Consider the following 50,849-nt stretch of genomic DNA (forward strand, 5'->3'; position numbering starts at 1 on the left):
ACGTCCAATCCCACAAAATATGTCATCGGAGCTCTCCTGTGTGGCAACGACTGCCTAAGTCGTTGCACCGGGCTCCGGATTCGGCCACCAGGCGGCTATCCCCGTGCACCGCTTTCTCGGAGCCCGATAAGAAGAGCCGTCGCTTCCCCGTTGCCGTAACCGTCTCTACCGCTATGAAGGATCTCCGGTGGCACGTTCCGTCGCTCCAGGTAACTCGTTCTGGTCGCACCATGTTGCGGCCTGGTGTCGAGGCGCACTGGAACGGAGCACTGCTGCCGCACACGCGATTTTTCGACGACAAGGCTGATACGGTGGCGCTCCATCTGCTGAGCAAGGAAGCGTGCAGAACATCTGCGAAATTGGCCCCGAAAACGCGGAAGGAACTGGTCAAGAAAGCGCAATCGAAGCCGCCTACGAGACCTCCACGCTATCGTTACGGTGCGCGCACGGACAGTAAGCTGATCGCTTTCGGGCGTTTTGGGGCATGCATGTCGAAGCGATGAACTAGAGCGGGATGGGGCATGCCGAGTACCGTGCAGCGCCCGGTCTGTTGCCGCATGCCTTGCGCATCGGGCGCGGGCCAATTCAGGAATCCGGCAACGAAATGGACTGGCGGAGCCGCTTCATCCGAGTGCCTGGGCCCAACTAAGCAGCGCTGCTGCTTGCGCGCCGCGCAGATGCCGCTTGAGACCGCAAACTGTGGACGGCTCTTCGAACCGGCGGCGCTTCAGCGACGGGCAAGAGCGCGCGACGGTGCAGGAGACGAGAAGGCAGGCGTTGCCGCGGCGGAGGTTTGCCGCCGCCATGGCTTCGCCATCAGATTGCTGTTCCGCTGCGGCTGCAGTTCGGTCTGACCGCCCCAAAGGCACCGCAGCTGGCGGCGATTGCTGCGGGCTGACGGTACGGCAAATGAGGTGCCGGCGCTCGCGACCTTTGCCGGTCTCGTGCTGTCGCCGGATGGGATGACGCCGGATGAACGGCGCGTGTTTGCACCGGCGCTCAAAAGTCCGGCCGCGATGAAATGGCAGCTCGCGGGAAAGCATCCTGATCGCGGTTACTCTTTGTCGGGATGCTGTGCCTCTTCACCAAGAGCATCGATTACGTAGGAGCCCCCTCAAGATCGACCACTGCGTTGCGCTCAAAGCGTGGCTGCCGAGTCGCTTGCGCAGGGCTTTCGGTCACCTCCACTTGACAGCACCTAGCGTCGCGAATAAACAAACTATACGGTTTGGTGTAGCCACTCGATCTCGATCGAGCGGCCCGAGCCGGAACCGGCCACAGGACTTCAGGCTCGGAGACCAGGTAGTGACAAGGATTGCAGGTTGGTCGCGGCGCTCAGCTGGGCAGATCGATTCCGAAATGCCGCTGAAGCGCTATTTCGCAGTCGCCGGCGGCGCGTTGCTTACGCTGCTGTTCGCCGCCGACGCGGTGCTGCCAAAGTCGGCAAGTGAGAACTTTCATTCGGAATCTACCCATCCGACGATCCGAATCCATTCCCAAATCAAGGGAGCTGAGTTGGTCGTGATCGATACCAGTCAGCCCGCCGCGATCGCGCCTGCACCAAGTGAGTCGGCGACGACCGAGGCCGATACGGCACCAGAGAGCCCAGCCCCGCCGGATCCATCAATTCGGGATAGTTTCGCTCAGCTTGTTCCGCCCTCGCCGGATCAGGTCGGCGCAATCGAATCGAGCAGGGCTCAGCGGAAGCCGCAGTTGAAAAGAAAGCCCACAAGAGTTCGCGCTGCGCCCCGGACTATTCGGCTCGCCAAACCGCCTCAACCCGGGCTCTTCGATTTCAATTGGTGACGAGTCGGATCGCGCACCCAGCTAGAAGTTGCCGATGTGAGTTGGTCAGAGGCGCTTGCGTTTCGTGCCCCTTGCAAGCGCCGCCTGACCGGAGAGCTGCCAGTCGCCCCGGCTGGCGGCTCTCCCATTCGACAACTTTGATTGTGCAACGTTCTTGCGCCTAGCGGCCTTCGGCCAACTGCAATTCACGCCGGCACGCTTCGCTGAAATCCCGCAGCGGGTCGACTTCGTCTATCAGACCAGGCAGATCGCCAAATGTCCTGTTCGGCGAAAGATAGGTCTCAATGATCAGGCGGCCCGCCTTTTCAGCTGCTTCGATCACAGCGTCACTTGAGAGTATCTTCATCCGACCGATGAGCGCGTACAGGCCGACTAATTTCGAGATGTCGGACTTGTCGTTGACCAGCGCCTCGGCGTACAGCCTTGACCCTTCCTCGATGAAACTCTTGTAGAGCTTTTCGCGCTGGGAACTGACCCGCGCAGCACGGTGCCTTCGATCCTCGCGACGCTGAGTGGTCCAACTCATCAGGACCGTCGCGAGTCCTCCTGAGGCAGATCCGAAGAAGGCAGCGAAGGCGGGAATATAGTGCATATCCATCTTGTTGTCTCACTTGCGGTTAGCTGAAGAATCGGCAGCTTGCTCGAAGACCGATCGGCACGGCTCGCTAAGGTCGAACTTCCTATGCCTGAGGCAGTTTTCAACCTTGGCCGGGTCTGGAATGTAGCTGCCACACAGGCGAAAGGCGTCCGGTGCGCATGCCGCCCTCTGCTCGGGGCTGCCGCGACCGTCCTGCGCCAACGCCGTGCTTGCGCAAAGAAGAGCTGCTGCCATGACGCAAAGACGGTAGCTCGATTTGGATGCGATATTCATGGGCCTGTACTTTCTCGAAGCTTGCTATCGAGATAAACTATACGGTTTAGTATATTTGTCAACTCTGCTCAGCCCTCTCGGCGGTTTTCCGAACGCACCCGGTTCTTGCAAATCGGAAATCACCGCAGACGACGAACTGGCCGCCAGCTGCGTTCACGTCCTGCGGCTTTTTTGCCGGCCTAGCGCCCCGATTGGCGGGTGCCTCCACGCCACTTTCCGGTCCCCCTCCCGTCCTGGGCGAGCTTCGCCGAGGGACTGTGCACAGATTGGAGCATGCTGCTTCGTCGCGCGTGCAGGCGGCGGCGCAAACGCCGTATCCGCAAATTTGAACGCATTCCCGCCGAGTGGCGTTGCGATCGAAGGAATGACGACCGAGCCTGAACAAAAACCTCCGGCAGGGGCATTGCCGGAGGCCTTGGAGGTCTAACATCAAGGCAGAGCAATCTGCATTGATCGGTGGGGGATGAAGGCTCCGGTAATCCGCGCCGGAGTCTTCACCCAATCATCAGCTTACCAGTTGCGCTGAGCGCGGAAGCCAGCGGTCCAGGTGCCCTGGTCCTTGAACTCGTACGTGGAAGCCGGCTTCGTGCCGATGGCCGGCAGAGCGATGGCACCCGTGTTCTTCTGGTCGAGCTTGGTGTACATGACTTCGCCCGACAGCGTCAGGTTCCTGACCGGCGTCCATGACGTCTTGGTGCCAATCTGCCAGATTTCGAAGTCCGGGTCGCAGGTCGAAGCCGCCTGCAATGCATTGACGTAGGTGGCACAGACCAGAGCCTTGCCGTTGTTGCTGTATTCCAGCTTGGCCCAGGCGCCGAAGATCGACGAGTTCCACTTGGCATCCCAGTTGTGGGTGAAGCCACCGCGAACACCATAGGACTTGGTCAGTTCGAGACCAGTACCGTTAGCCGTGCTGGTGCCGGCGAAGACGGCGTCAGACACGCCAGCGAATGCGATGGTCTGGTAAGCACCCGGGACGCTTGGGCTCATCCCGTACATCGCAAACGCGGTCGGAAGCAGGCTCTGGAAGACGTAGCGGCTCGCACCGTCCGCGTACGTAGCCGAGAAGTTGAACGTATCACCCGGACCAGACGGGATGTTCTTGATCGACACGCCCAACTGAGCAGCCCAGCCCCACTTGTCCTCGGGATGTCCGAGAGTCTCGTTGGACACCGTGTAGTAGCTGGTGTGGTTGTCGTGGCCCGCGAACGATGCCTGGAACAGGCCCCAAGCCTGATCGATGCGGATCTGGCCGATGACGTCGGGAGCAGCCGTACCGCCCATGCCGTTCGATCCGTAAACGCCGGTGCCGGCGCCCGCAAGCGTGGCCCCAGAGGTGTTCCAGATGTTGGTCGTATAGTAGAGGGTCGGATCCTGCAGCGAAATGGTACCGCTAATGCCCTGACCGAAGTCCGCAGTGTAGGTCAGCTGGTTGACACCCGTGACGTCGCCGGAGCCGCCCACCAGGCCGTCACCGAAGTTCGCCGGATAGTTGGTCCACGGCACGTCGAACTGGGAGACCGCCTTACCGAGCGTGAACCCGGCGAACTGGATGAAGGCATAGTACACGCCGAGCTTGCCGCTCGCGATGTCAGTGCCGGAGTCCCAGGTGAAGGTCGCATCGAAGAAGGTGCGGACCACGCCGAGTTCGGTCGCGGTGCGCGTGTCGATGTTCAGTTCCTCACGGGAGCGGCCCATGAAGTAATTGCGCTTGCGGTTGATCTGGCCGCCATCGCCGTTCCAGGCCGGAACGTTGAAGAAGCCGTTGGAGTTGACGACGGCGTCTACGCGCAGATAGCCACCGAGCTTGATGCAGGTGTCGGTGCCCGGGATGTAGTAGAAGCCGGCACCATACAGCGAGCAGATCTTTACGTATTCGACGGCCTTGGCCTTCACGGGAAGATCGGCAGCCTGAGCTGCGCTCATGACGATCAGTCCCCCCGCTGATGCCAGCAGAGCGCTCTTAAGTACATTCATTTGTAGCCTCCAAAGTTGAAGTCCCGGCGAAGTTTTCCCCATGCCGTGGCCAGCTCGAAAACCGACCGCTGTCGCCGAGACGTGCTGATAGTCTCACTTGTGACGGATGCGGCCCTTCGCGTACGCGTAAGAGCCTGTTGCTTCGCTCGCCGGGTTGCGTGCGCATTCACCACCACGCCCGGCAGCCGTTGCACGGCACTGCTGGAGGGTGTCGAAGGAGCAATCCCGCACTCCTGCGGAAAAAGCATCCTGGCGGCAATATTGGTAATCCTTGGCTACGGCCGGCTGCGCGACTCCAAGGAACGTCGCGCTGGCCACCACCGCGGCTAAACTTAAAATCTTTCTCATCTGTTTTGCTCTCCGGAATGGGTCGACGACCCGCGGTCAGCTGATTGAGAGTCGAGACTGACGCGACCGAAGAGCTATCGCTGCGGTCGGTGCTGAAAAAGCACACGAGCTTCAAATGACTTGCTACGAAAATGCACAAATTCGGAAGCAGCCGGCGCTTGTGCGTGGCAGTACGGCCACACTTGCTTGATGAGTGGAGCGGCGGACATGGTTCTGACGTCCGCCGCGACTGCCTCTCAGATAACCAGGGCAGTGGACAGTCGCGAAGACTCGGTTGCCAGATCAGATGGCGTGCGCCTCATTCGAGTCCACAGCCAGCTCCTCGCGAACTTGTCTTATCTCACCCAGCAAGAAATCCAGGACCACACGGGTGCGGGGCGGCAGGTGCCGGCGCGACGGGTAGACCATGCTGAACGGAACACCAGGAGCCGGAAAGTCGCTCAAAACGCGGACCAGATCGCCACTCCGGACGTCGTCCAACACATGGACTAAGGGCATAAATGCAATTCCGTAGCCGGCACGCACAGCCAGGTGCACAGCACCGGCGTCATTGGCAAGAAAGCCGCCCGATACCCTAACGTCCTCAGAGCCGTCCGGGCCGACGAACGTCCACACGTCTGAATCGGGACCAATGTCGTGCACGATGCAGTTGAATTTCGTGAGCTCGGCGGGCGTGAAAGGTTTACCGTACTTTTTAAGATAACCCGGGGCAGCCACCGCCACGCGGGCGGCAGTCCCGGTTCGCCGTACCACCAACGACGAGTCGGTGATCTCGCCCACACGCATCGCGAGATCGAGCCGATCCTCGACCATATCGATTTGCCGATCACTCACGACCAGTTCGACCCTCAGCCCGGGGTGACTGTCAATCAGGGCGGGTAGACGCTGCGCGAAAAAGCGACTGGCTGCCACAGGGACGCCGACACGCACCAACCCAACCGGGGAAACACTCTGACGACCGAGGGCGGCCTCCAATTCCGCGACGCCATCCAGCACCGGCCGAGACATACCCAGCAGCATCTGCCCATCGTCGGTCAGGCTCAGTCTTCGGGTCGTGCGGTGAAACAGGCGCACGCCGAAATGCCCTTCGAGTTGCGAGATCTGGCGCGCCACCGCAGCTTGACTGACCTCGCGCTCACGAGCGACGGCCGAGAAGGAGCCGGTCTCCACTACCCTTACCAGAACACCTAGAGCTCCCAGAAGATCCATCGATTTCCTCGGATTTCGCAAAGATCATTCAAAGCGATGCGGGATTATTCCGCTGAGGCAAGAGGTGTATCTCAAACGCATCGCAAACGCGTTGATCCAGATCCAGCCGGGTCACGCCCTTGCGATAAACCTCCGCGCTCCGCGAGCCGTCCGATGCCAAAGCATCTTGAAATCACCGACTCTCTAAAGATGCTGATAGCTGCGGTCATCGGCGGCTTCGCGCGAGGAGAAGGACTCCCGATCATCCTGATCTCCGTGTTTTGCGAGCTGGTCATGCTGGCAAGGCGCCGACACACGCTGCCGAGGACGCAATAATGTCCCAACCGCGCACAAAAGCCGCTCTGAAATTGCTCTGCCGCGCGACGTTCGCCGGTGCGTTGGGGTTGGCCGCCGTATGGACCGGATACACCTTGTCAGACAACTACACGGACGAGCCGCCGACCGGCATCGGTCACGTTCGGGCCGACGCTGTACCGGTTGCTCCCTGCGTGTCGGGCTTCGTCACCGAGGTGCTGGTGAGCGACAATCAGTTCGTCAAGCGTGGAGAGGTCCTGTTCTGGATCGATCGCGCGGCCTACGTGATTGCCTTGCAGCAGGCCGATGCAGTGTTGGAAGAAAGGGGCGCGCTGCTCGAACAGGCCGATGCCGAGTTCAGGGGCTATGGCGCGTTGACACCCGAGTCCGGCGCTTCAAAGCCGATGATCGATCAGGTGACCGCCAGGCAGAACATGGCAAAGACGGCATATGAGCAGGCACTGGTCGAGCGCAACCTCGCGCAGCTCAATCTTGAGTGCAGCGGGGTGCGCGCCTCCATCGACGGCATCGTGACCAAGGCGGACCTGCGCCCCGGCACCTACGTCGCGCATGGTAAAGCCGCGATGGCCCTGCTCGATCGTGAGGCGCTACATGTCGAGGCATACTTCGACAAGGACGAGCTGTCCCGCATCCATCCCGGCGATACTGTCAACGTGCTTCTGATAGGCAGCAACCACATCCTGCGCGGACACGTGGAAAGCAGCGCCACAGGCGTCGAGGAAGGTGACCGCAGCGGCGTCGCGACCCTGCTCGCTGAGATCAAGCTCACTTTCAACTGGGTTCGCGTCACCCAACCGGTACCGGTGCGGATTGCATTGGACGATACCGAGGACAGATCGCATTTGGTTGCCGGTCGCGCTGCGATTGTTGAAGTTCTCGGGCCGACATTGAAGCAAGGCTCGGCTTCAGGCGCGAACTGTAAACCGAGGTCCGTCAATAACCTTCCGCGAGCGTAATGAAAGGCGAACAACGGACTACCGAGCTGTGGGTCCTGCTCCGCAGCAGTCGTTTTAGCCGCAACACGGCGTCTTACGCGTACCACTGTTGTGGACGTTGAGCCGACTGGAGCGGCTTCTCAAAGAGAACCGACGTACTCATGGATGCATCACGTCAACACCTGAGCGCGTATGGAAAGTGCTCGAAACAATCGGAAATTGTCGTTACCTTCGTTTTTGTTGCATGACTGGGTTGGTCGAGCCGTTATGCAGCTACCTGGCGCCGAGCGTTGATGATTGGCTTTCCGGGATTGCCATTATTTTGAGCATTTCCGCCAACCGGCTCGGCGCAGTCCTCGCCGTCTGCTCAACGGTGCACCCAAAGAAGTAATTTGGCCCAGCAAGAGGGCGGCTCGTCTGTTCCTGCCTGATCACCGAATCCGACCACCGGCAGTTCAGCGGTGAACCACCCGGATCGGCAGCAGGGACATAAATCGGGACGGCCGTCTTCCTTCATTCCGATCAGGGCCGATCCACCAGTTCCTCTTGACAGGTCGTCGCGCTGGGGATTATATAAACTATACGGTTTGGTATATATATGTAAGGCAGGTCTACTGGCAATCCCACGATTGCCTGGCGGTGACAGCGGTCTTCCATTCACGAGGTAAACACCTATGCAACGTTCCCCCACAGTCTCTGCTGCCATGCTGAGAACACCAGCGGCTCCCTACTCCAGGCTGATCGCTCCACTGCTCCTCGCCGGACTGGTCGCCGGCTGCGACTCCGGCAAGAAGGAAGCGGCACCGGCGCCGGAACGACCGGTTCTGACCACCACCGTTCACTACAAGAGCGTCAACCAGGCGCGAAGTCTCGCTGCAATCATCAAGCCGCGCATTGAAAGCGACCTCGGCTTCCGGGTGAGCGGGAAGGTTGCGAAGCGAATTGTGCAGAATGGCGATCGCGTCCGCCAGGGTCAGGAGCTCCTCCTCCTCGACACCAACGATCTCGAGCTGCAGCTTGAGCAGGCTGAGGCCGAGGTGCGGGCGGCCACGAGCAGCCTGGCACAGGCCGACGCCGATGAGAAACGCGCAGTGACGCTGCAAAAGGACGGATGGACCCCGACGGCGACTCTCGACAAAGCGCGCGCGGCTGCAGCGGAAGCGCGCGGAAGGCTGACCCGCGCACAGCGCTCGGTCGAGCTGGCTCGCAACGCGCTCAATTACGCCAGGCTCGAAGCCGACGCCGATGGCGTGATCACGGCAACCCCCGTCGAGCCTGGCCAGGTCATTGCAGCCGGCCAGCCGGCGGTGAGGCTGGCACGTCTTGGCGAACTCGAGGCGCAAGTCGCGATCCCTGAGACATTCGTCGAGCGCGCCAAAGGCGCCAAGGGAAGTCTGACATTGTGGTCGCTGCCCGAACACCACTACCAGGTCAAGCTGCGCGAACTGTCCCCCACCGCCGACGCCGCGACGCGGACCTATGCCGCCCGATATTCAATTCTCGATCCTGACGAGGCCGTACGCCTCGGCATGAGCGCGACGTTGACTTTGTCGGAAGCCGACACCCAGGGCGCTGCCCGCCTGCCCGTCACCGCGCTGTTCAATCACGGGCGCGGCCCAAGTGTCTGGGTGGCGAATGAAGCAGGCAAGCTCACGGCGCGCAATGTTTCCATCGCGCGCTACGAGGGCAAGACCGTGCTGATCTCAAGTGGCGTGAACGAGGGTGACAAGGTCGTCACGCTTGGAGTCGAGAAGATCGACGAGGGTCTGGCGGTGCGCCCGACCGAATCGCTTTCGTTCTAACAAGGGAGAGCTATCGTGAAGAGTTTCAATCTCTCCGCCTGGGCCGTCGCCCACCCCGCCCTGATCCTGTTCCTGATCCTGATGCTGGGTGGCGCCGGCGCCATGTCCTACGTCAACCTCGGACGCGACGAGGATCCCTCCTTCACCGTCAAGACGGCGATCGTCTCCGCCGCGTGGCCGGGAGCGACCGCAAAGGAGATGCAGCTCCAGGTCGCCGACCGGATTGAGAAAAAGCTGCAGGAGCTGCCCTGGTTCGACACGGTAAAGACTTTCTCCAAGCCTGGCATCGTCCTGGTCCAGATGGAATTCCGCGACAGCACGCCGCCCGGCCAAGTGCCCTGGCTCTTCTACCTCGTGCGCCGGAAGATGGCCGACGTGAAAGCGGACCTGCCTGACGGCGTTATCGGCCCGAATGTCAACGACGAGTACGGAGACGTGGATTCGGTCCTGTACACGTTGCGATCCGAGGACGCCGACTACGCGCAGATGAAAGCGGTAGCCGAATCGGTGCGTCAGCGCCTGTTGAGAGTGCCTGATGTCACCAAGGTGACGATCTACGGCACCCAGGAGGAGCGGATCTTTGTCGACTTCGACCACGTCAAGCTGGCGAATCTCGGGGTCGGTCCGCAAGCCATCATAGAGAGTCTTGCGAAGCAGAACGCCGTGGTACCGGCCGGTATCGTCCAGACGGACGGGCCGCGCATCCCGTTGCGGGTCACGGGCGCTTTCAATGGAGTGGAAACAGTCAAGAACACGCCGGTAGCCTCGTCTAACGGAACGATCCTGCGGCTCGGCGACATCGCGACCGTCACCCGGGGATTTGTGGACCCGCCCGATTTCCTGCTCAGGCAGCGCGGAATACCCGCTCTCGCACTCGGGGTCGTAATGCAGAAGGGCGCGAACATCATTGATCTTGGCAAGAACGTCGATGCGGCGATGGAGGAAGTTCAGCGCAACACGCAAGCCGGGTTCACCTACGAACGCATCGCCGACCAGCCCAAGATCGTCGAGGAAGCGGTGGGCGAGTTCATGCGGTCGTTCGCCGAAGCACTTGCCATCGTGCTCGCGGTGAGCTTCCTGTCCCTGGGATGGCGGACCGGCATTGTCGTTGCGCTCTCCGTGCCGCTGGTCCTCGGCATCGTGTTCATCATCATGCAGATGACCGGCCTCAATCTGCACCGCATCACGTTAGGCGCGCTCATCATTGCGCTCGGCCTGATGGTCGACGATGCCATCATCGCGGTCGAGATGATGCTGGTGAAGATGGAGCAGGGAGTACCACGCGCAGAGGCGGCCGGTTTCGCCTGGACCTCCACAGCGTTTCCCCGCTTGACCGGCGCTCTGGTGACGGCGGCCGGATTCCTGCCGGTCGGATTGGCGGCCTCCAGCACCGGAGAGTACGCGGGAGCCATCTTCTCGGTGGTTGCCATCGCGCTGCTGGCGTCGTGGCTCGTGGCCGGGATGTTCACGCCATACCTCGGCATGAAGCTCCTGCCCAGCTTCGAGGGCCATCACCACGAGGATCCCGATGCGATCTACAACACGCCCATGTACCGACGGCTGCGTGCGGCAGTCAAATGGTGCGTGGACCACCGCGTCTGGGTCGTAAGCGGGACCGTCGCGGCGTTCGTCCTGGCGCTTGCCGGTTTTACCAAAGTGCCGCAGCAGTTCTTCCCGACCTCCGAACGTACGGAAGTGTTCGTCCAGTTCCGGATGCCGGAAGGAAGCGCGATCGCCGCGACCGCGGCGGCGGCGAAAAAGGTCGAGAATCTCCTCGAAGGAGACGACGACGCGGCGACATGGACGACGTACATCGGGGCTGGCCCGCCGCGGTTCTGGCTGGGGCTCAATCCGGCCCTGCCGAATGAGGCCTATGCCGAGATCGTCATCGTCACCAAGGATATAAAGGCGCGAGAACGGCTGAAGTCAAAGATCGACACGGCGATTGCCAAAGGTACGGTCCCCGAGGCCCGCGTCCGAACCGATCGCTTCAATTTCGGTCCTCCCGTCGGCTTCCCGGTTCAGTTCCGCGTCATCGGCACCGATCCGCTGCAAGTCCGGTCGATTGCCTATCAGGTTCGCGACCTCATGCGTGCCGATCACGACGCGATCGAGCCGCAGCTCGATTGGGACGGCCAGATGCCGTCCGTCAAGCTCGTGCTCGACCAGGACCGCACGCGCGCGCTGGGCCTCGACCCGCAGACCGTGTCGCAGAGCCTGCAGGCGCTGGTGACGGGCTACCCGATCACGACCGTGCGCGACGGCACCGAGAAGGTGTCGGTGGTGGCCCGCGCCATCGAACGCCAACGCAGCGATATCGGCTCGATCGGAGACCTCACCATTCTCGCGCGGAACGGCGTTCCTGTTCCCGTGTCGCAGGTCGCCCACATCGAACAGGGTCACGAGGACGCCATCTTTTGGCGGCGCAACCGCGACCTCACCATTGCCGTGCGTGCCGATGTTCGTGACGGCGTTCAGGCCCCCGACGTGTCGCGCCGGATCTGGACCAACCTCGAGCACCTGCGCAGCACGCTGCCGGCCGGCTACCGCATCGAGATGGGCGGTGCGATCGAGGAATCTGCAAAGGCCAACAAGGCACTGCTCGCGATCTTCCCGGCGATGATCGTGGCGATGCTGGTCATCCTTATGTTCCAGTTGCAGAGCTTCTCACGCCTTGCACTCACGTTGCTGACGGCGCCGCTTGGCCTTATCGGAGCCACCATCGGCCTGCTGGCTTCCGGCATGCCGTTCGGCTTCGTGACGCTGCTCGGGTTGATCGCGCTAGCCGGCATGATCATCCGCAACACCGTCATCCTGGTCGATCAGATCGAGCATGACGTTGCCGCGGGCAGCACGCGCTACGAAGCGATCATCGACTCTACCGTACGCCGAACCCGGCCGGTCGTGCTGACGGCGCTGGCTGCGGTGCTCGCCATGATCCCGCTGTCGCGTTCGGGGTTCTGGGGTTCGATGGCCGTCACCATTATGGGCGGCCTGCTCGTGGCGACTGCGCTGACGATTCTGTTCCTGCCCTCGCTCTATGCGCTCTGGTTCCGCAAATCGCTTGATGAGCGCGGTGCCGGAGCGCTGGAGAAGGACGCTCACTCCGCCAGCACGCCTCAAGAGGCCGTGAAGGAAAAGGCTCCCGAACCCGCGCTCACCTGAGTGCCGCAACCTGCCACCGCTGCAGCCGAAGACGCGGCTGCAGCGGCAGCCTGAAGCAGAACAGGCGCAACGTGAGCGCCTATCTTCTACTATGCGGGGGCCAGCGATGCATGTCGGCTCCCGAGCGCCCGGCCACGCCAAAATTGATGCAAATCAAATGTGGTCGTGACAGTGGTGGAATCATGCCGCGCCCCGGCGCAAATGAGGCTCGCGTGTCCCGAGATGTCGTTTCCGTCGAGATAGAGCGTCACACCGGCTCCGTACCCGAATGGGCCGCTGTGCTGAGCAGGCATGTCGCCCAGGTTCCGGAGGCGCTCCGCGGTGACGAGGTGACGACGTGCATCCCCGCCACCAGGGCAGGCTTCCGCGGCAGACTCGAATACGGAACATTCGGAGATGCCGTCCTGTTCAAAGCCTGCGCTACTCCCAACCAGTTCAGCCGCTGGGTGCGAAAAGCGGACTCGTCGGTTCCCTCGCCCGTACTCCTGTTCATTCAGCTGAGCGGCAGCCATCGCTTTCGGCAATCAGACAGACTTCTCGTACTCCGTCCAGGAGACTGGTGCCTGCTCGATACTTTCCATCGCATCGACTGCTGGACGATAAACGAGAGTGCAGAGCTCTTGGGTATGACCCTGCGACGACCCTCGGATCCGGAGCAGATCGACCTCCTGCTGCGAGGAGGCGCCAATCGGTTCGACGGCAACATCGGTACTTCCCGAGTCTTGCAGAAGACCCTGATCGAGCTTTTCGCCCAGATGGACAATGTCGCGCCCTCGAGCGGAAGTGGGCTGCGCGATTCGGTGACCATCATGGTTTGGGACGCAGTGCGCGAGCAGTTGGCGAACCCTTCGCCCCTGCTGTACAGGGATATCCAGGCTTCCCGCCTGAAGGCCTATGTCGAGTCGCAGCTTTCAAACCCGGCGCTTTCGGTCGAAGCCATCGCGCAAGCCTGCGGCCTCTCCGTTCGAAGCGTGCACCGGATATTTGTTCTCGATCGGGCCGGATCCGTCTCGGCATACATATGGAGGCGGCGCCTGGAGCGATGCGCGGAGGCTCTGCGCGACCGCAAGGAGGCGCGGCGATCTATTGCGGAGATCTGCCTGCACTGGGGATTTCACAGCACCTCCCACTTCAGCCGGGTCTTTCGCAAGCATTTTGGAGTGCCGCCCCGAACCTACCGCACCGGTTGATGGATGAGGCAGCCCGCGGCGAGAGAACGGTTGCGCCGCGCCGTCAAGGCACCCCGCGTCGAGGCGCATCGCACGGCTGTTTCTGTTGTCGGCTGTGCTCGTGTAGTCGGCGCACGCCCGTGGAGTGCAGAGCGCGGACTGGTTGCGCGGCTTCGGGGTGCGTTTTCGTCGCACCCCGACCTTTACCCGCAGCCCGGCTCCTCAGGCTGCAAGTGCATCCCTGGTGAGGCTCCACGCTTCCTTCAACAGCTCGCGACGGCGGTCGAAATCGGCCTTCATGGCGGTCAGCCGCTTCTCGATCCTGGCCTTCGTTTCAGCGTTGGCCTGATCGATCTGACGCTTCAATTCCGCAAGCTTAGCATCAGCCTCCTGCTCAAACTGGCGCTGCTTGGCTTCGGCGCGATTGAAGGTCGCCTCGACCTTCGCCCGCGTCTCATCGAGCCGCTTGCTCAGATTCTCTTTCGCATCGCCGCTGGCGCGACCGAATTCCATCTTCAGTTCAGCGAGTTCCGCTTTGCGCTCCTTCGCGAGCGCATCCAGCTGCTCAGCCTCGAAATCCGAGCGCCATTGCCGGATCACCTCGCCGCCCAGAGCGGCCATCCGGTTGTCAAGCGGCGTGATCCAGTCCTCCTCGATCTCGGCGGCGACCGCGGCCTTTCCAGGCAACAGCTTGGTCGACACAGCCTCAATGAAATCCGATCTTATCCCCAGGTCGACAATGTCGCCGAGTCCACCCGATATCGCGCCGGCGCCCATTCCGATCGCGCCGCCAACCGGGCCGCCAATAAGCCCGATCAGGCCGCCCATAAGCGTCCCGACCGCAAACCCCAGCGGTCCTTGATCGACGGCCTGCCGAGTAGCCAGATTCCCGTTCGCGTCCCTGACCAGGACTGTCGTCCCGTAAAGGGTCACTGTTCCTTCCGCATGCAGCTGATTCAGGGCCCGCGTCCCTTCGTACGCAGCGGTTTCCGAGGGGAATATGATGACGACGAATTTGCTCATGGCGATCTCCTGTTCTCGCGTTCCTGCAACGTGCGCCGCGCCGGCGTCGTCCTGTTGACGAGAATCAAGCGATAGAGTGGCCGTGTTGCCTGTGAGTGCCACTATTGATCTGGTGGGCCACTTTTTCGGAGATCAGCGACTTCGCTCCAAATATGGCAAGGCGCGCGTGGCGCGGACAGCCTAAGATATTGACTCAGGTCAACCTGACGAAGCCCCATTCGGAAAACAATATTGAGACAAGCCAATCAACGGAGATGGTCATGTCAGAGCAGAGCAGCGTGCATTATTATCTCAATTGGGCCAAGGAGCGGATCGACGAGATGGATGCCGCCTTGGCATCGCTCGAGGTGAAGGCCGGTCAGGCGAAAGCCGAGTCCCAGGTCAAGGTTGATGAAATCGTCGCAGACCTGAAAAAGCGCCGCGACGAATTTCAGACGGTGGCCAAGACGCAAGCGGAAGCAGGCGAGGCCGCCTGGGCGCGCGCCAAGACGGAGATGGAAAATCAGTGGGAGGGGTTCGAAGCCCAGGTAAAGACCTACTTCGACAGCGCCGGCAAGCAGATCGAACAGCAGCAGGTCACGTTCAAGGATATCGCGGCCGCGCAGGCAAAGGCGTGGCAGGAAGCGGCGGGCAAGTTCCGCGAGGCGGCGGGTAAAGTCGCCACGGCGCGGAGCGCCGACCTCGAGGCTGCCCTCAAGCAGATGAAATCCGACGCATCCGAAGCCGAAGCACGCCTGCAGAAGCTGAAGCAGGCCGGAAGCGAGTCCTGGTCGGTGTTGAGCGCGGCGCTCGCCGAATCCCGCAAGGCTTTCGACCAGGCCAATCAGGCCGCCTGGAACGCACTCAGGGGTCCCGGCCCGAAAGGCTGACGCCGGCATTGTGTTGGAATGATGCGGTTCAGGAGAGGCGCATGGCAACGGATGTGCTGGTTTCGCGCGAATTGAAATCGCTGCAGGACGAACTTGCGACCTCCCGAACGGAGCGCGCTGCAAAGAATGAAGCCTCGGCGTCGCCGGCCCCCGAGCCGGCGGCGGCTGTGGAGCCGTCGCAAGAACCGCCCGAGGAGCAACCGGAGCTGCAGGGCTACCTGCGCCAGCTCGCCGACGAGGTCACCGAGTTGTTCGGCGAGGCCGAGAAGAGCATCTCGACTCACCCTGCCCAGAGCGTAGCCGGCGCACTGCTCGTCGGCATCTTGATCGGCCGGCTGCTCGGCAGACGATGAGGAGGTGGGGAACATGTTCGATCATCTTCTGCGCGACCTTCAGGTGCTGCGCAAGGCGGACATGCTGATCGGAAAGATCTGGCTGAATGTGCTGGCGCGCCGGCTTGGGCTGTTTGTCTTCGCAGCCCTGGTTGCCGTGTTCGGGCTCGGCATGGCGAATGTCGCGGGCTACAACGCGCTGCTAGGCCCGATCGGAGGAGTCTGGGCCGCCACTGCGGTGGCTGTGGCGGATTTTGCGATCGCCGCAGTCGTGCTCCTTCTGGCCATGACAGCCCGTCCGGGGCCCGAAATCGAGGTGGCGCTCGAAGTGCGCAAGACCGCTCTCGAGTCAATTCAGGAGGATGCGCGAGATCTCAAGTTGGCGGTCGACGCCATCGGCCACGAGATCAGGAATGTAAAGCAGAGTGTTACCGCGCTCGTCCACAATCCGCTCGACGTCGCGGCCGAGAAGCTGCTCGTGCCGGCCGTCCTTTCCGTACTGAGAGGCATTCGCTCGAAGAAGGAGCATTCGCAGTAACGCTGGGGGCTTTGTGTCCTTGCGAGAACCACCACGCAGGAGGCCCGTGCGCGATGGCGTCCGCACATCTCCCAGGAACGCACGGATCGAGCTGATACGCGACGGTCAGAGTCCGGGATCAACGACGAGCGATGCGTTCGGCGATTGCAAGATCGGCGGCATCCAGCCGGGCACCCGCTTCGTTGCGGATCGCCGCCGAGCATCAATTTCCGCCCGAGCTCATTGTGTAGACCTTCCGTGTAACTCAGTTATCGGCAGAGTTTGCGTGCGTGCGCTGAAGATTTACGCGAGTTCAGCGAGGCTTGCAGGCGCGAATTGCAGCTGACTCGTCCGGCGGTCAGCCAATAAATATACTACACCGTACATTCTGTTTTTGTTGCATTTTGGTGACAACCGTGTCAAGAGTGATTTCGGCGCACACCAACTCGTGATGGTAAATGACGATGGCGAAGAACAAAGGTCCGAAACGCGGCAGGCCCCCGAAGGACCTGGCTGGTGACGTTCAGGCACGGATCCTCGATGCGGCTCAGCAGCTCTTTCTTGAGAAAGGATACCGCAGCACGAGCATAGACGAGATCGCGGAGACGGCTCCTGCGAGCAAGCCGACGATCTATGCCCATTTTCCGGGTAAGGAGGCCCTCTTCACGGCGGTCGTAGCCCGCACGATCAACGAATTGACCGATTTCGAAGGCTTCTCAGCCCAGGGCCGTACGCTCCAGGACAAACTAACCAACGTCGCCAAGGAGATCGTTGAGCGGTTTATCGCGGATACGCTCGACCTGACGCGAGCGACCATTGCGGAGGCGCGGCTTTTCCCGCAATTAAGCCGGAATGTTCACGACGCTGCGCGCGACCGTGCGGCTGGCGCCGTTTCACAGATCCTGGATGACGCAACCCAGAGACTTGCACGTTCGCCAAAGGGGCCATTCAGCAACAAGCGACGGACCGCCACCGCACAGATGTTCATGGATCTCATTTTGCTTCCGATGCTTATGCGGTCCTTAATGGGTGAGGACCTGAAGGACCTCAGGAAAGAGCTGCCGTCATTCCTGGAGGAGCGGGTCAACTTCTTTCTCGCGGCTTGCGAAGCAGATTGGGCCTCATAACGGGGTCATCGAATCAGTGGACAGGCGGGCGTAGACGGCCCACAGCCTATAGCTGCTGGGGAAGGCACAGAGCATTGACGCAAAAGTCCATCATCTCGTCGAACGTCGACCGAGCCCGGACCCCGCTGACTTGGCGCGTCCTCAAATGGGCGTCCATCGCTGTAAACAGGCAGCAGGCCAGCGTCGCTGCGCTTCCCCCTCGAATCTCGCCGCGGGCCTGTCCAGCCGCGATCATCGGCGTCAACAATCCGGCCATGCGATCAACGTAACTCAGCATGATCGGCCAGTTTTCATTGGTGGCCGTTGCAATGAGCTCGTTGAGCCTCTTGTCGTCCGCCACCCGGCGCTCATGCAGCTGGTATATCGTGCGGAGGACAGCCTCCAGTCGGTAACGAGCCGATCCGCTGCCATGAGCGGCATTCGCGGCAGCGTGAAACACCTCCGCAAGCAGCTCTCCTACGACGACCTCCTCGATTTCTTGCTTCGAACGAAAGAAGCGATAGATGTTGGCCGGAGACATCGCGGCCCGGCGGGCGATGTCAGCGACAGTCGTCTTGCGGTAGCCGATCTCGCGATACAGTTCGACCGTGGTCTGCAGGATGAGGCGACGGGTTGGTGACCATCTGACCTGATTGGCGCGTTGTTCTTGCATCATTGTGACCGCGGATCAAAACGGGCTGCGATTTGGATCATGCTGTCTCGAGTCACGACCGGCCAGCCCAACCGACTCCCCCGTTTTCGTATGCAGCGCGCGCAAGGCACATCTGCCGTAGAGCGAGCGGACAGTGACCACGGCCTAAGCGCCGGCTCTGTTCGAGAATTGAACACTTCAATTTTCCCGGCGCGACCGCCTTCTGGCCATCGCGTTCAGAGCATGCGTGTGGCTGACTTCAGCCATTGACAACACTGTTGTCGTCCCGTATTAAAATATACGGTTTAGTTTATATGTCCGAGGAGATAGAGATGTCAACTATTGTGTCATTCCTTCCGGAAGGACCGGTCGCAGGGCTTGCAGCAGCGGGTCTTAACCTGCTCGTGGCGCTTGGACTCATCGCGGTAAGCCTCGCGTTGGGCGTTGCGATTTCCTTGCTCATCGGCTTGCCCGCCGTCGTTACCGAGCCGCGGCGCGCGATCCGCGCGCGAATTAACGCGAGGATGCCTGAATGACGGCGGCTCTCCTTCTGGCACGACATTTCATCATCTATTCGGTCAACCTCTCGCTCACTCCGGTTGAATTTGCGTACGACATGATCGAGGCAGAGCTCCAGCGTAGAGGGGTCAATCCATGAATTAGCGAAGCGTGATGATGCGGTCCGTCCAACGCCGGCCAATCCTTTTAAGCTTTCGCAGATCGTCAGCCACGAACTCGCTCGCGGAAAGAAGCGCAATGTACAAGAAACAATTGCTTGCAATCTTACTGACCTTGTCAGCCCCGTTTTCATCTGCAAGCGCCCGGGCCGACCTGACAGGCACCACGACCGCTGCCCAGGAGCAACGCGGATCGCCACAGGACGACGAGGATTTGAATCGGAGCCTGCTGACACGATTCCGGGCTGCAAAGCTGTCGCTTTCTGCGGCAATCGAAATTGCCGAGCATTTGCACCCGGGTTCGAGAACCGCATCCATCAGCTTCGAGCCGGCCGCTTCACCCGGCTATCGGGTACTGACGGTGAAGCACGCTGAGACCTGGGAGAACATCATTGATGCCAACACCGGAAGCATCGTCCGCCCGGAGACGACCTTATCCCTGAGTGAGCTTGACGACGAGGATCGGAGCAAGATCGTAGCCTTTAGATCGGTCAGGCAGGAGCTGTCGGACGCTGTGCGCGTTGCGGAAAAGGCCGCATCGGGGAAAGCTTTAGGCGGGGGCCTGGTGCGGGAGGACGGCAAGTTGAATTTTGTGGTCGTCGTCGCGAGCGGCGACAGCTTGAAGGAGGTCATGCTCGAGCCCCCCAAAGCGGGTCGCCGGGGATCAGATAACTACCGGCTGAGCCAGCCCCAATTCACGCATTGAGCATGTACTGCTCCAATCAGCCAACTATCTTTTGGACTCGCAAGAGAAATGCGCGGCGCCTCCGCCGCGGCGCGCCGCATCTTTGGCTGCCGTGGCAACTTCATCAAGCAGCATCGCTACGACAGCCTCTTCGATCGTCTGCCTCGAAGGAAAGAAGCGATCGTTTGCAGGGGACATCGAGGCGCCGCGAGCTATGTCAGCGACAGTGGTCTTCTCGTAACCGGTTTCGCGGTACAGCCGAATCGCCGTGTCCAAGAGGCGGTCGCGGTGCCCCGACGTTCTTGCCTGCTGTCTGACTCGTTTCGCCACCGGTCTCGACCTCTTGCTGCGGAGCCGCTCGTCGATCGATCGAACGATTCGGTAAACGGCGCGCATGAATGCTTCATTCGCTGCTTCGGGCGCAGGAGCGGCGCGATTTGTTGTCAAGAACTCCCCGCTGTTCTGTGATAATCTCCGGAATGGCCACAACACCAACTTCTGGCCGCATCAGGAGGAGATTATTGTGGAGCTCGATCGTGTTGACCACGACGGAGAGCTATGCCCGTCGATCGCTCGATTCGGCGGCCTGCTAACGCCGTCGCGGCCCTCGCCGGCTCCAATCCAGCGCTCCGGTGTGGCGAGCAGCGCCAGCGTGTGGCGGGCGATCATCAGTTCCTCGTCGGTCGGGATGACGTACAACTCGACGCGGCTGCCGGGACTGGAGATCGCGGGCCCGTGCGCATTGGCCTGCGGATCGAGCTCGGCGCCGAGCCAGGCCAGATGTCTGACGATGCGCGCACGCATCGCCGGCGAGTTCTCGCCGATTCCGGCCGTGAACACGAAGCCCTCGATGCCGCCGAGAGCCGCTGCGAGCCGGCCGGCCTCGAGTCCGACGCGATAGGCAAAATAATCGAGCGCGAAACCGGCGCGTGGATCAGCGCTGTTCTCGAGCACTCGCACGTCGTTGGAGATGCCCGACAGCGCCTTGAGTCCGCTTTCGTAATAAAGAAGCTTTTCTATTTCTGCGCCGCTCATGCCCTTCTGGCCGAGGAGATAGAGGACGACGCCCGCATCGATCTGGCCGGGGCGGGTGCCCATCGGCAGGCCGTCGAGCGCCGTGAAGCCCATGCTACTTTCCACGCTGCGTCCGGCCGCAAGCGCGCACATGGAGGCGCCGCTGCCGAGGTGGGCGACGACGACGCGTCCACCAGCTATCCGCGGCGCGACCTCCGGCAACCGGCTCGCGACGAATTCGTACGACAGCCCGTGAAAGCCGTAACGCTGCACCCCTTCCGCGTGGTAGCGCTCGGGGATCGCGTAGCGATCCACGATTGCCGAGTGGCCACGGTGAAAGGCCGTATCGAAGCAGGCGACCTGCGGAGTGTCCGGAAAAAGGGAACGGATGACCCGGATCGGTGCGAGATTATTCGGTTGGTGCAGTGGTGCGAGCGGCGTGTACTGCTCAAGCTGCGTTAGCACCGAATCATCGACCAGAATGGGACGATCGAACGCCGGGCCCCCGTGCACGACACGGTGCCCGACCGCCGCCGGCCGGACGTTGTGCGCCTCGCGCAGCCACGCGCCCGCGCGCTGCATGGCGGCCGGAAGGTCCGCTACTTCGTCCGCCGCGAAGGTGCGATCGATCGCGCTTTTCTGGTCGGAGCCTTGGGCGCGCAGCTGCGGCCGCGTGCCGATACCGTCCATCTGGCCCTTGACCAGCCGGTTGAGTGCGCCGCCCGCGACGCCATAGACCTGAAACTTCAGGCTCGACGAGCCGGCATTGACGATGAGGATCGTGTCCATGGCGGATTACGCGGCCGGTAGTGTCGCCGTGCGTCGGCGCGCGTCGGCATAAAGCACCGCAACGGCGCACGATGCCATGCGGGTGCGCACCGAATCGGCGCGCGAGGTAAGAACGATCGGCACGCGGGCGCCGAGCACGATGCCGGCAGCGCCCGCTTTGGCCAGAAAAGTGAGGTTCTTCGCCAGCATATTGCCCGCCTCGAGATCAGGGACGACCAGGATCTGCGCGCGGCCTGCGACCTCGGATTTGATTCCCTTGATCATCGCCGCTTCCGGATCGATCGCATTGTCGAAGGCTAGCGGCCCGTCGAGCACGCCGCCGGTGATCTGGCCGCGGTCTGCCATCTTGCACAGCGCGGCGGCCTCGATGGTCGACGGGATCTTCGAGGTCACGGTCTCGACCGCCGAGAGAATCGCAACCCGCGGCGTGCCGAGTCCGATCTGCGTCCACAGGTCGATCGCGTTCTGGATGATGTCGCGCTTGGCGTCGAGGTCGGGGAAGATGTTGATCGCCGCATCGGTGATGAACAGGGTTTCCGGATAGGTCGGCACATCCATGATGAACACATGGCTGATGCGCCGCGCTGTGCGCAGGCCTGTCGTCGACGAGGCGACCGCGTGCATCAGTTCGTCGGTGTGCAGGCTGCCCTTCATCAACAGTTCGCCTCGGCCCTGGCGGATGAGCTCGACGCCTTTGGCGGCAGCGACGGCGCTGTCCGGCACGTCGACGATCTCGTACCGCCGAATGTCGAGCTTGTGCCGCGCCGCGACCGTCGCGATGCTCGCGGCGGGCCCGACCAGGACCGGATTAATGATGCCGAGCTCCGCCGCCTCGGTCGCGCCGCGCAGCGAACTCTCGTCGCATGGGTGGACGACGACCGTCTTTGCCGCCGGCACGTTCCGGGCTAGAGCGATCAGCTGGTCGTATTTGGTCTGAAGCGGAACGGACGAGGCCTCGCGCAGAGCAATCGTCATGGAAAACTCCTGTTGATCCTGAGGGGGCTGGGTCTACGATGCCGTCGAGAGCTCGGCATTCGCGACCATCGGCAATGCTCGGACGTTCTCGTCGAGCGCGCGCTCAGGGTCGACGCCGAACCAGGGGGCCGCGTTGCGCAGCCGGCCCGCGGCTTCGCCGACGACCCCGCCGTTCGCGCCCAGCACCTTGCACAGCAGCGCGAACGCCGTGCGGCGCGTTCCCGCGCTCTTCGGCAGCAGCGCCGGAATGGCGGCGAGCGCCGCCGCCCGGTCGATCAGCAGCATGAAAAACTGCTCGCGCACCAATGCCTTGAATTCAGCGAGGCTCATGGTCGCCAGTTCCGGCGGGAGCGTATCCCCATCGAGGCCGGCAGTTCGGATGCGGCGAATGGCCTCGAATCCACGCTCGTCGATGCCGTCGGCCCCGCCGCGCGGCATGCCGACATAGATCAGGGCGCGCACCAACCCTTCGCGCAGGCCTCCTTGGGGAATCTTCGCCTTGAGCTCGGCCATGCGGGCGTTGACCACCTGCTGGTGCAGCGGGCTCGTTCCGGCCTGACGCGGGCGGTGGGAGTCCGCAGGATCGATGCCGACTGAGGCCTGCAGCAGCGGCGAGCCGTACACCATCATGAAGGCCGATTCGGCAATCGCATCACGCACGTCGCGCCAGGCATCAAGGCCGGCGATGATCTGGCGGGAGGCGAGCTCCTGCATCGCGACGAAAGGGTTGTCGGGGCCCGCCGGCGCGCGGTTCTCGCGCACCTGCTCCGCCAACGTGCTGACCGGCTCGATCAGCGGATTGGCGTTGGAAAACAGCTCGTAAGGAATCCGCAGCGGGTGCAACTCGCGCGCCGCCTCCCCCACACCCGGCAGAAGCGTGGCCCGCACGACCGGCTGCAGGAACGTGCGATAGAGCGCGAGGTTGATCTCCGAAACTCGCGCCGCCGTGGCGAACCGGCGCTCGTCGGCCGCGTCGTTCGCGCCGAGCGCGCGGATATCGTCGAGCGTGCGCTCGTAGCAGCGCATGACCCACTGGCCGCTGACGAGATCGGAGTCCGCTGTCGCAGCGGTCTTCGGTTCGAACACGGCCTCGTACAGGCCGGGGGGCAGACAGTCGATCAGGTCGATGTTGCTGGCGAACTCCTCGTACTGCTTACGGGCGACGCCTCCGGAAACGAAGATGCCGAGATGCCCGATGTCGTCGTGCAGCGTATAGACGATCGTCTGGCCGTAGCTGCGGATTTCGTCGACGTTCCTGTAGAGGTCGAGGATCCAGCCGAGCGCCTGCTGGGGCGGCGTGATGTTGTCGCCCTTGGAGCAGAACACGACGATCGGCCGATCGATGTTGCGCAGGTCGATCGCTGTGCCGTCGGAGAGCTTGATCTCGCCCGCGGCCAGGTGATTGCCGACGAACAGCTCGTCGACGATGAACTGGATCTCCTCGGCATTGAGGTTGACGTGTCCGCCCCAATAGCGCTCGAACCCGAGATAGCGCTGCGCCTCCGTGTCGATCTTGGAGTAGAGGTTATACTGCTTGGTCCACAGGGTGTTGGCCGGATTGAGGTTTTCGAAGTTCTGTACTAGCCAGGCCCCGTCGAACTTGCCGTGGCCGAGATCGGAGGTGAGCGCGGCGAGCCAGGTGCCGCCGAGCAGGCCGCCGGAGTAGCGCATCGGATTCTTTCCGTGCACGCCGGCCCAGTACGACATCGGCGACCCGGCGATGATGATCGGGCCGAACAGATCGGGGCGCATGGCGGCAAGAATCATGACGGCCCAGCCAGCTTGGCAGTTGCCGATGACGCACGGCTTGCCGTCGGCCTGCGGGTGCAGCGCGATGACATGCTCGAGAAAGACCGCCTCGGCCCGCGCGATGTCCTCGATCGTCTGGCCGGGCACCGGTTCGGGCAGAAAGCCGATAAAGTAGCAGGGATGGCCTGCCTTGAGCGCGACGCCGATCTCGCTGTCCGCCTTGAAGCCGCCGATGCCGGGCCCGTGCCCGGCACGCGGATCGATGACGACGAACGGGCGGCGGGTCGGATCGACCGTTACGCCCTTCGGCGGGATGATGCGTACGAGCCCGTAGTTGACCGGCCGCTCAAGCCCGGAGCCATCCAGCACCGGCTCGAAGGCGAAGTCGAGCACGTGCGGAACGGTCTCGGTCAGATGCGCGCGGTATTGATTGCCGCGCTGGCGCATCACGTCCCAATACAGGATGCTGCGCTGCGCCGCGTCCACCATATATTCGGTGGCGAGCGCAAGCGGGCCGAGGCTCGCTGCATTCGGAGAAGAGGTGATCGTGTTCGAGGGCATGAGAGTTGCTCTTTCTGCATTGCCGCGCGTCAGGCGCGTAGGATGGTCGTCAGGCCCAGCACAGTGTGACGCCGATGTCTCCCGGCATTCCGTCCGGGAATTCGATGATCTGCACCTTCAGCCGGTATCCGCGTGGACGCAGATATTTTTCCCAGAACGCGTAGAGCTCCCGAGCCTGCCCGGTCAGCGTTTTCTCCCAACCGGGCTCAGATTGATTGATGGCCCGGCCACGGTCGGTGCAAAGCTCATTGGGAAAACGGAAGACGACGGCTTCGGTCTGGCCGTTGCGCACGCCGCGATTGATGATCGCGACGGCGCGCCTGAGATGCTCCTCGTCGGAAACGCCCATTGGTTTCGATAGTCCTTCGAGCAGCACCCTCTTCTTCGCCTCTTCGGCCGCAGCCCGCCGCGTCGCCTCGGCCGCCTTGTCGGCCTCAGCCAATGCCAGCTTTTTCTGCAGATCCTTGGTGGTGGGCAGCACGTCATCGATGATGGTCATTATTCGCTCCATTCGGCAGCGATTGAACGCCCAGCCGGAATCCTGTCATTCTGGTCGACATGTGATCTCCTGTTTTGCCATCACAGTCGGAATTCGCCGCGCTTCCCGTGCTCAACGCCGAGATCGAACAGCGCCTTCATGTACTCGGGATCGAACAGGCCACGCTCCTGTCGGTCGAACGCCTGATCGACCATCGCGACCTTCATCGCAATGCCGTCCCGCCGCGCCGCCTGCGCGACCAGGAAGAGCTCGGCACGTGCGCCGAGCTTCAAGGCCAGAGAGAACGAACGGCCTAGGATGTGGGTGAGGCGCTGTTCGGTCCGCGCGAATTCGCTCGTGAGCTTGCCGTTGACGATCACGTAGAGTTCGGACGCCGGCAGCCGGCGGCCATTTGTCGAGAGAAGGATGGACTCGGGCGCGATATACATCGGCCCGTTCACGCCGCCGTCGACGTGCATCTCCTGAAATCGGCGACCGTTCGATTCCGCCTCGATGAGGACCGGCGGGAGGGCGCCCGGGACGCTGGACGAGGCCAGCACGATCTTGCGAAACAATGCGAGGGCGGCATCGCCGCCGGTCGCCGCGATCGCGCCCATATCCCAGGCCACGGCGCGGCCGGCGTCGAGATTGGTCGTGAGTACGAAGAGCCGGCGGCCGCGCCGGTGCTCGGCAGCGATATCGCTGATGAGCTCTCCCGTGACGTGGCGCTCGATCATCTGTGCGAGCGGCCAGCTGTCGGCGAAACTTTCCGGCATGACGCGAAGCTCGAAAATGTCCACAGCGCTGACGGTGGTGTAGGCCTGCCGCAGCAGCGCGTCGTACTTCGGCCCGGCAAACGCGTAGACCGCAATGATTGCGCCACTGCTCACGCCGGTTACGACCGAGAAATCCGGACGCTCGCCCGATGCACTCCAGCCGTTGAGAAACCCCGCGCCGTAGGCGCCGTCTTCGGCCCCGGTGGACAGCACGAGCCAGGGCCCCGGCTGCGGGGGCACCGCGCGCGCGTAATCCTCCTCAGAACTCGCCCAGAACCGGACGCCCGGAAAGCCGGGAATCTGCGCGCTCTGCTGCTCCTCGCTTGAAAAATCCGGCCGCGGCGGCAGCTCCGGGCCGGCGGCTTTCGCGGATGCAGCCGGCGTGCTGTTGCGCGACGATGCCGTCTCGATCGCGCGTGGGCGCTTTGCGGCAATCGCAGGCGAGCTTGCCAACAATCCCGCCAGAACGGCGACGAACTTTCGCCTTGAGGTCCCGCGTCTGCGAGCGGATCGCGCTTGCGGATCGTTTGTCGTATCGCCCATCACCCATCATCTCTATTCGTTGCATGCCAATATTCGGCCGGCGCAGGTCCGGGAGTGTCACGCAGACCCGCGAGGCAGAAGTCCGTTAGTTCGTTCGGTGTCACTTCGACGGCGGCTGAACTGCCGTTTCCTGGGGGGTGCCTTACCCGCGGCGCTCGGCCGTCCAATGGCCCGAGCAGGGCCCGAGCTTGCCGGAAGCCCGCCACACGCCCTGTCCCGACGCGCGCAACAGGCGCCCGGTGCCCTCGGCTTTCTGATCTCCCATCGACCCGCCGACCCGGACGGCCCCGTTCGCGCTCACGCGTCCGTAGGCGGTTCCGTCGTAGGTCACGGCACTGTTCACGACATCGACCCCGACCCGATAGGAATCGCAGGCGCCGCGTTCGGTCTGGGTCACGATGCTCCACGGGCCGTCGAACGCCGGTCGGCGCGTCGATGTCGTCTGCTGGCGCGTGCCGGCATCCGCGACGGAAGTCGCTGCTAACACACCGACGAGGACGCCGACCGCGGTCAGCGGCCTGATGGCGGAGTGCTCGAGCAGCAACCGGACACCGCGCAGCGGTGCTGATGGCGCTCGCCGAGTCGATGCGGAAGTGGTGCGTGCCTTCATCTGTCTCTCCATTGGGTGGCGCCGCAGCGGCGGCTTTACGGCTCACGACGATCATTAGAAAACGGTACGTAACCGTTTACATATCATGCGAGGCAGGTGATTGCAACAGGTTCGTGCGCGTTCTGCCGGGCAGGTCCGTGCTGCGGCCTAGGTGGTTGCAATCTGATGGGTATTTCGCACTTGCTGGGCCCAGATCTCACGATCAATCACAATGCGCAGGCATGCCCATTACGCGTCCCCGGCATGCGCCGGGTCAGCGGTCTCTTGCACCAACGTCAACTCGCGCGAAGGCCACATGGCCCCTTTCCAGCAAGTGCGGCCACGGCCCCGGCCGGCGCATCATCGCTTGCCGCGGCGGCTCTGCACATCGGGGGCGGCGCGGCGGGCGCCGTTGAGAAACAGGTCGACCGCGGCCTTGAGCCGCTCGTCAATCTCCTTAGCGGTCATCTTGAGCCCGAACGCGCCATAGCGGAGGCCGACGTCGACCGTCAGGCTCATGAACTGCTCCGCCGCCTGTCCGAGGTCGTCGACGCGAAGTTCGTCGCGGTGGTTATGCAGCACACTGGCGATGGTCTGCAGGGCAGGCCGCCGGCGCGTTTCGTTGATCCAGCGTCCGAATTCGGGTCGGCGCCGGGCCTCAAACGTCACGACGCGGTAGACCGCCTGGAATTCCGGCCGCACGACGCCGGACATCATGTCGCGCCCGATCGCCATCAGGGTGAAGGCGAGGTCGCCCGGCTCATACTGGATCCGCTCAACCGGTACCAGGAGCTTGTCGAGCAGATCGTACAGCACGGTGTTGAACAGCGCCGACTTGTCGGCATGGCGAGCATAGAGTGTGCGTTTGGATATTCTGGCCTTTTCGGCGATGGCGTCCATCGAAGTGCCGTCGAACCCTTGCTCCAGGAACAGCTGGGCCGCGGCGGCGAGGATGTTCTCGTTGAGCTTCTCGAGATCTTGCGTCCTCGGACGTCCGCCCCGTCCCGCCTTGGCGGTCCGGCGATGGCTGCTCGTCTTGGCTTCCGGCATCCCTTGTCTCCAGCATCTGAACGTCGTACTTAATACGATACAGTACCGTTTATGCAAGAGAATAGGTCATGTATCTTATGAGGACGGGCCGAGGTGCGATTGTCCAGCATTTTCGCAACCTGCTTACCGGCCTACGCGTTTGTTCGAGGCGACGCGAGCGGGCCGGCAAGCGCGCGGCCGCGAGCGGCGCCGCCGCGGGCCGGAGGGATTCAACGGGCTATGCATGTCGGAAGCACAGGCCAAGATGAGCAGGATCAAGCCGATCAATCGGCGTCGGAACGGCAATGGACACGGCGGCCGGCCGCGAGCCGACGATGTCAGGAAGTTGAACGGAAACATCCTTGCGGCAGCAGGGGAGCTTTTCCTGGAGCATGGGTTCGACGCGGCATCGATGGATGCCATAGCGGCGCGCGCCAGGATCTCGAAGCGCACGCTCTATTCACGCTTCGCGGACAAGTCGAGCCTGTTCAACACGGTCATCTACGACCTGCTCGGCCGTATTCTCGTCCCGATCGAGACTATCCACGACAGCGACGGCGAGCTCGAGGCGGTCCTGCTCACCCTTGCGCGAGACCTGGTCGTCAATGCGCTCAAGCCGGAACTTCTGGCCGTGCACCGGGTGATCACCTTCGAGACACAGCGCCGCCCTGAGTTCGGGCAGTGGATCAATGACACGCGCAGAAAGCCGGCGATCCACCTCATCGCCGGCATCCTCGAACGCCACCGCGACAAGCTTCGCGTCGCTGATTTCGACGAGGCGGCCGAGCAGTTCGCGAACCTTACGTTCGACAGCTGCTTGCGGCTGGGGAGCGTCGGCTCGACGTTCACCCCGCGCGAGATCACCGATCGCGCTCGCGCCGCAGCGGACCTGTTTCTGGCAGGCGTCCGCCGGTCCGCGACGGGAGGGCGCAGCGCCCTGCAAGCCCTCCCCTGCAATTCCGCTGCTGAGGAATGATGTCGATCCGATCCGCGCGTTGCCATCGACAACGCGCAAACGAATAGCCGGGGAATTCGCAGGGCACGCGCCAGTCGCTGCCGTCAGCGCGGGCGGGTGTCGGCAACGAGATCTGCAAAGTTGCCGGAGGAGCAGAATTGGTCGCTGTTGAGTCTCGTCCTGACCACGTTTATTCGCGGGAGTTCCAGACGCGTGTCCACCGATCGGCGCTAGCCCAACGCGTTGCCGACCTACGGTCGAGAGACTCGATTTCAGGCTCGCTGTGCTCAACGTCGACGGACGCGAAGCGCTGCATGCGCGGGCACTGCTGCCGACGAAGTGAATTGAGTTGCCTGAAGGCTTGCTGAAATTCGTTCGTAGTGGATGCGGGAGTATTCACAAGGCGTGTTGGTTGAGCCGTATGTCGCCGGACCCGTTCTATCGCCACACCCAGCGTTTCCCAAAAACAAAAATCCGTCCCGGTCGTTAGACCGGGACGGTGAGCGAGTTATAATGAAAGTGGTTGCGGGGATAGGATTTGAACCTATGACCTTCAGGTTATGAGCCTGACGAGCTACCGGGCTGCTCCACCCCGCGTTAAGTCGTTGCACGCCTTACAGAAAACCGGTGGCAGCAGATCCGACCAGCGCATGCTGCGCGGCGGTCGAACCGTCCCGAAGGCTTCCTTGGAAGGCAACCCGGGGCAGCGCCCGTCGGGTGCGAGGGCTATGTATCAACCGCAGGCGGCTTTGGAAAGAGCTCGCGGACCTTTTTTCCGACTTTATGACAGCCATATCCGGGAGAAAGCCGGCCCCATTGCCCCCTTGCCTTAAGTTCCGGCCAGGGCCAGCCTTGCGCCCAACAGACCAGAGAGGAATTGCCATGGACCAGCCCTTGAAGAGCGCGCCGCTGCGCGCGCTGGAAGATGCCTTCCACGCCATGGTCGAGAAATCGCGCACCTCACCGCCGCCCGACCTTGCCGAACGGCAGGACCGCCTGCGGCGGCTTAGGGCCGTCGTGGCCGAGAACGAGGAGCGCTTCAGGCAGGCGATCTCGGCCGATTTCGGCCACCGCTGCGCGATCGAGACCACCGTGGCCGAGATCCTGATGGTGTTCACCGAGATCCGGCACGCGACAAAACACCTGAAGAAATGGATGGCCCCGCAGCGGGTCGCGACCGGGCTGCAATTCCTGCCCGCCAGAAACCGGCTGATCCCGCAGCCGCTCGGGGTAGTCGGCATCATCTCGCCCTGGAATTATCCGCTGCAGCTGACGCTGGCGCCCGCTGTCGGCGCAATAGCTGCCGGCAACCGCGTCATGATCAAACCGAGCGAACTGGTGCCGCGCTTCTCCGCGCTGTTGCAGGAGCTGATCGCGCAGCGGTTCGACGCCACCGAAATCCTGGTCACCGGGATCGAGGAGGAGATCGCCAGGGCCTTTGCCGCCCTGCCCTTCGACCACCTCGTGTTCACCGGCTCGACCCGCGTCGGCCGGATGGTGGCCGAGGCTGCCGGCCGCAACCTCACCCCCGTCACGCTCGAGCTCGGCGGCAAGTCGCCCTGCATCATCGATCGCTCCGCCGATCTCGACCAGGCGGCCGAACGGATCGCCTACGGCAAGTTGCTCAATGCGGGCCAGACCTGCATCGCGCCGGACTACGTGCTGGTGCCGGAAAGCTCCGTGCAGGCGTTTGCCGAAAAACTGCGGGCGTGTCTGCGGCGCATGGTCGGCACCGATCCCAACAACAAGGACTACACCTCGATCATCTCCGGCCGTCACTATGCCCGCCTCGAGGAGCTTGCAGCCGATGCGGCCGCCAAGGGCGCGCGCATCCTGCAGCCGGCCGTCCCTGACGATCCGAACTGGAAAGCCAGGCGCAAATTCCCGCCCACCGTGGTGATCGGCGCCACAGCCGAGATGAAGATCATGCAGGAGGAAATCTTCGGCCCTCTCCTGCCGGTCATCGGCTACAAGGACCCCAGCGAAACGATCGACTACATCAACCGGCACGACCGCCCGCTGGCGCTCTACTGGTTCGGCAGGGACAAGGCCGCGCGCGACGAGGTGCTGGCGCGCACCGTGTCGGGCGGCGTCACCGTGAACGACTGCCTGTTCCACTTTGCGCAGATCAACCAGCCGATGGGCGGGGTCGGCGCGAGCGGAAGCGGCGCCTATCACGGCGAATGGGGCTTCAATACGTTCAGCAAGCTCAAGCCGGTATTCTATCGATCGCCGCTCAACATGCTCGCCGATCTCTATCCGCCCTATGGCAGCAAGATCGCGCGGCTGGAGAAGCTCATGCGATTTATGTCGTAGGATTTCAAGGCGTCATTGCGAGCGAAGCGAAGCAATCCAGAAATTCATCCATAGAAAAAGTCTGGATTGCTTCGTCGCTTGCGCTCCTCGCAATGACAAGTAATCAAAAGCAGGGGGGAAACACAGGTGACCGATACGTTCGACTTCGTTGTGGTGGGCGCGGGCTCTGGCGGCTGCGCGCTGGCGGGACGGCTGTCCGAGGATGCGGCGACATCGGTGGCGCTGCTCGACGCCGGCGGCAACTGCGACAACTGGGTGGTGACCACGCCCGGCGCGCTGGTCTTGATGGTCGCCGGCGGCGCCAACAACTGGCGCTTCAACACCGTGCCGCAGAAGGGCTTGGGCGGCCGCATCGGCTATCAGCCGCGCGGCAAGGGTTTAGGCGGCTCCTCCGCCATCAATGCCATGGTCTATATCCGCGGCCACCGCGCCGACTACGACCATTGGGCCTCGCTCGGCAATACCGGCTGGGCCTATGCGGACGTGTTGCCCTATTTCAAGCGCTCCGAGGACAATGCCGATTTCGACGGCGCCTATCACGGCAAGGGCGGGCCGCTGCGCGTCAACCGCCTGCGCACCGACAACCCGGTGCAGGAGATCTTCCTCGACGCGGCGCGCGAGGCGCAATTTCGAATTCGCGAGGACTTCAATGCCGAGGAGCAGGAAGGCCTCGGCATCTACCAGGTGACGCAGCACAATGGCGAGCGCTGGAGCGCGGCGCGCGCCTACGTGCATCCGTATATCGGAAATCGAAGCAATCTGCGGGTCGAGACGGGCGCACATGCCACGCGCATCCTGTTCGAGGGCAAGCGCGCGGTCGGCGTCGAGTACCGGCAGGGCGACGCGTTGAAGCAGATCCGCGCCCGGCGTGAAGTGATCCTTGCGGCCGGCGCATTCCAGTCACCGCATCTGCTCATGCTGTCGGGCGTCGGCGACGGCGCCACGCTCACCAAGCACGGCATCGCGACCACCCATCACTTGCCGGGCGTGGGCCAGAATTTGCAGGATCACCCCGATTTCATCTTCACCTACCTGTCGGATGCGCCCTATTTCACCGGCATCTCCTTCAGCGGCATCGCGCACCAGATCCGCGCGATTGGCCAGTACCGGCGCGAGCGGCGCGGCCCGATGACCACCAACTTCGCCGAATGCGGCGGCTTCCTGAAGACGCGGCCCGACCTCGACCTGCCCGACATCCAGCTGCATTTCGGCATGGCCATGGTCAACGATCACGGCCGCAAGCGCGGCTGGGGCAGAGGCTTCTCCTGCCATGTCTGCCTGCTCCGTCCGGAGAGCCGGGGCAGCGTCTACCTGCAAAACGTCGATCCCATGCAGGCCCCGCTGATCGATCCGAATTTCCTCGGCGAGACGGCCGACATGGAGGCCATGGTCGCGGGCTTCAAGACGACCCGACGGCTGATGGAGGCCCCCGCTTTGCGCGCGCTGCAGCGGAAGGACGTGGTGACGTCAGAGGTGAAGACCGATGACGACATTCGCGCCATCCTGCGGGCGCGGGTCGATACCGTCTATCACCCGGTCGGCACCTGCAAGATGGGCGTCGACGACCCGCTGGCCGTGGTCGATCCGAAGCTGAAGGTTCACGGCTTAGAGGCCCTGCGCGTTGTCGACGCCTCGATCATGCCGACCCTGATCGGCGGCAACACCAACGCGCCGACCATCATGATCGGGGAGAAAGCCGCGGACATGATCAAGGCGGAGGTAACGGCATAGTCGGCCCGCCAGTCATCATCAGGGCTTCGGATCGGATCCGGAACAAGGTTCCGCCGCCCTGATAGGGCTGCAAAAACCTCATCCCAATAGGCCCGCCTGCAGCAATCCGGGCAGCCAGCGTTCGCGCTCGTTGATGCTAGTCAAAGCCACCGCACGCGTTGCCGGTATCTTGCGCGCACTATGCTGCAATACGTGGACCGCTCATCGAAGCCAACGCAAGCTCGCTCGTGGCGGCGCGCTGCGGGAATGCTGACGCGCCCAAAGACCGTATTCGCGGTGCTCGCGATCATGCTTGGCGCGATGGCAGCGGGCTATGTGGCGTGGACGCGGCAGAGCGCGAATGCGGTGCCGCAGGGCTTCGTTGTGGCAAACGGACGGATCGAGGCGCAGGAGATCGACGTCGCCGCGAAATATGGCGGGCGTATCGTCGAGGTCACGATCCAGGAAGGCGACGATGTCGCCGCGGGTGCGGTGATCGCCCGCCTCGACTCCGACGAGCTCAATGCCGCCATCGCGCGCGCCGAAGCCCAGCTGGACGCGGCACGCCAGGAGCAACAGGCCGCCGCCCACAGCGTGACCGAGCGGGAGAGCCAGCTCACCTTCACCGGTCAGGAACTCGAGCGCACGAAGTTCCTGTCAGAGCGCGGCTACGCAAGCGGCGAGCTCCTGGACAAGCGGCGCTCGGACCGGCAGGCGGCCGAGGCCGCTCACAATCTCGCGATGTCGCAGCTCCGCCGGAGCGAACACGCCGCCAGGGCGGCCGATGCCGAGATTCAGCGCCTCCGGGCCCAGCTCGATCAAACCGTGCTCAAGGCGCCGCGTCAGGCCCGCGTTCTCTACCGGCTCGCCCTTCCCGGCGAGGTGGTCGCTGCCGGCGGAAAAGTAGCCACCCTCGTCGATCTCGCCGACATGCGCATGACCGTGTTTCTGGCCGGCCCGGATGCCGGCGCCGTCGCAATCGGCTCCGAGGCGCGGATCGTTCTCGATTCGATGCCGACCCGGCCGATCCCTGCTCGGGCAAGCTTTGTATCGCCCACCGCGCAATTCACGCCCAAGACGGTCGAGACGCAGGACGAGCGGACAAAGCTCGTCTTCCGCGTCAAGGCGATTGTCACCGATGCGCGCGGCGCGCCGCTCAAGTCGGGAATGCCGGGAGTAGCCTATTTTCGGCTCGATGAGCACAAGGAATGGCCGGCATGGCTGAAATAGCGGACTATTCCGCCGCAGCCCTGTCGGATGTCTCGCATTGCTATAAACGAACCGAGGCGCTGAAAAGCGTAAGCCTGGCGATGGATCCCGGCAGCATCACGGGGCTGATCGGGCCCGACGGGGTCGGCAAGTCCACCCTGCTGGCGCTGCTGGCCGGCGCCAAACGTATCCAGGCGGGGAAGATCATCGTCCTCGGAGGCGACATGGCCGACCGCCATCACCGCCGTGCGGTGTGCTCCCGAATAGCCTACATGCCGCAAGGCCTCGGCAAGAATCTCTATTCCGATCTCACGGTCGCCGAAAACATCGACTTCTTCGGCCGCCTCTTCGGCCTGCGTGCGAACGAGCGCATGGCGAGGATGCTCGAGCTGCTCAATGGCACCGGCCTCGGGCCGTTCCGCGATAGGCGTGCCGGCAAGCTCTCCGGCGGCATGAAGCAAAAGCTGGGGCTGTGCTGCGCGCTGATCCACGATCCCGACCTGTTGATCCTCGATGAGCCGACGACCGGTATAGATCCGCTGTCGCGCAGGCAGTTCTGGCAGCTGGTCGCGCGATTTCGCGCGCAGCGCCCCGGGATGACCGTGGTGGTCGCCACCGCCTACATGGAGGAGGCGGAAGCATTCGACCGCATCGTCATGATGGACGAGGGACGCATTCTCGCGACCGGCACGCCCTCGGAGCTTAAGGAACGAACCGGCGCCCCGGCGCTCGAGGGTGTCTATGTCGCGCTGCTGCCCGAAGTGAAGCGGCGCGCCCACCGCGCCTTCACCATCGCGCCGTTGGAAGGGCGCGACGAGGTCGCCGCCATTGAGGCCGAGGGGCTCACGCGGCGCTTCGGCGACTTCTCCGCCGTCGACAACGTGAGCTTTCGCATCGGGCGCGGCGAGATCTTCGGTTTCCTCGGGCCCAATGGATGCGGCAAGACCACGACGATGCGCATGCTCACCGGGCTGGTCGCTCCGAGCGAGGGCGCCGCTCGCCTGTTCGGCCATGAGCTCGATCCCGGCGATCGCGACACGCGCAAACGTATCGGCTACATGAGCCAGGGCTTCTCGCTCTACAGCGAGCTGACCGTGCGCCAGAACCTCGTCCTGCACGGGCAGATCTACGGCCTTTCGGCCGATCTGATCGCGCGACGCATCGCGCAGCTCGTCGAGCGGCTCGGCCTTGCCGACATGCTCGACGAACGCGCCGAAAAGCTGCCGCTTGGGCTGCGCCAGCGCCTGTCACTCGCGGTTGCCGTCATCCACGAGCCCCAGATCCTGATCCTGGACGAGCCCACGTCCGGGGTAGACCCGATCGCGCGGGACCAGTTCTGGGAGTTCCTCGCCGAGCTCTCACGCGAGCATGGCGTCACCATCTTCGTCTCGACCCACTACCTGAACGAGGCGGAACGCTGCGACCGCATCTCCTTCATGAATGCCGGGCGCGTACTGGCGTGCGACCGGCCTGCCGCCCTGATCGCATCGAGTGGCGCGCGCAACCTCGAAGAGGCCTTCATCACCTTTCTGGAAAAGGAATATGCGACGGCAACGGCGAGTTCCGGCGCGGCCGTCCCGGCGGCAACCCGACCAGCCAGCCTGCGCCACGAAGGTGGCGCCGATGGCTGGGGCACGGCCCTTCAGCGAATGTGGGCATACGCACGCCGCGAGATGCTCGAGCTGTCGCGCGACCCGATCCGGCTCGCCTTCGCGACACTCGCGCCGATTTTGCTCCTGCTCATTCTCGGCTACGGCATCTCCTTCGACGTCAACCACTTAACCTTCGCGGCGCTCGATCGGGACCAGACTCCGGAGTCGCGCGCCTATCTCGAGGAATTCCGCGGTTCTCCCTACTTCGTCGAGCAGGGCCCGCTTGTGTCCTATGCGGACATGGATGCACGCCTGCAGGGCGGCACCCTGAAGCTCGCCATAGAGATCCGGGACGGATTCGGCCGGGACTTGCGTGCGGGCCGGTCGCCCGCGGTCGGCTTCTGGGTCGACGGCGGAATGCCGTTCCGCGGCGAAACGATCCGCGGCTACGTGCAGGCCCTGCACCTGCAATGGGAAGAACGCTTCGTTCGCGAGCACGGGTTACCTGCGCCGGTGATGCCGGCCGGACTCGAGGTTCGTTATCGATACAATCAATCGGTCACGAGCGTGTTCTCCATGCTGCCGGGAAACATCGCGATCCTGCTGGCGCTTATCCCGACGATGCTGACTGCGGTTGCGGTGGTACGGGAAAAGGAATTGGGCTCCATCACCAACGTTTTTGTCACGCCGGTGCGCCGCGCCGAGTTTCTCCTCGGCAAGCAGCTCATCTACGTCACGGTGAGCTTTGCGATCTTCGTGGCGCTGGTCGCGGTCACCATCGGCCATTTCGACGTGCGGCTCAAAGGCAGCGCTGCGGCACTTGCCCTGGGCGCCGTCTTCTATCTCTTTGCCACCACCGGCATCGGACTATTGATCTCGACGCTCACGCGCAGCCAGATCGGCGCGCTGCTTGGCGGGGTGGTGGTGACGATCATCCCGGCGGTCCAGTTCTCGGGCCAGATCCGCCCGGTGTCGTCCATGACCGGCGGCGCCGCCGTCATGGGGAGCGGCTTCCCGGCGACCTATTTCAGGCAGATCAGCGTCGGCACCTTCACCAAGGCGCTCGACCTCACGGATTTGTGGCTCAATCACCTGGTGCTCGCCCTCTTTGCGGCCGGCATCTTCGCAGCGGCTCTGCTCCTGACCGGCAAGCAGGAGACGTGACGATGAGTGCGCTGAACAACGTGCTCCGGCTGACCATCAAGGAACTCTGGAGCCTGCGCTATGATCCGGCGCTGGCCTTCTTCGTCATCTATTCCTTCACCATCGCGATCATCGTGCCGGCCCGCGACCCCGGCGCCGAGGTCAACAACGCTTCCATCGCGTTCGTTGACGAGGATCGATCGCAGCTCTCGCTGCGGTTGCGTGACAGCCTGCGTCAGCCCTATTTCCGCGCTCCCGACGAAATCCCGATCGAGCGGGTCGATCAGGCCATGGACCGGGGCGAATATACCTTCGTGGTCGATATTCCACCGGACTTTCAGGCGAAACTGCTCGCCGGCCGCAATCCGGTCGTCCAGGTCAACGTCGATGCCACGGCGATGAGCCAGGCTTTCATCGGCTCGACTTACCTGACCCAGATCTTCACCGAAGAGATCGTGCGTTTCGTTGCGGGTCGCAGCTCGCAACGTCACGGGCTCGCCGACGCCGAGATCCGGGTTCGCTTCAACCCCAACCTTCGCGGCTTCTGGTTTGTCGGCGTCACCCAGATCTTCCAGAGCATCACCATGCTGGCGCTGGGATTGAGCGGCGCGGCCGCGATCCGCGAGCGCGAACACGGCACGCTGGATCATCTTCTGGTGATGCCGGTCGGCCCTGCCGAGATCATGCTGGCGAAGATCTTCGCGAGCGGCATCGTGATTCTGGTCGGGAGCTACATCGCCCTGCGCGGAATCATCGGCTGGATGCTCTCGGTTCCGCTCGCCGGCTCCGTCGGCTTGTTCATGGCGGGAACCGTGCTCTACGTGTTCGCCGTCAGCTCGATCAGCATCTTTCTTGCCACGATCGCGCGCTCGATGCCGCAGATGGGGCTTCTCGTGACCTTGATCGTCATTCCGATGCTGGTGCTGTCAGGAGCGATCACGCCGCTCGACAGCACTCCGCTTGCCGTTCAATGGATCATGAAGCTCACGCCGTCGCCGCATTTCGTCGAGCTGACCACGGCGATCGTGTTCCGGGGAGCCGGACTGGACGTGGTATGGCCGTTCTTCGCGGCCATTGCCGTTATCGGAGCCGCCTTCTTCGGCGCCTCACTGGCATTTTTCCGCCGCAGCCTGGCGGCGGCGGCGCAGGCGTAGTTGTGTCGCCCAATCCTGCAGACCGTCATTGCGAGTTGGACCGGCGTTGACGACTGTCGTCGCGGAGATAGTACTGGATTGCGTCGCTTCGCTCGCCATGACGGCTCAATTCAACAAGAACCCGCCGTCTACGGTGACCACGCTCCCGGTCATGTAGCGCGAGGTTTTGGAAGCGAGCAGCAGCATCGCGCCGTCGAGATCGGACTCCGCGCCGACGCGGCGCTGCGGGATCCCCTTGATCAGCCGTTCGCCGCCGGGCGTCGACCAGAACGCGTGATTCATGTCGGTATCGATATAGCCGGGCGCCAGCGCGTTGACACGGATGTTGTTGGGGGCGAGCTCCAGCGCCATGACCTTGGTGGCCTGGATGATGCCGGCCTTGGATATGGCATAGGGCGAGATGAATTTCATCACGCCGAAGCCGACCACGGAGGCGATGTTGACGATGTTGCCCCCCTGCCCGCGCGCGATCATCCGCCGCGCCACCTCGGTCGCGAGGAAGTAGGCCCCCTTCAGATTGGCGCCGATCACGGCGTCCCAGTCGGCCTCGGTCTGATCTACCGCGAGCTTTTCGATGGCGATGCCGGCGTTGTTAATCAGCACGGTGACGGGCCCGAGCGCAGTCTCCGCCGCGTCGACCGCCTTGGGAATCGATGCGGTATCCGTCACGTCGAGCGCTACCGCCGCGGCGCGGCCGCCACGGCCGCGGATTTCCTCCTCCAGGGCCTTCAGCTTGCCGGTCTGGCGCGCGGCGAGCACGACCGCCGCGCCGCGCGCGGACAGAAGGCGCGCGAACTGCCGCCCCAGGCCCTGGCTCGCGCCGGTGATCAGGATGGTTTCCTGGCTTACATCGAACAGATCAGACATGACGAATTCCTCAGGCGACAGCACTTCCCGGCCTTGATACAGACCATTTTGGTGCTCGGAAAGCTCCGAGGGGATGTCTTATCAGGGCCGTCGTCCTTGGCTAGACTGCTCTGAGGCGAATTGAAGAAACGTTTCTCGACAACGGGAGTGAGACAGTGGATCTTGGGATCAGAGGCCGCCGCGCCATCGTCTGTGCATCGAGCAAGGGACTGGGACGCGCCTGCGCCATGGCGCTTGCCCATGAGGGCGTTCACGTGACGATCACGGCGCGTGGCGCCGAGGCGCTGGCGAAGACCGCCGCCGAAATCAGGAAGGCCAGCCCGTCCGTCACCGTTACCGAGGTGGTCGGCGACATCACGACGCCTGCGGGCCGCGAAGCCGTGCTCAAGGCCTGCCCCGAGCCCGACATCCTCGTCAACAATGCCGGCGGGCCGCCGCCCGGCGATTTCCGGAACTGGACGCGCGACGACTGGATCAAGGCGCTGGACGCCAACATGCTCACCCCGATCGAACTGATCAAGGCGACCGTCGACGGCATGATGGCGCGCAAATTCGGCCGCATCGTCAACATCACCTCCGCGGCCGTGAAGGCGCCAATCGACATTTTGGGCCTGTCCAACGGCGCGCGCGCCGGCCTCACCGGATTCATCGCCGGCCTTTCCCGCAAGACTGTGATCAACAACGTCACCATCAATGCGCTGTTGCCGGGGCCGTTTGAGACCGACCGCCTGCGCGGCACGGCCAAGGCAGAAGCGGACAGGCGCGGCATTACGCCGGAGCAGCTCTTGGCCGAGCGCGCCAAGCTCAATCCGGCCGGGCGTTTCGGGGATCCCGAGGAGTTCGGCCATGCCTGCGCCTTCCTGTGCAGCGCCAAGGCGGGCTTCATCACCGGCCAGAACATCCTGCTCGACGGCGGCGCCTTCCCAGGCACCCTTTAGGCTTGCCGGCAATCAGCGGCGCCGGGTGGGCTCGTCCTCGTCCCGCTCGCTCATGCTCGAGGAATCGGGCGTGGTGCGTTCTCCGGTCCAGTCGACCCCGAACGCGTCCAGCCCCTCGGCCAGGAGATCACCGAGCATGGGTTCGCCCAGCAGGTAGCGCGCAGTGCTGCGACCGGCGCGCTGCTCGGTAGCCTCCTTACGCAGATCATCCCATTCGTCGATCGCACCATCACCGCGACCCAGTCGCATCAATGCGACAAGATCCACCTGCTCGTCCTCGGTGAGCGCAGCGATGAAGCCCGTGATCTCACGCACCACCGAATCGTCGCCGCTATCCTCGAGCACGTCGATCATATCGTCGTCGGCGGCATTGGAGCCGGAGTCCGGGTCGGAAGCCCCCTCCTTGACGTCGAACTCCCGTGCCTTCTCGATCAGGAAAGCGACTTTTTCGGGTGAAATCATCAGTTCAGGCATTCGATCCTCCTCAGGCTGACCCGATAACGCAGCATAGCATGAGATGATCCCGTTGCACCTCAGGGCAGAAAACCTCATTCTGCGGCACCAGAACCAGAGCAAGGAGAAAAGCGCCAGATGCAATGGAATGTGGGCAAGGTCAGGATTACCAAGGTCGTGGAGCTTGAGACGGTCGGCTCGACCCGATTCATCCTGCCGCTCGCCACCAACGAAGAGATCCAGAAGCTGCCCTGGCTCATTCCGCATTTCGCCAACGACGAGGGCCGGCTGAAGATGTCGATCCACTCGCTGGTGCTGGAGACGCCCTCGCGCCGCATCGTGGTCGATACCGGGCTCGGCAACGACAAGGAAGGCCGCGACGTGCCGACCTGGAACAACCGCAACTCGCCATATCTCGAGACCATGACGGCGGCGGGATTTCCGGCGGAGAGCATCGATACCGTGCTCTGCACCCACTTGCATGTCGACCATGTCGGCTGGAATACGAGGCCCGTCAACGGAAAATGGGTGCCGACCTTCGCCAACGCGCGCTACCTGTTCGGCCATACCGAATATGAGCATTGGCGCGACCACAGCATCGAGCCCGACAAGGCGGCCGTGTTCAACGACTCCGTGAAACCGATCGTCGACGCCGGCAAGGCCGATCTGATCGCGAGCGACCACAGGTTGTGCGAGGAGATCAGCATGATCCCGGCACCCGGCCATAGCCCGGGCCAGGTCAGCGTTCTCATCCGCTCGGAGGGCGAAGAGGCATTGCTGATCGGCGATACCGCCCACCACCCTTGCCAAATGGCACACCTGGACTGGTCGTCGACGGCCGATTCCGACCCCGTTCAATCGGCGGTCACGCGGCGCGAGCTGTTCTCGCGCTTTGCCGACAGACCGACCATGGTGATCGGCGGACACTTCAACGCCGGCCATATCCGGCGCGAGGGTGGTGCCTTCAAGTTCATTGCCCTCGCATGACTGCCATCGGCGGGCGTGGAACCACCTGCTCCCGCCGCACAAGTCCGTGATCAGAAGAGCTGCGCTGCAGCAGCCAATCGGCGGTTGAAATTCCACCCGCCCTGTTCCATGAAGCTGGACAACCAACCGGTTCATCCCAGGGAGCGAGAAGAATGAAGCTTGTTCGTTACGGCGAAAAAGGCGCGGAAAAGCCCGGTCTCATCGACAGAAGCGGCCAATTGCGCGACCTCTCGGCGCAGGTGAAGGACATCACCGGCGAGGTGCTGTCGCCGGCCTCGCTCGCCAAACTCGCCGCTATCGACCCCGCCTCGCTTCCTGCCGTCAGCGGCAAGCCGCGCCTCGGGCCACCGGTCACCGGCATCTCCAAGTTCGTCGCCATCGGGCTGAACTACACCGACCATGCCAAGGAGACCGGCAACCCGATCCCGTCCGAGCCGATCTTCTTCCTGAAAGCCAACACGGCGCTGTCCGGCCCGAACGATGCCGTCGAGAAGCCGCGCGGCTCGACCAAGCTCGACTGGGAGGTGGAGATCGCGGCGGTCATCGGCACCCGCGCCAAATACGTCTCCGAGGCCGACGCGCTCAACCACATCGCCGGATATTGCGTCTGCAACGACGTCTCCGAACGCAACTTCCAGATCGAGCGTCTCGGCCAGTGGACCAAGGGCAAGTCGCACGACACGTTCGGCCCGCTCGGCCCCTGGCTTGTCACCAGGGACGAGATCCCGGATGTGCAGAAACTGTCGATGTGGCTCGACGTCAACGGCACGCGGCGCCAGACCGGCTCGACCGCGACCATGATCTTCTCGATGGCCAAGTGCATTTCCTACGTCTCGCAATTCATGACGCTGCTGCCCGGCGACATCGTCACGACCGGCACCCCGCCCGGCGTCGGCACCGGCATGAAGCCGCCGCAATTTCTCAATGTCGGCGACGTGGTGACGCTCGGCATCGAAGGCCTCGGCGAACAGCGCCAGCAGATCATCGCGGCGTGAACGTAACCCGGCCGCTTGGATCCGCGTTATAGCGAGGAGCGTTAACAACGAAGCGATTCAGTCTGCCGGGCCCCTTCTGGATTGCTTCGCTTCGCTCGCAATGACGGCACCACAATTGTCGCTTCTGCCTGAGGAATACTTCAATGAAACTCACTTTCTCTCCCGCCTCGCCCTTCGCCCGCAAGGTGCGCATTGCCGCGATCGAGCTCGGCCTGATCGATCAAATCGAGCTGACGACGATCACGGTGGCCCCGGGCCAGGCCAACGCCGAATATGAGAAGATTAACCCGCTCAAGAAGCTGCCGGTGCTGATCCTCGACAGCGGCGATGTCATCCTCGACTCGTATGTCATCGCCGAATATCTCGACGAGCTTGCCGGCGGCGGCCGGCTGATCCCGGCCTCGGGTCCCTTGAAATGGAAGGTCAAGACCGAGCACTCGCTGCTCCAGGGCATGCTCGATTCCATGCTGCTGTGCCGCTATGAGAACGCCATGCGGCCGGAAAGCTTGCGCTGGAAGGTGTGGAGCGACGATCACTGGAACAGGGTCTGGTCCGGCATGGCGCGGTTCGATAGCGATGCGGCAATGCTGTCGCGGCCTCTGGATATCGCACAGATCGCGCTCACCTGCGTGCTGGGCTACGCCGATTTCCGCTTCGCCGACCGGCCCTGGCGCAAGGCATTCCCGAATCTCGATGCGTTTCACCAGAAGATGCTGGAGCGGTCTTCGGTCAAGATCTCCCTGCCACCGCCGGCTTAAGGTCAAGAAACATAGCCATGACTCTGAAGTTCAGCGCCGGCGATCTCACCATTCATCGCATCATTGAGCAGGAGATGTCTTTCCTGCCCGCTAGCGACATGCTGCCGGGCTTGACGCCGGAGTTGCTCGCGGAAAGCCGCGCATGGTTGCGACAGGCAAAGGCGCTGGACGACAACGACGTGCTGATCCTGTGCTTCCAGTCCTACGTCATCAAGACGTCCCATCACACCATTCTGGTCGATAGCTGCATCGGCAACGACAAGCCACGGCCGCAGCGGCCGAAATGGCACATGAAGACCGACGACACCTATATGAAGGCGCTGAACGCGGCGGGCTTTGCGACCGGCGACATCGACTTCGTCATGTGCACGCATTTGCATGTCGATCACGTCGGCTGGAATACGCGCCTTGACAACGGCCGCTGGGTGCCGACCTTCCCGAAGGCGCGCTATGTCTTCGCCAGGACCGAGTTCGACTACTGGAACGAGCAGAACCGCAAGACGGAGGTGGCGACTTTCACCGACAGCGTGCTGCCCGTCGTCGAGGCCGGCCGTGCCGAGATCGTCGGCAACGAGCACCAGATCGGCGACCATGTCCGCATCGTGCCGACGCCCGGCCACACGCCTGGACACGCAGCCTTCGCTTTCGGCCGCAACAGGGATGACGTCGTGTGCAGCGGCGACTTGATGCACTCACCGCTGCAGGCGCTTCATCCCGAATTGTCGCCGAAATTCGACGTCGACCCGGCGCTGGCCGCCGTGACCCGGCGCAACTTCCTGGAGCGCTACTGCGACACCGACACGCTGTGCTGCACCGCGCATTTCCCCTCGCCTTCCGCCGGCAGGATCCGCCGCAAGGGCAGCGGGTTCACGTGCGAGGCAGCGGCCTAAGGCCACGCCTCCGCTGACGCTCTGCCACCTCCCCCGGAGGGGCAAGGCAAGCAACGAAACCGCTCAATCGAACAGGCTTGGGGTGTGATTGACGATCGCGCCTTCGATAGCGAGCATCTTCAATTTCGTCACCACCCCGCCATTGGCGGAAAAGCCGCCCGGCTTGTTGCCGGCCGCGAGCACGCGATGGCAGGGCACCACAATCGGACACGGATTGCGTCCGAGCGCCTGGCCGACGTCACGCGACAGTTCGACACCGCCGAGCTGCTTTGCGATGTCGCCATAGGTCATGGTCCGGCCGGGCGGGATGGTGCGGGCGATGTCATAGACGCCGCGATTGAATGCGGGCACGCCCTCGAGATCGAGCACGATGTCTTTGAGGTCATCCGGCTCGCCCGCAAGCAGTCTCACGATGCGCTCGATCGCACCGCGCACCTGCGGCGTTGGCTCACCTTCGCTGATCTCGCGATAGCGCTGGCGGATGCGACCGCGGGTCTTGTCTTCGCTGCCCATCGGCAATTGCACACCGGTGATGCCGCGCCCGCTCCAGGCGACAGCGCAAGCACCGATCGCGGTGTCGAACAGGGCAAAATGCTGGTCTGTCTGTATCATGGCAGGCTCCATGGAGACTCCAAGGAAACTCCAAGTCATGCGTCCACGTCTGAGATCGATACGAAATCTAGGCTTGGAAATTGTTGCGATCCACCCGAATCCAGATGAATCTCTCGCTGTTCCACTTTGATCGGGACGAGGTCCTCATGCACACCAAGCACGTCAACGGCTACGACATGGCCTATCTCGACATTGGCCCGCAGGTCGCCGGAAAACCGCCACTGGTGTGCGTGCATGGTTCGCTGTGCGATTTCCGGATCTGGTCGGCGGTGCTCGGTCCCCTGACGACGCAGCATCGCGTCATCGCTGTCAGCCTTCGGCATTTCTTTCCCGACCATTGGGACGGAATCGGCCACACCTATTCGATCGCCCAGCATGTCGAGGACATGATCGCCTTCATCGAGCAGATCGGGCCGAAGCCGGTCGATCTGATGGGCCATTCCCGCGGCGGACACATCGCGTTCCGGGTGGCGCAGCAGCGGCCGGACCTGTTGCGCAAGTTGATCCTGGCCGAACCGGGCGGCGAATTGGATGACTCGCTCGATCCGGACTTCGCGCCCGGCCCCTCGCCGCTTGCGGCCAGGATCGCCGCCTCCGCCGAGGTGATCGCCAAGGGCGACATCGACGGCGGGCTGATGATCTTTATCGAGGCGCTTGAGGGACGCGGCGCGTGGACGCGCCTGCCCGCGACATCGAAGCAATTGCTGAGGGACAACGCCACCACGCTGATCGGCCAGACCCGCGATCAGCGTCCGCCCTTCTCCAGGGCAGACGCGCAATCGATCAGGACGCCGACCCTGTTCATCGGCGGCGCCAAAACCAGAGGTACGCTGGCAAAGGTGCTGCACGCGCTGGCAGGCCATGTTCCGAATTCCAGGACGGCCCTCATTCCAGGCGCAACGCATCCCATGTTCGAACAGGCGCCGCAGCGCTTCTGCGAGATCGTGCTGGCGTTTCTGGCCGACTAAGCTGTGAGCAGGTGCAACATCGGCTGGGTTGAACCGGCGTTATCCGATGACGCGGCTGACGTGACTCGGGAAAGGCGGTAAGATCGACCAAGAAGAAGACGGTCAAGACGGCAAAGGAGGAAGCGCGATGAACCTCACCCCGGAACAATTGGCGTTTTTCCAGCGCGAGGGCTGGCTGTTCCTGCCCGAGCTGTTCAGCCAGGAGGAAGTGGATTTCCTCGCGCGCGAGGCCGAACGCATCTACAGCGCCGACCGTCCTGAGGTGTGGCGCGAGAAGAGCGGCGCGCCGCGCACGGCCTTTGCGGCCCACCTCTACAACGAGGCGTTCGGCGTTCTCGGCGCGCATCCGCGGATGATCGAGCCGGTGGAGCAGATCTTCGGCGAGAAGGTCTACATGCACCAATTCAAGATCAACGCCAAGTCGGCCTTCACCGGCGACGTCTGGCAATGGCACCAGGACTACGGCACCTGGAAGCGCGACGACGGCATGCCGGAGCCACGCGCGATGAACATCGCAATCTTCCTCGACGAAGTGATGCCGATCAACGGTCCGCTGATGCTGGTGCCAAGGAGCCAGCACGCCGGCGATCTCGAAGCCTCGCACGATCTCAAGACCACCTCCTATCCGCTGTGGACGCTGAATGAGGACACCGTGACGAGCCTGGTGAAGCAGGGCGGCATCGTCGCGCCGACCGGCAAGCCCGGCGGCATGCTGATGTTCCACGGCAATCTCGTGCACGGCTCGGCCGGCAACATCACGCCCTACCCGCGCAAGATCGTGTACCTGACGCTGAATGCGGTTTCCAACTACATCCGCAAACCCACACGGCCGGACTATATCGCCCATCGCGACTTCACGCCGATTCAGACGGTGGAGGATGACGCGCTGCTGCGATTGGCGCGTGCGCACCGCCAGGCGGCGGAGTAGTTTTGCTCTGTCATTCCTGGGCGCGCGTTGGCGCGAGCCCGGAATCCATAACCACGATCGGGAGCATGGATTCTCTGATGTGCAATTGCACATCACAGCTCGCGACTTTGTCGCGCCCCGGAATGACAGACATCGATAGTCCATGCCGCCTCCCACACCATAGCAGTAGCGGAATTGTTCCATGAATCTCTTCCATCTTCTCAAGGCCCGGCACGCCGCGGGAAAGCCGGTGCGGGTTGCCCTGATCGGCGCCGGCAAGTTCGGGTCGATGTTCCTGTCCCAGGTGCCGCATGTGCCGGGGCTTGAGGTGCCGGTCATCGTTGACCTCGACCGCGAGCGGGCGCGCGAGGCCTGCCGCACCGTCGGCTGGGATGCGGCACGGATCGAGGCCACCACCTTCACCCAGGACGGCAGCAAGGCGGCGTCAGGCAATGTCGACGTGATCGTGGAGGCGACCGGCAACCCGGCCGTCGGCATCAGGCACGCGCGCGCGGCGATTGCGGCCGGCAAGCACATCGTCATGGTCAACGTCGAAGCCGACGTACTGGCAGGCCCGCTGCTCGCGCAGGAGGCCCGCAAGGCCGGCGTCGTCTATTCGCTCGCCTATGGCGACCAGCCCGCCCTGACGGCGGAGATGGTCGACTGGGCGCGCGCCACCGGCTTTCGCGTCGTCGCCGCCGGCAAAGGCACGAAATATCTGCCCTCCTATCACGACGTGACGCCGGATGGCGTGTGGCAGCATTACGGATTGACGGCCGCCGAAGCGCAGTCGGCCGGCATGAACCCTCAGATGTTCAACTCCTTCCTCGACGGCACCAAGTCGGCGATCGAGATGGCGGCCATCGCCAATGCGACCGGGCTCGACGTTCCGGCGGACGGCCTGTTGTTTCCGGCCTGCGGCGTCGACGACCTGCCGCACGTGATGCGGCCGCGCGAGATGGGCGGCGTCCTGGAAAAATCCGGCGTCGTCGAAGTGGTGTCCTCGATCGAGCGCGATGGCCGTCCCGTGTTCCGCGATCTGCGCTGGGGCGTATATGTCGTTCTCGAAGCACCGAACGATTATGCCGCCGACTGCTTCAGGCAATACGGCCTCAGGACCGATGCCACCGGCCGCTATGCCGCTATGTACAAGCCGTATCATCTCATCGGGTTAGAACTGAACATTTCGGTGCTGTCGGCCGCGCTACGCAACGAGCCCACCGGGCAGGCGTTTGGCTTCCGTGGCGACGTCGTTGCGGTTGCCAAGCGCGATTTGCGCGCGAGCGAGATGCTGGACGGCGAAGGCGGCTACACGGTGTGGGGCAAGCTGATGCCGGCACAAGCCAGCGTGACGGCGGGCGCGCTGCCGATCGGGCTCGCGCATCGCGTCAAGCTGACGAGCGATGTCGCGCGTGGCGCTGTGGTTCGCTGGAACGACGTCGCAATCGACGCGAATGACGAAACCGTGAAAGTGCGGCGTGCAATGGAAGCTGCGTTCGCAATGCAGCAATAGGGGACCCGCGCCTTCGCATCTGCGATCAAGCGCATGATTCGGCCCGAAGGGCCGCGTCAGCGCGAGGTGCGGGCGGTCTTCCGAAAGATCGTCCTCGTAAGAGAGCTGAAAGCGATTGCGCGCTTGATTCGCGCGGTTCCTTTCGCCATCCTGAGCCAGTCCGGAAAAATTCGTCTCGGACAGCAAGCAACGTCGGCCGCCGGCGAAGCAAAACGACAGCAAGATCGTGTCCCTCGTCGAGCTATCGACAAACAAAAATAGAGGGGAAGTGCATGAAACGTCGTGAATTCCTGACCGCAGGAGGGTTAGGCCTTGCCGCAAGTGCCGTCGCGGCACCAGCTATCGCGCAATCGATGCCGGAGGTGAAATGGCGCCTGGCAGCGAGCTGGCCGAAGTCGCTCGATACGCTCTATGGCGGCTGCGAATATTTCTGCAAGCGTGTGGCCGAAGTGACCGACAACCGCTTCCAGATCCAGCCCTTTGCCGCGGGCGAGATCGTGCCCGGCCTGCAGGTGCTCGACGCCGTGTCCAACGGCACGGTCGAGATTGGCAACACCGCGCTCTACTATTACTGGGGCAAGAATCCGGCGTTTACGTTCGGCACGTCGCTGCCGTTCGGACTGAACACGCGCCAGCACATCTCGTGGCTGTTGTGGGGTGGCGGTCAGGACATGCTCAATGCGCTCCTGAAGGAGCATGGCGCCTACGGCATTCCGACCGGCTCGACCGGAGCGCAGATGGGCGGCTGGTTCCGCAAGGAGATTAAGACGATCGACGACCTCAAGGGGTTGAAGTTCCGGGTCGGCGGCTTTGCCGGCAACATCGTCAAGAAGGTCGGCGGCGTGCCGCAGCAGATCGCGGCGGGCGATATTTATCCGGCGCTGGAAAAGGGCACGATCGACGCGGCGGAATGGGTCGGCCCCTATGACGACGAGAAGCTCGGCTTCGTGAAGGTCGCAAAATACTACTACTATCCCGGATGGTGGGAAGGCACCGGACAGGGCCACAACATCGTCAACCTCGAGAAGTGGAATTCGCTGCCCAAGCACTATCAGGCGGCCATTAACACCGCTTCGCTCGACACCTTCACCTGGGTTACGGGCAAATACGACAACGTCAACCCGCCGGCGCTGAAGCGCCTGTTGGCGGCAGGCGCGATCTTGAGACCGTTCCCGCAGGAAGTGCTGGAAGCCTGCTACAACGCGGCCAACGAGATCTATGCCGACCTCTCCAAGAGCAATGCGCATTTCGGCAAGATGCATTCAAGCCTTGCCGCCTACCGCAACGAATCGCTGGCCTGGATGCAGGTTGCGGAATTGAGCTTCGACAGTTTCATGATGCGGATGCGCACGCGGACGTAAGAAAGGCGGCGCGACAAGAATCAGAAAGCCCCGGAGAGGACTCCGGGGCTTTTTTCACTTGACCTGTGCCAGGTCGTTGAGCGCGTTACTTCGCTTGTCATTGCCCGGCTCGACCGGCGATTCAGCATTCCAGAGACGTCGGTTGGGCGATGAGCGATCGCAACGAGTGCCGCGGAGTACCGGATTGCCCGACCGAGCCGGGGCATGACAGCGGTGAGTGACGGCATGCAGTGGCGAGACTGCCGCCAGGCTCAGTCCTGATCGTCGGCGAAGATGGCGGCGAGCTTGTCGTAATATTTGGCGACGACGTCGATGTTGCCCTTGTTCTCGATCGCAGGCAGCGGCGATTTCAGCGCCTGGTTGAGCTCGTCGAGCGCCTCCTTCTTGTCCTTGGCCGCCAACTTCTTGTCGGCCTCGATCTGCGCGATCTGCGCCTTGATCACGGCTTCCGGCCCGACATACTTCCTGGTAGCGGGATCGAAGCCGCCGAGCACGAGGCCGATGTTGTCGATCACGGTGGAGTATTCGTCGTAACCGGCAAAACCGTGCTTCTTGGCAACGGCGTCGAGCTGCGCGATGACCTTGGCATCCGGCTGGGCGTTGTCCGGCAGCTTGTCGGTGATCGCCTCGATGTCCTTCTGCACCGACAGTACGCCCTCGATCTGCTTGTCGGTCAGCGCGATCTGCTTGATGGAGAGAGGCTGTGCCGCGGGCTGCTGACCGGCGGGAGGCGCGGCCTGGGCGGGAGCATCCGGCTGCTTGGCTTGCGCGAGCGCAGTATCGGCTGGAGCCAGCGCCAGGGCGGAGGCAAGGCAGGCCATGCTCAGCGCGGCGATGGCGGGACGAAAGAACTCACGCATTGGGAGTCTCCTCAGGTTTTTTGGAACTGGAGAGGCGTGCAACCCGTACGGGTCTGACGTGAACGGCCAATGAACTGGCGCGTGGTCAGTTCCGATCGATATCGCTCCGCCGAACTAAGCAGGCACCCGCGTCAGCTTGAGGGCCGAGGATATCTTCCGGGAGGCGTCGCCGTGGCCCACGATCATTTGCAAGAGGGCCGATCTAGGCGAAGCATGCGCAAATAAAAACGCCGCTTCCGTGACGGAAGCGGCGTTGTTGTTGTTCCACATCGAAAAGAGGAAATTTCCTTGTCCTTGGCAGGCCTGGCAGCGACCTACTCTCCCAGGGCTTAAGCCATAGTACCATTGGCGCTGAGGAGTTTAACGGCCGAGTTCGGGATGGGATCGGGTTCAAGCTCCTCGCTAGAACCACCAGGCCGGCGAAGGACAAGGAAACGAAGCAAGCCGAACGCTTTTGAAGCGTTCAAGGTCATCGCGCATGACGCGCTATGGACACTGAAAATGAGAGCAATCAAGCCAATCGAACGATTAGTACCGGTAAGCTGCGCGCATTACTGCGCTTCCACACCCGGCCTATCAACGTGGTCGTCTTCCACGGTTCTCAAGGGAATGCTCGTTTTGAGGTGGGTTTCCCGCTTAGATGCTTTCAGCGGTTATCCCGTCCGTACATAGCTATGCAGCACTGCCGCTGGCGCGACAA

The 50,849-nt window shown here is 63.0% G+C and carries 45 protein-coding genes, 1 tRNA gene and 2 rRNA genes; 26 read left to right on the forward strand and 22 right to left on the reverse strand.

Features of this window, described 5'->3' with window-relative positions; all coding sequences use genetic code 11:
- The first annotated feature begins 1,305 nt into the window (after positions 1–1,305).
- Entirely contained in the window at positions 1,306–1,806 is a 501-nt protein-coding gene (locus HY852_RS19750; protein WP_291606483.1) for a hypothetical protein, read from the forward strand.
- A gap of 160 nt (positions 1,807–1,966) precedes the next feature.
- Here the strand turns inward: HY852_RS19750 and HY852_RS19755 are convergent, their stop codons facing one another.
- The 5 genes from HY852_RS19755 to HY852_RS19775 all read right to left on the reverse strand — a co-directional run bounded on the left by HY852_RS19755 (position 1,967) and on the right by HY852_RS19775 (position 6,211).
- Positions 1,967–2,404, reverse strand: a complete 438-nt coding sequence (locus HY852_RS19755; protein ID WP_291606484.1) for a hypothetical protein — start codon at positions 2,402–2,404, stop codon at positions 1,967–1,969.
- 9 nt (positions 2,405–2,413) lie between these two features.
- On the reverse strand, positions 2,414–2,677 hold the full coding sequence (locus HY852_RS19760; RefSeq protein ID WP_291606485.1) for a hypothetical protein: 264 nt from the start codon (positions 2,675–2,677) through the stop codon (positions 2,414–2,416).
- Between the two features lie 510 nt (positions 2,678–3,187).
- The gene (locus HY852_RS19765; protein WP_291606486.1) at positions 3,188–4,654 is read right to left on the reverse strand and encodes a porin; all 1,467 of its coding nucleotides are present in this window, start codon (positions 4,652–4,654) and stop codon (positions 3,188–3,190) included.
- A 93-nt stretch (positions 4,655–4,747) separates the two neighbouring features.
- Positions 4,748–5,002, reverse strand: coding sequence for a DUF3551 domain-containing protein (locus tag HY852_RS19770; protein ID WP_291606487.1), 255 nt, complete (start codon positions 5,000–5,002; stop codon positions 4,748–4,750).
- A 282-nt stretch (positions 5,003–5,284) separates the two neighbouring features.
- Positions 5,285–6,211: a LysR family transcriptional regulator gene (locus HY852_RS19775; RefSeq protein WP_291606488.1), complete on the reverse strand. Its 927-nt coding sequence runs from the start codon at positions 6,209–6,211 to the stop codon at positions 5,285–5,287.
- A gap of 347 nt (positions 6,212–6,558) precedes the next feature.
- Here HY852_RS19775 and HY852_RS19780 point away from each other — a divergent pair, with 347 nt between their 5' ends.
- From HY852_RS19780 to HY852_RS19795, 4 genes are all read left to right on the forward strand, one after another.
- Positions 6,559–7,482 (forward strand): HlyD family secretion protein, encoded by a 924-nt coding sequence (locus tag HY852_RS19780; protein ID WP_291606489.1) that lies wholly within the window; start codon positions 6,559–6,561, stop codon positions 7,480–7,482.
- Between the two features lie 683 nt (positions 7,483–8,165).
- Positions 8,166–9,263 carry an efflux RND transporter periplasmic adaptor subunit gene (locus HY852_RS19785; protein ID WP_291606490.1) on the forward strand — a complete coding sequence of 366 codons (1,098 nt, stop codon included), beginning with the start codon at positions 8,166–8,168 and terminating at the stop codon, positions 9,261–9,263.
- Positions 9,264–9,278: 15 nt separating this feature from the next.
- Positions 9,279–12,428: an efflux RND transporter permease subunit gene (locus tag HY852_RS19790; protein ID WP_291606491.1), complete on the forward strand. Its 3,150-nt coding sequence runs from the start codon at positions 9,279–9,281 to the stop codon at positions 12,426–12,428.
- A 110-nt stretch (positions 12,429–12,538) separates the two neighbouring features.
- Positions 12,539–13,618, forward strand: coding sequence for a helix-turn-helix domain-containing protein (locus HY852_RS19795; RefSeq protein ID WP_291606492.1), 1,080 nt, complete (start codon positions 12,539–12,541; stop codon positions 13,616–13,618).
- A gap of 201 nt (positions 13,619–13,819) precedes the next feature.
- On the opposite strand, the gene HY852_RS19800 is transcribed toward HY852_RS19795, so the two are convergent.
- On the reverse strand, positions 13,820–14,620 hold the full coding sequence (locus tag HY852_RS19800) for a DUF1269 domain-containing protein (protein ID WP_291606493.1): 801 nt from the start codon (positions 14,618–14,620) through the stop codon (positions 13,820–13,822).
- A gap of 104 nt (positions 14,621–14,724) precedes the next feature.
- Between HY852_RS19800 and HY852_RS19805 the strand changes: the two genes are divergently transcribed.
- The 4 genes from HY852_RS19805 (at position 14,725) to HY852_RS19820 (ending at position 17,465) form a co-directional block, all read left to right on the forward strand.
- Positions 14,725–15,489, forward strand: a complete 765-nt coding sequence (locus tag HY852_RS19805) for a hypothetical protein (RefSeq protein ID WP_367116378.1) — start codon at positions 14,725–14,727, stop codon at positions 15,487–15,489.
- 41 nt (positions 15,490–15,530) lie between these two features.
- Entirely contained in the window at positions 15,531–15,842 is a 312-nt protein-coding gene (locus HY852_RS19810) for a hypothetical protein (RefSeq protein ID WP_291606494.1), read from the forward strand.
- Positions 15,843–15,855: 13 nt separating this feature from the next.
- The gene (locus tag HY852_RS19815; RefSeq protein WP_291606495.1) at positions 15,856–16,359 is read left to right on the forward strand and encodes a hypothetical protein; all 504 of its coding nucleotides are present in this window, start codon (positions 15,856–15,858) and stop codon (positions 16,357–16,359) included.
- A 443-nt stretch (positions 16,360–16,802) separates the two neighbouring features.
- Positions 16,803–17,465, forward strand: coding sequence for a TetR/AcrR family transcriptional regulator (locus HY852_RS19820; RefSeq protein ID WP_291606497.1), 663 nt, complete (start codon positions 16,803–16,805; stop codon positions 17,463–17,465).
- A gap of 46 nt (positions 17,466–17,511) precedes the next feature.
- Here the strand turns inward: HY852_RS19820 and HY852_RS19825 are convergent, their stop codons facing one another.
- Entirely contained in the window at positions 17,512–18,120 is a 609-nt protein-coding gene (locus tag HY852_RS19825) for a TetR/AcrR family transcriptional regulator (protein ID WP_291606498.1), read from the reverse strand.
- Between the two features lie 732 nt (positions 18,121–18,852).
- Between HY852_RS19825 and HY852_RS19830 the strand changes: the two genes are divergently transcribed.
- Complete coding sequence (locus HY852_RS19830; RefSeq protein WP_291606499.1) at positions 18,853–19,479, forward strand: PepSY domain-containing protein; 627 nt, start codon at positions 18,853–18,855, stop codon at positions 19,477–19,479.
- A gap of 24 nt (positions 19,480–19,503) precedes the next feature.
- On the opposite strand, the gene HY852_RS19835 is transcribed toward HY852_RS19830, so the two are convergent.
- From HY852_RS19835 to HY852_RS19870, 8 genes are all read right to left on the reverse strand, one after another.
- Positions 19,504–19,854, reverse strand: coding sequence for a helix-turn-helix domain-containing protein (locus tag HY852_RS19835; RefSeq protein WP_291606500.1), 351 nt, complete (start codon positions 19,852–19,854; stop codon positions 19,504–19,506).
- Between the two features lie 111 nt (positions 19,855–19,965).
- Positions 19,966–21,261 (reverse strand): acetate/propionate family kinase, encoded by a 1,296-nt coding sequence (locus HY852_RS19840; RefSeq protein ID WP_291606501.1) that lies wholly within the window; start codon positions 21,259–21,261, stop codon positions 19,966–19,968.
- Positions 21,262–21,267: 6 nt separating this feature from the next.
- Positions 21,268–22,224 carry a phosphate acetyltransferase gene (locus HY852_RS19845; protein WP_291606528.1) on the reverse strand — a complete coding sequence of 319 codons (957 nt, stop codon included), beginning with the start codon at positions 22,222–22,224 and terminating at the stop codon, positions 21,268–21,270.
- Positions 22,225–22,269: 45 nt separating this feature from the next.
- Complete coding sequence (locus tag HY852_RS19850) at positions 22,270–24,546, reverse strand: DUF3141 domain-containing protein (protein WP_291606502.1); 2,277 nt, start codon at positions 24,544–24,546, stop codon at positions 22,270–22,272.
- Positions 24,547–24,595: 49 nt separating this feature from the next.
- Positions 24,596–25,045 carry a hypothetical protein gene (locus tag HY852_RS19855; protein ID WP_291606503.1) on the reverse strand — a complete coding sequence of 150 codons (450 nt, stop codon included), beginning with the start codon at positions 25,043–25,045 and terminating at the stop codon, positions 24,596–24,598.
- A gap of 80 nt (positions 25,046–25,125) precedes the next feature.
- On the reverse strand, positions 25,126–26,253 hold the full coding sequence (locus HY852_RS19860) for a patatin-like phospholipase family protein (protein WP_291606504.1): 1,128 nt from the start codon (positions 26,251–26,253) through the stop codon (positions 25,126–25,128).
- A 232-nt stretch (positions 26,254–26,485) separates the two neighbouring features.
- Positions 26,486–26,953, reverse strand: coding sequence for a hypothetical protein (locus HY852_RS19865; protein WP_291606505.1), 468 nt, complete (start codon positions 26,951–26,953; stop codon positions 26,486–26,488).
- 339 nt (positions 26,954–27,292) lie between these two features.
- Positions 27,293–27,982, reverse strand: coding sequence for a TetR/AcrR family transcriptional regulator (locus HY852_RS19870; protein WP_291606506.1), 690 nt, complete (start codon positions 27,980–27,982; stop codon positions 27,293–27,295).
- A gap of 223 nt (positions 27,983–28,205) precedes the next feature.
- Between HY852_RS19870 and HY852_RS19875 the strand changes: the two genes are divergently transcribed.
- Positions 28,206–28,937, forward strand: coding sequence for a TetR/AcrR family transcriptional regulator (locus HY852_RS19875; protein ID WP_291606507.1), 732 nt, complete (start codon positions 28,206–28,208; stop codon positions 28,935–28,937).
- 499 nt (positions 28,938–29,436) lie between these two features.
- On the opposite strand, the gene HY852_RS19880 is transcribed toward HY852_RS19875, so the two are convergent.
- A tRNA-Met gene (locus HY852_RS19880) sits at positions 29,437–29,513 on the reverse strand.
- Positions 29,514–29,798: 285 nt separating this feature from the next.
- On the opposite strand from HY852_RS19880, the gene HY852_RS19885 reads away from it, so the two are divergent.
- The 5 genes from HY852_RS19885 to HY852_RS19905 all read left to right on the forward strand — a co-directional run bounded on the left by HY852_RS19885 (position 29,799) and on the right by HY852_RS19905 (position 38,040).
- Positions 29,799–31,232: a coniferyl aldehyde dehydrogenase gene (locus tag HY852_RS19885; RefSeq protein WP_291606508.1), complete on the forward strand. Its 1,434-nt coding sequence runs from the start codon at positions 29,799–29,801 to the stop codon at positions 31,230–31,232.
- Positions 31,233–31,358: 126 nt separating this feature from the next.
- Complete coding sequence (locus HY852_RS19890; RefSeq protein ID WP_291606509.1) at positions 31,359–32,963, forward strand: GMC family oxidoreductase; 1,605 nt, start codon at positions 31,359–31,361, stop codon at positions 32,961–32,963.
- A gap of 246 nt (positions 32,964–33,209) precedes the next feature.
- Complete coding sequence (locus HY852_RS19895) at positions 33,210–34,172, forward strand: HlyD family efflux transporter periplasmic adaptor subunit (RefSeq protein WP_291606510.1); 963 nt, start codon at positions 33,210–33,212, stop codon at positions 34,170–34,172.
- Complete coding sequence (gene rbbA / locus HY852_RS19900; protein ID WP_291606511.1) at positions 34,160–36,907, forward strand: ribosome-associated ATPase/putative transporter RbbA; 2,748 nt, start codon at positions 34,160–34,162, stop codon at positions 36,905–36,907. The genes HY852_RS19895 and rbbA overlap by 13 nt, the downstream gene beginning before the upstream one ends.
- 2 nt (positions 36,908–36,909) lie before the next feature.
- Positions 36,910–38,040: an ABC transporter permease gene (locus tag HY852_RS19905; RefSeq protein WP_291606512.1), complete on the forward strand. Its 1,131-nt coding sequence runs from the start codon at positions 36,910–36,912 to the stop codon at positions 38,038–38,040.
- 105 nt (positions 38,041–38,145) lie between these two features.
- Here HY852_RS19905 and HY852_RS19910 read toward each other — a convergent pair whose 3' ends face one another.
- Positions 38,146–38,907 (reverse strand): SDR family NAD(P)-dependent oxidoreductase, encoded by a 762-nt coding sequence (locus tag HY852_RS19910; protein WP_291606513.1) that lies wholly within the window; start codon positions 38,905–38,907, stop codon positions 38,146–38,148.
- A 155-nt stretch (positions 38,908–39,062) separates the two neighbouring features.
- Here HY852_RS19910 and HY852_RS19915 point away from each other — a divergent pair, with 155 nt between their 5' ends.
- Positions 39,063–39,845: an SDR family oxidoreductase gene (locus HY852_RS19915; protein ID WP_291606514.1), complete on the forward strand. Its 783-nt coding sequence runs from the start codon at positions 39,063–39,065 to the stop codon at positions 39,843–39,845.
- A gap of 12 nt (positions 39,846–39,857) precedes the next feature.
- Here the strand turns inward: HY852_RS19915 and HY852_RS19920 are convergent, their stop codons facing one another.
- Complete coding sequence (locus tag HY852_RS19920) at positions 39,858–40,319, reverse strand: DUF3775 domain-containing protein (protein ID WP_291606515.1); 462 nt, start codon at positions 40,317–40,319, stop codon at positions 39,858–39,860.
- Positions 40,320–40,436: 117 nt separating this feature from the next.
- Here HY852_RS19920 and HY852_RS19925 point away from each other — a divergent pair, with 117 nt between their 5' ends.
- From HY852_RS19925 to HY852_RS19940, 4 genes are all read left to right on the forward strand, one after another.
- Positions 40,437–41,285 carry an MBL fold metallo-hydrolase gene (locus HY852_RS19925; protein WP_291606516.1) on the forward strand — a complete coding sequence of 283 codons (849 nt, stop codon included), beginning with the start codon at positions 40,437–40,439 and terminating at the stop codon, positions 41,283–41,285.
- A 152-nt stretch (positions 41,286–41,437) separates the two neighbouring features.
- Positions 41,438–42,280, forward strand: a complete 843-nt coding sequence (locus HY852_RS19930) for a fumarylacetoacetate hydrolase family protein (protein ID WP_291606517.1) — start codon at positions 41,438–41,440, stop codon at positions 42,278–42,280.
- 143 nt (positions 42,281–42,423) lie between these two features.
- A complete protein-coding gene (locus HY852_RS19935) occupies positions 42,424–43,038 on the forward strand; it encodes a glutathione S-transferase family protein (RefSeq protein WP_291606518.1) in 615 nt (204 codons plus the stop codon).
- Positions 43,039–43,055: 17 nt separating this feature from the next.
- Positions 43,056–43,928, forward strand: coding sequence for an MBL fold metallo-hydrolase (locus tag HY852_RS19940; protein ID WP_291606519.1), 873 nt, complete (start codon positions 43,056–43,058; stop codon positions 43,926–43,928).
- A 63-nt stretch (positions 43,929–43,991) separates the two neighbouring features.
- Here HY852_RS19940 and HY852_RS19945 read toward each other — a convergent pair whose 3' ends face one another.
- Positions 43,992–44,540 (reverse strand): methylated-DNA--[protein]-cysteine S-methyltransferase, encoded by a 549-nt coding sequence (locus tag HY852_RS19945; RefSeq protein WP_291606520.1) that lies wholly within the window; start codon positions 44,538–44,540, stop codon positions 43,992–43,994.
- A 146-nt stretch (positions 44,541–44,686) separates the two neighbouring features.
- Here HY852_RS19945 and HY852_RS19950 point away from each other — a divergent pair, with 146 nt between their 5' ends.
- The 5 genes from HY852_RS19950 to HY852_RS19970 all read left to right on the forward strand — a co-directional run bounded on the left by HY852_RS19950 (position 44,687) and on the right by HY852_RS19970 (position 49,289).
- Positions 44,687–45,508, forward strand: coding sequence for an alpha/beta hydrolase (locus tag HY852_RS19950; protein ID WP_291606521.1), 822 nt, complete (start codon positions 44,687–44,689; stop codon positions 45,506–45,508).
- 127 nt (positions 45,509–45,635) lie between these two features.
- Positions 45,636–46,436, forward strand: a complete 801-nt coding sequence (locus HY852_RS19955; RefSeq protein ID WP_291606522.1) for a phytanoyl-CoA dioxygenase family protein — start codon at positions 45,636–45,638, stop codon at positions 46,434–46,436.
- Between the two features lie 181 nt (positions 46,437–46,617).
- Entirely contained in the window at positions 46,618–47,928 is a 1,311-nt protein-coding gene (locus HY852_RS19960; RefSeq protein ID WP_291606523.1) for a Gfo/Idh/MocA family oxidoreductase, read from the forward strand.
- A gap of 33 nt (positions 47,929–47,961) precedes the next feature.
- Positions 47,962–48,189, forward strand: a complete 228-nt coding sequence (locus tag HY852_RS19965; protein WP_291606524.1) for a hypothetical protein — start codon at positions 47,962–47,964, stop codon at positions 48,187–48,189.
- An 11-nt stretch (positions 48,190–48,200) separates the two neighbouring features.
- Entirely contained in the window at positions 48,201–49,289 is a 1,089-nt protein-coding gene (locus HY852_RS19970; protein WP_291606525.1) for a TRAP transporter substrate-binding protein, read from the forward strand.
- A gap of 251 nt (positions 49,290–49,540) precedes the next feature.
- On the opposite strand, the gene HY852_RS19975 is transcribed toward HY852_RS19970, so the two are convergent.
- The 3 genes from HY852_RS19975 to HY852_RS19985 form a co-directional block, all read right to left on the reverse strand.
- A complete protein-coding gene (locus HY852_RS19975; RefSeq protein WP_291606526.1) occupies positions 49,541–50,149 on the reverse strand; it encodes a hypothetical protein in 609 nt (202 codons plus the stop codon).
- Positions 50,150–50,450: 301 nt separating this feature from the next.
- Positions 50,451–50,565, reverse strand: a 5S ribosomal RNA gene (gene rrf, locus HY852_RS19980).
- A gap of 91 nt (positions 50,566–50,656) precedes the next feature.
- Positions 50,657–50,849: ribosomal RNA gene (locus HY852_RS19985) — 23S ribosomal RNA — on the reverse strand; the annotation flags it as partial.

Source organism: Bradyrhizobium sp. (assembly GCF_016213215.1).
Taxonomy (GTDB): domain Bacteria; phylum Pseudomonadota; class Alphaproteobacteria; order Rhizobiales; family Xanthobacteraceae; genus Bradyrhizobium.

Coding starts and splice junctions, on each gene's coding strand:
- HY852_RS19755 (WP_291606484.1), bottom strand. CDS start 2,404: ATGGATATGCACTATATTCCCGCCTTCGCTGCCTTCTTCGGATCTGCC.
- HY852_RS19760 (WP_291606485.1), bottom strand. CDS start 2,677: ATGAATATCGCATCCAAATCGAGCTACCGTCTTTGCGTCATGGCAGCA.
- HY852_RS19765 (WP_291606486.1), bottom strand. CDS start 4,654: ATGAATGTACTTAAGAGCGCTCTGCTGGCATCAGCGGGGGGACTGATC.
- HY852_RS19770 (WP_291606487.1), bottom strand. CDS start 5,002: ATGAGAAAGATTTTAAGTTTAGCCGCGGTGGTGGCCAGCGCGACGTTC.
- HY852_RS19775 (WP_291606488.1), bottom strand. CDS start 6,211: ATGGATCTTCTGGGAGCTCTAGGTGTTCTGGTAAGGGTAGTGGAGACC.
- HY852_RS19785 (WP_291606490.1), top strand. CDS start 8,166: ATGCTGAGAACACCAGCGGCTCCCTACTCCAGGCTGATCGCTCCACTG.
- HY852_RS19795 (WP_291606492.1), top strand. CDS start 12,539: ATGTCGGCTCCCGAGCGCCCGGCCACGCCAAAATTGATGCAAATCAAA.
- HY852_RS19800 (WP_291606493.1), bottom strand. CDS start 14,620: ATGAGCAAATTCGTCGTCATCATATTCCCCTCGGAAACCGCTGCGTAC.
- HY852_RS19810 (WP_291606494.1), top strand. CDS start 15,531: ATGGCAACGGATGTGCTGGTTTCGCGCGAATTGAAATCGCTGCAGGAC.
- HY852_RS19815 (WP_291606495.1), top strand. CDS start 15,856: ATGTTCGATCATCTTCTGCGCGACCTTCAGGTGCTGCGCAAGGCGGAC.
- HY852_RS19820 (WP_291606497.1), top strand. CDS start 16,803: ATGGCGAAGAACAAAGGTCCGAAACGCGGCAGGCCCCCGAAGGACCTG.
- HY852_RS19825 (WP_291606498.1), bottom strand. CDS start 18,120: ATGATGCAAGAACAACGCGCCAATCAGGTCAGATGGTCACCAACCCGT.
- HY852_RS19830 (WP_291606499.1), top strand. CDS start 18,853: ATGTACAAGAAACAATTGCTTGCAATCTTACTGACCTTGTCAGCCCCG.
- HY852_RS19835 (WP_291606500.1), bottom strand. CDS start 19,854: ATGCGCGCCGTTTACCGAATCGTTCGATCGATCGACGAGCGGCTCCGC.
- HY852_RS19840 (WP_291606501.1), bottom strand. CDS start 21,261: ATGGACACGATCCTCATCGTCAATGCCGGCTCGTCGAGCCTGAAGTTT.
- HY852_RS19850 (WP_291606502.1), bottom strand. CDS start 24,546: ATGCCCTCGAACACGATCACCTCTTCTCCGAATGCAGCGAGCCTCGGC.
- HY852_RS19855 (WP_291606503.1), bottom strand. CDS start 25,045: ATGACCATCATCGATGACGTGCTGCCCACCACCAAGGATCTGCAGAAA.
- HY852_RS19865 (WP_291606505.1), bottom strand. CDS start 26,953: ATGAAGGCACGCACCACTTCCGCATCGACTCGGCGAGCGCCATCAGCA.
- HY852_RS19870 (WP_291606506.1), bottom strand. CDS start 27,982: ATGCCGGAAGCCAAGACGAGCAGCCATCGCCGGACCGCCAAGGCGGGA.
- HY852_RS19875 (WP_291606507.1), top strand. CDS start 28,206: ATGTCGGAAGCACAGGCCAAGATGAGCAGGATCAAGCCGATCAATCGG.
- HY852_RS19885 (WP_291606508.1), top strand. CDS start 29,799: ATGGACCAGCCCTTGAAGAGCGCGCCGCTGCGCGCGCTGGAAGATGCC.
- HY852_RS19895 (WP_291606510.1), top strand. CDS start 33,210: ATGCTGACGCGCCCAAAGACCGTATTCGCGGTGCTCGCGATCATGCTT.
- rbbA (WP_291606511.1), top strand. CDS start 34,160: ATGGCTGAAATAGCGGACTATTCCGCCGCAGCCCTGTCGGATGTCTCG.
- HY852_RS19905 (WP_291606512.1), top strand. CDS start 36,910: ATGAGTGCGCTGAACAACGTGCTCCGGCTGACCATCAAGGAACTCTGG.
- HY852_RS19910 (WP_291606513.1), bottom strand. CDS start 38,907: ATGTCTGATCTGTTCGATGTAAGCCAGGAAACCATCCTGATCACCGGC.
- HY852_RS19920 (WP_291606515.1), bottom strand. CDS start 40,319: ATGCCTGAACTGATGATTTCACCCGAAAAAGTCGCTTTCCTGATCGAG.
- HY852_RS19925 (WP_291606516.1), top strand. CDS start 40,437: ATGCAATGGAATGTGGGCAAGGTCAGGATTACCAAGGTCGTGGAGCTT.
- HY852_RS19930 (WP_291606517.1), top strand. CDS start 41,438: ATGAAGCTTGTTCGTTACGGCGAAAAAGGCGCGGAAAAGCCCGGTCTC.
- HY852_RS19935 (WP_291606518.1), top strand. CDS start 42,424: ATGAAACTCACTTTCTCTCCCGCCTCGCCCTTCGCCCGCAAGGTGCGC.
- HY852_RS19940 (WP_291606519.1), top strand. CDS start 43,056: ATGACTCTGAAGTTCAGCGCCGGCGATCTCACCATTCATCGCATCATT.
- HY852_RS19945 (WP_291606520.1), bottom strand. CDS start 44,540: ATGATACAGACAGACCAGCATTTTGCCCTGTTCGACACCGCGATCGGT.
- HY852_RS19950 (WP_291606521.1), top strand. CDS start 44,687: ATGCACACCAAGCACGTCAACGGCTACGACATGGCCTATCTCGACATT.
- HY852_RS19955 (WP_291606522.1), top strand. CDS start 45,636: ATGAACCTCACCCCGGAACAATTGGCGTTTTTCCAGCGCGAGGGCTGG.
- HY852_RS19960 (WP_291606523.1), top strand. CDS start 46,618: ATGAATCTCTTCCATCTTCTCAAGGCCCGGCACGCCGCGGGAAAGCCG.
- HY852_RS19965 (WP_291606524.1), top strand. CDS start 47,962: ATGATTCGGCCCGAAGGGCCGCGTCAGCGCGAGGTGCGGGCGGTCTTC.
- HY852_RS19970 (WP_291606525.1), top strand. CDS start 48,201: ATGAAACGTCGTGAATTCCTGACCGCAGGAGGGTTAGGCCTTGCCGCA.
- HY852_RS19975 (WP_291606526.1), bottom strand. CDS start 50,149: ATGCGTGAGTTCTTTCGTCCCGCCATCGCCGCGCTGAGCATGGCCTGC.